The organism is Mesorhizobium sp. WSM4833 (assembly GCF_055811095.1).
Window position 1 is genome coordinate 1 of record NZ_JBVVQG010000023.1, and the last position, 55092, is coordinate 55092.

Here is a 55092-nt window from a genome sequence, read left to right on the forward strand (position 1 = left end):
ATCGCTCTAATCCCACGAAATCTCTCTCGTGTAGATACAAGGTGGCGCTGCGAAGCAGCGACGGAGTGGGGGAAGCCATCAGCCAAACGCGCTGCCGCCGCAAGACAGGCATTATCGGGAGAGAAATGCCCGCCATGACGAGGGGCGGTGCCGACGTCGTTCCAAGGCGATCGTAGATCGTAAAGCTAGCTGAGCATGACTCTGCCCTCAACCTGTGCTATGCGCCGCGCTTCCTTTCCGGCACGATGCGTGAAATCGGCCGCAAACCGCTTATATCAGTGCAACCATGACCCTTTCATTCGATCTCACCACTGACAGCGCCCGCGACGCGTTGCGTGCCCGCTCGGCACAGCCCGAAAAGCAGTCGCTGATCGGCCTGACGCGGATCGAACTCGCCGAGACTCTGGTTGCATCAGGCGCTGTGCCCGAGCGCCAGGCGAAAATGCGCGCCCAGCAGCTGTGGCACTGGATGTATGTGCGCGGCGTCTCCGATTTCGCCGGCATGTTCAACATCTCCAAGGATCTGCGTGCTGAGCTCGACAAGCATTTCACCGTCGCCAGGCCCGAGATCGTCGAGGAGCAGATTTCCGCCGACGGCACGCGAAAGTGGCTGTTCCGCTTTCCGCCGCGCGGCGCCGGCCGGCCTGTCGAGATCGAAACCGTCTACATTCCCGAAGAGGGTCGCGGCACGCTGTGCATCTCCTCCCAGGTGGGCTGCACGCTGACCTGCTCGTTCTGCCACACCGGCACGCAGAAGCTGGTGCGCAATCTGACGGCCGAGGAGATCCTCGCCCAGCTGCTCACCGCCCGCGACCGGCTCGGCGATTTCCCTGACCGCGACACGCCCGACGGCGCCATCGTGCCGGCCGAAGGCCGCAAAGTGTCCAACATCGTCATGATGGGCATGGGCGAGCCGCTTTACAATTTCGAAGCGGTGAAGAAGGCGCTGCTGATCGCTTCCGACGGTGACGGCCTGTCCCTGTCGAAGCGGCGCATCACGCTGTCGACCTCCGGCGTCGTGCCGGAAATCTTCCGCACCGGCGAGGAAATCGGCGTCATGCTGGCAATCTCGCTACATGCCACCAATGACGATCTGCGCGACTTGCTTGTGCCGATCAACAAGAAGTATCCGCTGAAGGAACTGATCGCCGCCTGCCGCGCCTATCCCGGCCTGTCGAACGCCAAGCGCATCACCTTCGAATATGTGATGCTGAAGGACGTCAACGATTCCATCGAGGACGCCAAGGGACTGATCAAGCTGCTCAAGGGCATTCCGGCCAAGATCAACCTGATCCCGTTCAACCCGTGGCCGGGCACCAATTACCAGTGCTCGGACTGGGAGACGATCGAGAAATTCGCCGACTACATCAACAATGCCGGCTATGCCTCGCCGATCCGCACGCCGCGCGGCCGCGACATCCTCGCCGCCTGCGGCCAGCTCAAATCCGACTCCGAGCGCATGCGCAAGGTGGACCGGCTGGCTCTGGAAGCGATGATGATAGCGGGGCACGGCGAGGCGTGAACCGCCCCTTCGCCTGGCTAAGACGCCTCGCCATCATGGCGGTCGGCTATGTCGCCGCCGTGCTGACCTCGATCCTGGTGCCGGTGCTGCTGATCGCTCTTCTGGAAGGCATCGAAGACGGCAACTGGTCGATCATTTTCGCCTTCGACTGGCTTGGCTCGTTCCCGCTCGCCGTGTTGACCGTAATGATCGGCGCGCTGTTGATCGTCGGTCCGGCGCTTTTTGTCGCCGAACGGTTTTCACTTCGGGGATGGTTCTACTTCGCCGCCACCGGTGCGATCACGTCCATCACCTTTGGCGTATCCATGCCGCGCTCGGCCAGCAGCTTTGTCTTCAATCCGGGCTTTCTGGGTTTTCTCGCCACCGCCGGCATCGCCGCTGGTTCGGTCTACTGGCTTCTGGCTGGACGCAGGTCCGGCACGGGCCGGAATCTGGGCCGGGATTGATGGCGCGTCTCGTCGGCTATCTCATCCGTTTCACCGTCATCCTGTTCGGCTATGCCGTCGCCTCACTGGCGGCGAGCGCCTTCCTCAACATCCTGTTCCTGGCATCGCTCGGCTACACGCCGGAGCATGCGCATCCGACGGCGACGGCTTCCCTGTATTTTTCAATTCCTTTCGCCGCCCTGTTCGTCGCCTATTTCGCCCTGATGCCGGCCTCTGTCGTCATCCTGCTTGCCGAAATCCTGGGCCGGCGCGACTGGCTGTTCTATGCGCTGGCGGGCGCGGTGGTTGCCGGTGTTTTCCTCGGGCTTGCCGACCACAGCGATGACACCGCCTTCGCCGTCAGGGACACCAGCGCCATCATGGCCGTGATCGGCAGCGGCATGGTCGGTGGTATCTTTTATTGGCTCAGCGCCGGGCGCTGGGCCGCAAGCTGGTGGCAAGGCGAACCAGGATCAAAAGAGGATGGCCGGACAGGATGACGGCGCCTACTTCGCCTGGGCCGTCAGGATCTTGAGGGCGAAGGCGGAGAACACGCCGGCAAACAGATAGTCGACCACCCGCGTAACGCGCGGGCTGGCCTTCATCGCCGCCGAAAACTTTTCCGCCGCCAGCACCATCGGCACCGTCACCGGGACCGACAGCACGATGAACATCGTGCCCAGGAAAAACAGCTTTCCCGGTGCGTTCGGATCATGCGCGGAGACGAACTGCGGCAGGAAGGTCATGAAGAACAGGATGATCTTCGGGTTGAGCAGATTGACGCCGAGGCCCGCCGCCCAGCTGCGCAACAGCGAAATCTCGGGGCCTGTCTTCTTTTCCGGCGAAAAGGCCGAGCCCCTGGTGATTGCCTGCCAGGCCAGGAAGACGAGATAGCCGGCGCCGAAGATCTTCAGCACGAAGAATGCCATCGGCGAGGCGACGATCAGCGCCGAGACGCCGACCACCACCAGCGTGGTGTGGATCAGCGTGCCGCACAGCGCGCCGGCCATCGAGGCAAAGCCAGTGGCACGGCCCTGGCTCAGCGTGCGCGAGACGAACAGGGTCATGTCCGGCCCCGGCGTGATCGCCAGGATGACCGTGGCGATGGCGAACTGGATCAGCGTGGTGGTGTCTGGAATGAACGACATGGACGGCCCCAGGGAATTGGGAGGCCTATACAGGATGCGCCATGTCGACGCCAGACACAGCAGCGGTCCGATCTCGATCCAGCAGGCGTCTGCACGGCATTCGCTGGACGGCCGGCCTCAGCCGTATCCTCGCTGGCTCCTCCGCGAAGAGTCGATCGTTGCGGACATCGGTGTCCCCGGTGATCTGGTCGATCGGCTTGGGCCGGCCGAGAAAATAGCCTTGCGCCTCATTGCAGCCTTCGACCTGCAGGATGGTGAGCTGGACATGTGTCTCGACGCCTTCGGCGAGCACCGGAATGTCGAGGCTGCGGCCCAGCGTCAGCACCGCCCGGATGATGGCCTTGGCCTGCGGGCTTCGCTCGACATCGGCCATGAATGAGCGGTCGAGCTTGATCTTGTCGAAGGGAAACGAGCGCAGCGTATCGAGCGATGAATAGCCGGTGCCGAAATCGTCGATCGCGATCGTCACCCCAAGCGCCTTGACCTGGCGCAGGACATGCAGCGTGCGCACCTTGTCGGCGACGATCGTCGATTCGGTCAACTCCAGCTCCAGCCGTTTCGGCGACAGCCCGGTCTCGATCAGGATCTGATGGACGAGCTTGGCGAGATCGGCATGGGCGAACTGCACCGGCGACAAATTGACCGCGATCTTGTGGCCATTGCCCCACGAGGCCGCCTGCCGGCACGCGGTCCGCAGCACCCATTCGCCGATCGCCATGATCGAGCCGTTCTCTTCGGCAATCGGGATGAATTCGGCGGGCGGGATCATGCCATGCACGGGATGGGTCCAGCGCAGCAGCGCTTCGTAGCCGCAGGTGGCGCCGGTCGGGACCGAGGTCTGCACCTGATAGTGAAGCGAAAGCTCGCCGCGGTCGATCGCCTGGCGAAGGTCGGTGGCCAGCGCGCGGCGCGCCCGTGCCGTCTCGTCCATGGCCGATTCGTAGAAGCAGACGGCACGCGTCACGTCGCCCTTGGCCCGGTACATGGCCAGATCCGCATTGCTGACCAGCCGCTCCCGGTCGGCCCCGTCGCGCGGATGCACGGCGACGCCGATGCTGGCGCCGGTGACGATCTCGAAATCGTCGAGCCGCAAGGGTTCGAACAATGACTTTTCCAGCCGCGACACCAGGCCGAGCAGGTCGTTCTGGTCCTTGAAGCGCTTGATGGCCGCGAATTCGTCGCCGCCGAGCCGAGCGACGAATTCGCCCTCGCCGGCGAGTTTCGCCAACCTGCGGGCGATGATCTTGAGAGCCTGGTCGCCGGCCGCGTGTCCCCTGAGGTCGTTGATCTCCTTGAAGCGGTCGAGATCGATGACGATGACGGCCGTCATCATGTCCCCGTCCTCGCCTGCCCGCTCGATCTCATGATCGAGGCGGTCGTTGAAGGAGACCCGGTTGGCAAGGCCTGTGAGCGCGTCATTGAGGGCGAGATGCTGGAGCCGCTCGAAGCTTTCCAGCCGGCCGCGTTCGTCGATCAGGTAGCTGGCGAAGCCGGTGGCGGCGACGATCATGCCGACAACGGCGACAGCGACGGCCATCGCTTCGAGTATATCGGGATTGGTGCCCGTGGTGATGAAGGAGAGCGGGGTCACCGCCACTGCCGCCATCGCCGTGAAATGCAGGCCGACGATCGCCAGCACGAACAGCCCGATGCCGAGATATTGCGACCAGCGGTATGGCCGGCGCACCACCTGGCCGATCGCCGCGGCGGCAAAGACCATCGCGATCAGCAGCGAAGCGGCGACGTAGCCGCCGTCCCATTCGACGATGCCGGCCACATGATAGGCCATCATGCCGGTATAGTGCATGGCTGAAATCGCGAGGCCGACGGCGCAGCCGCCCCATTCCGGCGCCAGGCGCCGGGGCCTGTTCAAGGCAAGGGCGAAACCTGCTCCGGTTCCGGTCATCGCTATGACCAGGGATATCATGGTGAGCGCCGGATCGAAGGTGATCGGCGCGCCGGGCTGATAGGCCAGCATGGCGATGAAATGCGTGCACCAGATCGAAGAGCCGGCGGCAACCGCGGTCAGAAACAGCCAGCCTCGCATCTGCACGCCGGCGGTTTTCCTGGCGCGGTCGAAGAGACCGATCGTCACCCAGCAGCCGGTGACACACATCAGCGCCGCCAGGAGGACAAGCCACAGATTATGCTCCGTGGCGATGCATGATATGACGCGCATCGAGAGTCGCCCAAGCCCGAGGAGCCCGCGACAAGGCAGGCAAGAAGCCGCCCGGAACGTGCCCAAGGCGGCTTTGTCGTAAGTGTTAGCGGCACGGCATGAAAACTTGATTAAGTCTCACCGGCAAATGCAGCCTTTGATTGCAGCAGGTTGTTTCCGCTGCCGGCATCGTGCTCCCGCCATACGCTGGACCAGAAGCCATGCACGCACGCGTGCTTGCTCGCTCTGCCGTTCCTGCTAAAAGGCGCTGCGACAAATCCGTGACGCCCAGGCTGGGGCGTCCGCCACCGACGGGGTAAAAATGTCCAAAACCAAAGACATCAAGAAAGTCGTGCTCTCCTATTCCGGCGGTCTCGACACATCCATCATCCTGAAATGGCTGCAGACCGAGTTCGGCGCCGAGGTCATCACCTTCACCGCCGATCTCGGTCAGGGTGAAGAGCTGGAACCGGCGCGCCGCAAGGCCGAGATGATGGGCATCAAGGACATCCGTATCGTCGATGTGCGCGAGGAATTCGTCGCCGACTTCGTCTTCCCGATGTTCCGCGCCAACACCGTCTATGAAGGCACCTATCTGCTCGGCACCTCGATCGCCCGGCCGCTGATCTCCAAGCATCTGGTCGATATAGCCCGGGAAACCGGCGCCGATGCGATCGCGCATGGCGCCACCGGCAAGGGCAACGATCAGGTTCGCTTCGAGCTCTCGGCTTACGCACTGAACCCCGACATCAAGGTCATCGCGCCGTGGCGCGACTGGACGTTCAAGTCGCGTACCGACCTGATGAATTTCGCCGAGCAGCACCAGATCCCGGTGCCGAAGGACAAGAAGGGCGATGCACCGTTCTCGGTCGACGCCAACCTCTTGCATTCGTCCTCCGAGGGCAAGGTGCTGGAAGACCCGTGGGTGGAGCCGCCGGAATTCGTTCATCAGCGCACCGTTTCGCCGATGGACGCGCCGGACAAGGTCACCGAGATCGAGATCGAGTTCCTGAAGGGCGATCCGATCGCGCTGAACGGCAAGAAATTGTCGCCGGCAACCATGCTGGCGACACTCAACGATCTTGGCCGCGACAATGGCATCGGCCGGCTCGACCTGGTCGAGAACCGCTTCGTCGGCATGAAGTCGCGCGGCGTCTACGAAACGCCAGGCGGCACCATCCTGATCGCCGCCCACCGGGCCATCGAATCGATCACGCTCGACCGAGGTGCGGCCCACCTCAAGGACGAGTTCATGCCGCGTTACGCCGAGCTGATCTATAACGGCTTCTGGTTTGCGCCCGAACGGCTGATGCTGCAGGCGATGATCGACAAGAGCCAGGAAGACGTCGAGGGCACGGTGCGGCTCAAGCTTTACAAGGGCAACGTCATGGTCACCGGCCGCAAGTCGAAGAAGACGCTTTACTCCGATGCGCTGGTCACTTTCGAGGATGACCGTGGCGCCTATGACCAGAAGGACGCCGCCGGCTTCATCCGCCTCAATGCACTGCGGCTGAGAACGCTGGCAGCGCGCAACCGCGCCAAGTAGGGCGGATGCGCGGTTTCGGTCGCTGCCTGGCGCCGCTGGTTGTTCTGGCGACGCCGGCCGCCGGCCAGGAGTTCGACCCCGCCTCTCTTGACCTTCCCGCGCTGATCGAGTGCAGGGCGGACGTTCCGACTTACAACGACTTTGCCCTGTGGCTGTCCAGCGCACCGGGTGCCGTTGAAACGCTTGGCTGGAAGGAGGTTGCCTCCGCCAATCCGTTTCTCAGCCAATACGAACTGCCGGCCAAAATCCGCGTGTTCAACCGCGAGACAGGATCGATCGTGTTTACCGCTGCGGGGCCGATGGCCGTGCTCGACGGCGTTGCCGCGCCGGAGCTTGCAAAAGAACTCGACGTCATGGCCGTTTTTTCCACGCCGCAAAAATTCCTTGGCGAGAAAGTCGTTGTCCACAGCACCGAAGAGTCGGAAGGATTGGCCTTCTCCACGGACGTAAAGCTCAACGTCTCGACCGTCGAGTCCCATCCCGGCAAGACCCTGGCCGGCTGCTCCTACACGCTCGAAATCAAATAAAAACCCGGCATTCATGCCGGGTTTTCGATCAAGTCAAAAATGGCCGGGGCCTTCTGCCCGGTGCATGGTCCGTCAATCGCCGTCGATCGCCGTGGCAATGCGGGCGATGGCCTGCTGATAGACGCTCGCGGAATTCCAGCCGGCAATCGCGCCCATATTCGCACTCGCGCTCGCGCCTGCCCGCCAGCCATGGCCCTTGAGGAAGTTGGCGGTGGAAGCCAGCGCCGTGCCCTTGTCGCGCAGGTTTCCGCCGCCGACGCCATATTTCAGGACGTTTCCTGGCAGGAACTGCGTGTGTCCGATCTCGCCATGCGCGGCCCCGACCGACGAGGCTGTCAGCGCCCCGCGATCGACCAGCTTCAGGGCGGCGATCGCATGCGGGTAGAAGAACCCCGGGCGGCGGCAATCATAGGCAAGCGTCAAAATCGCAGAGACGGTGTTCTGGTTGCCCATGGCCGAACCGAAGCCGGTTTCCATACCCCAGATGGCCAGCAACACGCCCGGCGACACGCCGTAATTCGCTTCGATCTTGGAGAACAGCGCCGCATTCGACTTTTTCAGCGACCGGCCCTTGGAGATAATCGCCGCGCCGCCGCGCCGCCGCATGAAATCGTCCACCGAGCCGCTGAAGGCCTTGTGAATGCCGCGGTCGACGGAGATGGTCTTTGTCGCGTAGTTCGCCCCGGCCAGAGCGGCCAGCCCCTTGGCGCCCACACCTTCCGACCTGGCCTGCGCGGCAAAGTCCTGCTTCCAGGCCTCGAAGCCGGCGCCGGTCTTGCCGCAGCTGGCCGCTGCCTGTGCGCCCGTCGCCAGCGCAAGCACCGCCATCGCGGCCGCTGCAAACATCTTTCCCTTGGCAAGAATTGCCATGTTGATCTCCTGATTGCCTGAATCACGTCCCAATTGCGAACTTGCCAGCGAAACGCGCACTTGTCACTGTCACCGCTGCAATGCTGGCGAATGCCGTGGAATTTGCCTAGGATCAAGTGATTATTGTGGCAAGGGGGCTGCATGCAAGACGTTGATGTCGTCATCATCGGCGCCGGCTCGGCGGGTCTTGCCGCTGCCAAAACCCTGCAGGCGGCGGGGCTTTCCTTCACGCTGCTCGAAGCGATGGACAGAATCGGCGGGCGAGCCTGGACCAGCGACCAGCATTTCGGCGTGCCTTTCGACATCGGCTGCGCCTGGCTGCATGCCGCCGACCGCAATCCCTATTTTCCCGAAGCGCAAGTGGCAGGCTGGACGTTGCATCATCACGACATGAATGTCGATCATCTCTACTACCGCGAGCGCAAGGCGAGCGAAGCGGAAGAAGCCGACATGAAGGCCGCCGACGCCAAGCTGTTCGAACTGCTGGCCAGGCATGAAGTGAAGGACGGAGATGACGATCGTCTTTCGGCGCTGTTGGCAAAAGGCCATGCGCCGCGCGCCGCCGCCACCTTCGCCGGGCCGATGGATTTCGGCGCCGACGAGGACGAAATCTCGATCCTGGACTTCCAAGCCGCCGCCGATCTCGACCCGAACTACTTCAGCAAGGAGGGCCTTGGCGCGCTGGTGGCGCGTTTCGGCGCCGGCGTGCCGGTCGAACTGTCGACGCCGGTGCGTAAGATCCTGTGGGACGTGCCCGGCGTCGCCTGCGTCACCGATCGCGGCACCGTCCGCGCCAAAGCGGTGATCGTGACCGCTTCGCCGGCGGTGCTCGCCTTCGAGGAGATCGCGTTCTCGCCGGCCCTGCCCGACACCCATTTTGGCGCCTTCTTCGACCTGCCGATGGGCATGCTGACCAAATTGCCGGTCGAAATATCGGGCACAAGGCTCGGGCTGCAGCCTTTCGACGACCTGCTGATCGAACGGATGGCCAGGCACGACATCTATTTCCTGTGCTTCCCGTTCGACCTTGACCTGATGGTCGGGTTCGTCGGCGGCGATTTCGCCTGGGAAATGTCGGCGGCCGGCGAGGCGGCCGGCATCGACTTCGTCGTCGACCGGCTGTGCGGCATCTTCGGTGGCGATACGCGCAAGCATGTCGGACGCGCCATGATGACCAATTGGGGCGGCGAGCGCTTCGTGCGCGGCGCCTACGCCGCCGCCCGCCCTGGCCGTTCACTGGCGCGCGCCGCGCTCATGCAGCCGGTGGCCGACAAGATCTTCTTCGCCGGCGAGCACTTGGCCGGCCCGCTGATGCAGACCTGCGGCGGCGCACGGCTGTCGGGCGAAGCGGTGGCAAGACAGGTTGTCGCCCAGCTTGCGGCCAAATAGCTTCAGGAAAATGTGGAACGCCGCGCGGCTGTTCGCGTTGGGCACGGGCCGCCGTGAACATCTATGTCACCTCCGGTGAATTGAGACCGACATGAAACTCTTCGACTGCCCCCATTGCGGCCATCGCATCTATTTCGAGAACGCCCAGTGCCTGAACTGCGGGAACGCCGTGCTCTACGATCCCGAGCACGCCTGTTTCACGCTGGCCAGCGTCGACGGCATCTTCCAGTGCACCAACGCCGATGAATGCGCCTGCAACTGGATGGCCGAGCCCGGACACGCCTTTTGCCGCGCCTGTGCGCTCAACCAGTTGATCCCGGATCTCTCCGTCGACGGCAACCGCCGCCGCTGGATCCGTGTCGAAGCGGCGAAGAAGCGCGCCATCTATTCGCTGCTGGCCTTCGGGCTGCCGGTGGCGCCCAAGCAGAACCCCGCCGACGAGATCGGGCTGGCCTTCGACTTCCTCGCCGATCCGATCGGCGGCGGCCCCGGCGGCGAGCGGATCCTGACCGGCCACGACAATGGCCTGATCACGCTCAACGTCGCCGAGGCGGATTCGGCCGAGCGCGAGAAGCGGCGCGTCGAGATGGGCGAGAACTACCGCACCTTGCTCGGTCATTTCCGTCATGAGCTTGGGCACTATTACTGGGACCGCCTGATCCGCGACGATCCGCACCGGCTCGAAGCTTTCCGCGCACTGTTCGGCGATGACCGCGCCGATTACGAACAGGCGCTGAAGGCCTATTATGCCAATGGTGCGCCGCCCGACTGGCAGCAAGGCCACATCTCGGCCTATGCGACCTCGCATCCATGGGAGGACTGGGCCGAGACCTGGGCTCACCACCTGCACATCACCGACACGCTGGAAATGGTGCACGCACTGAACTTTCCGCTCGGCCGGCTGGAGACGGTGGAGGCCAACGACTTGCCGCGCGGCGACACCGGCGGCGAATTGCAGGCCGCACCTTCGGAGCCGCCGACCGCGCCCGAGTCTTTCGAAAAGATCCTTGCCCGCTGGCTGGTGCTGTCGGAAGCCTCCAATTCGATCAACCGCTGCATGGGCCTGCCGGACCTCTATCCCTTTGTCATTTCGGACGTCACGGCGCGGAAATTGGACTTCGTTCACGAACTTCTGACCGATTTGCCTGGAGAACAGGGAACAAATCGTGAGTTGGCACAGGCGCTTTAGCGGGAACGCATGAGCTGCTGCCCCGTTTTCGCTGGCGAGGGACCATGAAAACGGAGAGAAACCATGAAATCCCTGTTGTTTCCGGCGGTCGCCGGAATGCTGACCGTGATGTCGGGCGCCGCGTTTGCCGACACCGCCGTCTCAGCCATCACCGACCTTAACGTTCGCGCCGGACCCGGCCCGCAATACCCTGTCATCGGCGTGCTCGCCGCCGGTCAGTCGGCAACGCTCAATGGCTGCATCGAAAACAGCAAATGGTGCACCATAGCCGAGGCCGGCGGCCAGGGCTGGGTCTATTCCGACTATGTGACGGCCGATATAGGCGGCAGCCGGGTGGTGCTGACGCAACGGCGCGCCAGCGTTGCTGTCGTCTCGCCGCCGGAGGACATCGGCAACTACTCGACCGATTATACCGGCGCGATCATCGCCAGCGATCCGGTCGTGGATGACTTCCCGCCGCCCCCGGCTGAAGTCCGCACCTATGTCGACACGCACCGCCTCGATCCCATCTATCTCGATGGCGAAGTGGTCACCGGCGCGACCCTGCCCGACACCGTCGAGCTGCGCGAGATTCCGGACTACAATTACCGCTATGTCTATGTGAACGGCCAGCGGGCGCTGATCGATCCGCAGACCCGGCGCATCATGTACGTCGTGCGCTGACGACAATTGGCATAAGCGGCCGCTGCCACAGCAGCGGCCGCCGGCAGGCGGCACCGCAGCGTCGCCTCTTCTGCGCCGACGCTGCTCTGAGCATTGTCCTTTGCGGAAAACTTCCGATTTTTCCGGCGGTCGGTTAGTCAATAGGCGATGACTTTGGCAAAGGAGCCCGCGTGACCATCGATCCGGCCGCCTTCGAGCGCTACAGGCATTCGCCGAACGCCAGGACGACCTTGCCGCGCCTGTTGCTCGGAACGGGGATCGTCGTCCTTTTTTGGGCAGCAACCACCGTGGCCGTGCTGGTCGGCGGCACCTATGCCTTCTTCGCCCGGCAGGCGGCCCCATCATCCGGCATGCAGGGTTTCCTCGCTTCGCCCATCGGCATTCTCACCGCGCTCGTCTCGTTCGCCGGCATCTGGATCGGCCTGTGGGTCGCGATGCGCTGGGTGCATGGCGAGAAGCTGTCGGCGCTGCTCGGCAACAGCCGGCGTGTTTCGTGGTCCGGCTTCCTCAAGGGGCTGATCGCGGTGCTGATCACCTCGTTGATCTCCGAAATCCTGCTCTATCTCTTGCAGCCGCAGATCGCGCGCGGCCCGATCAGCCTGTCGTCCTGGCTGCTGTTTGCGACCCCGATCGCCGCGCTCACTCTGTTGCAGACCTCGTCGGAAGAGTTGCTGTTTCGCGGCTACCTGCTGCGCGGGCTGGCCAGCCGGTTCAAGAGCCCGTTCATCTGGGCGCTGCTGCCGGCCCTGCTGTTCACCTCGCTGCATTGGAGTGCGAGTTCGTCGCCAGCCATCAACGCCTGTGTGCTGGCGTCGATCACCGCTTTCGCGCTGCTGCTGACGCTTGTCGTTTACGCAACAGGCAATCTCGGCGCCGCGCTGGGTGCTCATCTCGGCAACAACCTGACCGGCTTCCTGCTGATCTCGCATCAGGAAAGCTACAATTCCTTCGCCCTGTTCAACGCCAGGCCGCTCGAGGGACCGGGCTGGGCAACGTCGGATGCGGTTCTCATCGCCTTCATCGGCATCGCCTGCAGCCTGCTGACCATCGGGCTGCTTTTGCATCCGCGCTCGCCGCTCAAGGTCGCCGCCGAGCTTCCGGACCGCGCGAGCACGGCCTGAATGCGGGTCCGGGAATGACGCTACCCGGCCCTTGTCTTGACTCTTGCGCAGATTTCCTGTCTACACGCCCCGAATTCCGCGACGAGTATCCCTCCGAGCAAGCCGACCAGGACGCCGAAACCTCTTTGAGGTGAAGTGCTGTAAATCGATCCTGGAGGCCAACACCCGGCAGCGCTGAGCGCCCCCGGGTGCTTTTTGGTTTTGGCTTTTGCTTGGACTTTTGGTTGGACACTGGGCGCGAACGCATTACCTCTCGGGCACCATCCGGGTGCCAGGGAAAAGGAAAACGAATGTTTGAATCGCTACAGGAACGTCTTGGTTCGATCCTGAACGGCCTGACCGGCCGCGGCGCGCTGTCGGAGGCTGATGTCTCGGCGGCGCTGCGCGAGGTGCGCCGTGCGCTGCTCGAAGCCGACGTGGCGCTGGAAGTGGTGCGCTCCTTCACCGACAAGGTGCGCGAGAAGGCCGTCGGCGCTGCCGTGGTCAAGTCGATCAAGCCCGGCCAGATGGTCGTCAAGATCGTTCATGACGAACTGGTCGACATGCTCGGCGCCGAAGGCGTCGCCATCGATCTCAATGCCCCGGCGCCGGTCGTCATCATGATGGTCGGCCTGCAGGGTTCCGGCAAGACGACCACTTCGGCCAAGATCGCCAAGCGTCTTTCCGAGCGTCAGAACAAGAAGGTCCTGATGGCCTCGCTCGACACGCGGCGCCCCGCCGCGCAGGAGCAGCTTCGCCAGCTCGGCGAACAGGTCAAGGTCGCCACGCTGCCGATCATCGACGGCCAGTCGCCGGTCGACATCGCGCGCCGCGCCGTGCAGGCGGCCAAGCTCGGCGGCCACGACGTCGTCATCCTCGACACCGCCGGCCGCACCCATATCGACGAGCCGCTGATGGTCGAGATGGCCGACATCAAGAAGGTATCGAGCCCGCACGAAATCCTGCTGGTCGCCGATTCGCTGACCGGCCAGGACGCCGTCAACCTGGCCAAGAGCTTCGACGAGCGCGTCGGCATCACCGGTCTCGTGCTGACCCGCATGGACGGCGACGGCCGTGGCGGTGCTGCCCTTTCGATGCGCGCCGTCACCGGCAAGCCGATCAAGCTGATCGGCACCGGCGAAAAGATGGACGGGCTGGAGGAATTCCACCCCAAGCGCATCGCTGACCGCATCCTCGGCATGGGCGACATTGTTTCGCTCGTCGAAAAGGCCGCCGAGAACATCGACGCCGAACAGGCGGCGGCGATGGCCAAGAAGATGCAGTCGGGCAAGTTCGACCTGAACGATCTCGCCGGCCAGCTTCAGCAGATGTCGAAGATGGGCGGCATGGGCGGCATCATGGGCATGATGCCCGGCATGGGCAAGATGAAGGACCAGATGGCCGCCGCCGGTCTCGACGACAAGATGTTCGGCCGCCAGCTCGCCATCATCTCGTCGATGACCAAGGCAGAGCGCGCCAATCCCGATTTGCTCAAGCATTCGCGCAAGAAGCGCATCGCTGCCGGTTCCGGCACCGACGCGGCCGAAATCAACAAGCTGCTCAAGATGCATCGCGGCATGGCCGACATGATGAAGGCGATGGGCGGCAAGGGCAAAGGCGGCGGCCTGATGCGCGGCATGATGGGCGGCCTCGCCTCCAAGATGGGCCTCGGCGGCATGATGCCCGGCGGTATGGGTGGCATGATGGGCGGCGGCATGCCGGACCTGTCGAAGATGGATCCCAAGCAGCTCGAAGCCTTGCAGAAGCAGGCGCAGGCAGCCGGCCTAGGCGGCGGCATGAAAGGCCTTCCCGGCGGCGGTGGCCTGCCCAGCGGCATGCCAGGTTTGCCCGGCGGCATGAAACTTCCCGGGCTTCCCGGCCTCGGCGGTGGCGGGCTGCCCGGCCTTGGCAAGAAGAAGTGAGGACGCCATGAACGAAGAAAAGGACATGGCCGACGCCCGCGCCCTCCTGGCAGATTACCGGGCGTCGATCGACAACATCGACGCAGCCCTCATCCACATGCTTGCCGAGCGCTTCCGCTGCACCAAGGCGGTTGGCGTGCTGAAGGCGACTCATGGCTTGCCGCCGGCCGACCCGGCACGCGAGCAGCAGCAGATCGCCCGGCTTCGCCAGCTGGCGAAGGATGCCCATCTCGACCCGGATTTCGCGGAAAAATTCCTCAACTTCGTCGTCCGCGAAGTGATCCGCCACCACGAACAGATCGCCGCTTCCAACGGCGTGACGAAAACCAACTGAAACCCAATCAACGAACTTAGTTTTTAGGAGAAAAGAAATGCCCTTGAAGATCCGACTGGCCCGTGCGGGCTCGAAGAAGCGTCCTTACTACCACGTCGTCATTGCCGACGCCCGTTCGCCGCGTGACGGCCGGTTCATCGAGTCCATCGGCTCGTGGAACCCGCTGCTGCCCAAGGACGGCGAACGCGTCAAGGTCGACGCCGACCGCGTCAAGCATTGGCTGGCGCATGGCGCCCAGCCGACCGACCGCGTGCTGCGCTTCCTCGACGAGGCCGGCCTCGTCAAGCGCGACGCCCGTTCCAACCCGAAGAAGGCCGAGCCGGGCAAGAAGGCGCAGGAACGCGCTGCTCTTCTGAAGAAGGCGCAGGAAGATGCCGCTGCTGCCGTTGCCGCCGCCGCGGCTGCACCGGCCGAGGCGGAAGCCGCAACCGCCGAATAAGTATTTGCTCTATCGCATCCAGGAAAACGGCGGGCCATGTGCCCGCCGTTTTTTCATTCGACCCTGTCTGTAAAAGCCGCCCGGTCAATAGCCGCGCGGGCAGCGGTCAATATAGACGCGGCCACGGCTATCGCGGTAGCGGCATTCGCCACGCTCGCTCGCCCGGCCGATCAGCGCGCCGGCAACAGCGCCGACAGCACCACCGACGACGGCGCCTTCAACCGGATCGCCGGCGACGGCCGCACCGACGGCAGCGCCACCGAGGCCGCCTACGGCCGCGCCTTTTTCCGTTTGCGAACAAGCGGCGAGCGGCACCAGCAGCGCCATCAAAAGCATCGTTTTCTTCATCGTCGTTCCTCTCCGATAGGAGCCGCCTCCGCCGCCGGGCGAATCTCTAACTCGCAACTCGACGATTCGATCCCTGAGATATTGCCCGGCAAAGGGTTCAGGCTTCGAGTTGAAAGCGGTGCTTCGATCCGGATCTAACGGCTGAACGGGATCAGCGCGCGGAGCCTGGGATCGCGCAGATACAGGCCACCCCACAGGATAATGCCGAGATAGACGCCGAACAGAATGTGCGAGAACAGCGGGTTGTCGACGCGGACATTGGTGGCGATGGCGCCGCCCATATAGGCGGTGAGCAGGATGGCGCCGAGCACCGAGGTGCGCGGCAGCGCATAGAGAGCGGTCGAGATCAGGCCGATGACGCCAAGCATGCGCGCGACATTCGGATCGGCCGGCCAGCCAAGCGGCACCATCGTCTGGATGACGATATCGAGCGGCGGCAGCTTGATGGCGCCGTCGAAGATCATGAACAGCACGATGACGCCGCTGAGCGCGCGGCCGGTCCACAAAGCGCCCGGCGAGACGGGCGCGGTTTCGGAAATGCTCATGATGGTCCCTCCTGATGGTTCTATCCCCTTCTTGCTGGGGTCGAACCAAGGACGTGGCATGGAGCGGCGATCCGACAGCGGGGCGGATTCTTTTAATCCCGCTAAGCCCGCGCGCCTTTGCCTACGAAAAATAGAACTTTTCCGCCGGGATCATCTTCGGCGGCGTTTCGCCCAGCGCCTCGAACACCGAGATTTCGCAGACACGGCAGAGGCTGTCGAGAGCGAGGTCGTTGGCTTCGGTGCCGAACGGATCCTCGAGCTCTTCCGACAGCGCGTCGAGGCCGAAGAAAGTATAGGCGATCAGCGCGGTGAACAGCGGCGTCGCCCAACCGGTGGTCGAGATCAGGCCGATCGGCAGCAGCAGGCAGACGATATAGGCCGTGCGATGCACCAGCAGCGTGTAGGCGAACGGCAAGGGCGTACCGGCGATCCGCTCGCAGCCGGCCTGGATGGCCGCGACCGACGCGAGCCTCTCATCGAGGATACGAAAGCCGATCGTGTCGACGTCGCCCGCCAGGCGCTGCGCATTGGCACGCCGGCCCATCCGCCTGACCATCTCATCCGCCGGATTGGAAAAGGCTGCTGCCTTGTCCGCCTCCGCGTCGATGAAGGCACGGGCATCCTTCGTGCTGTCGATCTTGCGCAACTGCCCGCGCAGGAAATGACAGAAGGCGAGCGCTTCCATCAGCAAGGCGCGCTGTTCGGTCTGGTTCGGGATGAGGCTGGTGGTGGCGCGTGCCAGGTTGCGCATTTCGAAGACCAGCGCGCCCCACAGCTTGCGCGCCTCCCACCAACGGTCGTAGGCGGCGTTGTTGCGGAACGAGAGATAGATCGACAATGTCACGCCGACCAGGCCGAAAGGCGTGATGTTGAAGACGCTGAAATCAAGCTGGAACCGGCGCGCCGCGGCCAGGATGATCGCGGAATAAAGCGCGAAGCCCAATATCTGCGGCAGGATGCGTGGCACGACCGAACCGCGCATGATGAAGAACAGCTGCAGGAATGTGGGGCGCGGGCGAACGATCATCGAAGGCCTTTCACGGACCGGCACTGGCCCTCAGCTTCTCTATTGTGCGATGCGACAGCTCTGCAAGCCCAGCCGCCAGCGACATCGCCATGTCGTCCTTGCAGCGCCTGGACTATCGGCACGCGCCGGTCGCGGATATTGAAGAGCACGTGGGCTGCGGCCCGTTTTTTGCAGGCGAGGGAAGACAGATGGCCGGCGAAACCGATCTCAAGACACTGCTGGCGTCGATGACACCGGAGCTGCTCGCCGGCGCCTATGTCTTCGTCACGCTGGCACCCGGCGTCCCTCAGCCGGAAGGCGTTGAGCCGGTGATGGTGTTTCGCGAGCGCGAGGGTGTGACGCTGATCGTGACCGAGGAGGAGGCCAACGCCGCGGCACTGACCGCTTCGTTCCGCTGCCGGATGCTGACGCTGAACATCCATTCGTCGCTGGAAGCCGTCGGCTTCCTCGCCGTCATCACCACGCGCCTGGCCGCCGCCGGCATGGGCGTGAACCCGGTTTCGGCCTTTTATCACGACCATCTGTTCGTTCCCGCCGATAGGGCGGAGGAGGCACTGAAGCTGCTGATCGGGCTGGCCGAGGACAACCGAGTGTAGCGCATCGGCGAAGCTGCCGATCTCCCCCGGGGGAGATCGGCCTTCATCAATGCTCCGCAAACCTTCAGCATCCCGGCCGAGGGCCGAGCCCGCGACCGCGGGCCAGCCGCGCTAGCGGCGGTGCGGCCCGTGAGCGAAAACTAAATCAGCCGTCAGGCCGCCTTCTTCTTCGGCTGGATCAGGCCGCGCTCGACCAAAAGCTCGGCGATCTGCACCGCGTTGAGTGCGGCGCCCTTGCGCAGATTGTCGGAGACGATCCACATCGACAGGCCGTTGTCGATGGTCGAATCCTCGCGGATGCGCGAGATGAAGGTGGCGTCCTCGCCGGCCGATTCCAGCGGCGTGATGTAGCCTCCGTCCTCGCGCTTGTCCAAGACCTGGCAGCCTGGGGCTTCACGCAGGATATCCCGCGCGTCGTCGGCGGTGATCGGCTTTTCGAACTCGATGTTGACCGCTTCCGAGTGGCCGATGAACACCGGCACGCGCACGCAGGTCGCCGTCAGCTTGATCTTGGGGTCGAGCATCTTCTTGGTCTCGGCGACCATCTTCCACTCTTCCTTGGTGGAGCCGTCGTCGAGGAAGACGTCGATGTGCGGGATGACATTGAAGGCGATGCGCTTGGTGAACTTCTTGACCTCGACGCCATCGGCGACGAAGACCGCGCGGGTCTGGGTAAAGAGTTCGTCCATGCCTTCCTTGCCGGCGCCCGACACCGATTGATAGGTGGCGACGACGACGCGCTTGATGGTGGCGAAATCGTGCAGCGGCTTCAGCGCCACCACCAGCTGCGCCGTCGAGCAGTTCGGATTGGCGATGATGTTCTTGCGCGTGAACAGCGAGATCGCGTCCGGGTTCACTTCCGGCACGATTAGCGGCACGTCCTGGTCGTAGCGGAAGGCCGACGAATTATCGATGACGACGCAGCCCTGCTTGCCGATCTTCGGCGACCATTCCTTGGAGACGCTGCCGCCGGCCGACATGATGCAGATGTCGGTGTCGGAAAAATCATACTGGTCGAGCGTCTTCACCTTCAGCGTGCGGTCGCCGAACGACACTTCCGTGCCCTGGCTGCGCCGCGACGCCAGCGCCACGACTTCGCTTACCGGAAAGCCGCGCTCTTCCAATATGTTGAGCATTTCCCGGCCCACATTGCCCGTGGCGCCGACGATCGCTACCTTGAAACTCATCGAAAAATCTCCTGTCCCTCTCCGCTTGGTTTTTGGAGAAACCCGCTGGCCGCTGCGGGTTCCGTCCCCCGGGCCGAACCCGGGAGAGGGTGGTTAGGCCAAGGGAATCACACCGTTTTGGTGGTGGTTTTGCCAGTTTTCTTGGCCAAGAATGCGGTTTTGCTGAAACGAGGAGACGCGCCGACGCGCCCGGCCCAATGATGTGCATTGAGGCTGGGGGCATCGAATGCAGGAAGAGCCGTCAAAAGGCCGCGCATCGAAACTGTCCCGTTCGGTGCCGGCTTTTACGCGGTTTGCGTCAAGAGTCAATTGCCGAGCGGCGCCTGGTTTTGCGCGCGCCCTGTACAATCGCGGCTGCGCGAAGTACGAACGGCCAAGATTGTTTGGCTGGCGCGAGGCCCGCCCCGGCATGTGCTCCGTGATGAGCGCGGACCCTAAAATTCCGAAAGAGTGAGATGTCCAACTTCGAAGCACTTGTTCCAGCGCTTGCCAGGGCGCTGGAGAAACGCGGCTATTCCGAGCTGACGCCCGTCCAGAAGGCGGTCGTGGCGCCCGAGCTCGGCGAGGCCGATGCGCTGGTTTCGGCGCAGACCGGCTCCGGCAAGACGGTGGCCTTCGGCCTCGCTCTGGCGCCGACCCTGCTTGAGGGCGCGGAGCGCTTCAGCTACGCCGCCGCACCACTGGCGCTGGCGGTGGCGCCGACGCGCGAACTCGCCTTGCAGGTGACGCGCGAACTGGAATGGCTCTACGAACTGACCGGCGCCACCGTGGCGTCCTGCGTCGGCGGCATGGACATGCGCTCGGAGCGGCGGGTGCTGGAGCGTGGCGCCCATATCGTCGTCGGCACGCCCGGCCGGCTGCGCGACCACATCACCCGACGCTCGCTCGACATGTCGGCGCTGAAGGCGGTGGTGCTCGACGAGGCCGACGAGATGCTCGATCTCGGCTTTCGCGAAGACCTCGAATTCATCCTCGACGCCGCTCCGGCCGAACGCCGGACGCTGATGTTCTCGGCCACGGTGCCGCGCTCGATCGCCACGCTCGCCCAGGGCTATCAGCGCGATGCGGTGCGCATTTCGGCCGCCGGCGAGGAGAAGCAGCATCTCGACATCGAATATCGGGCGCTGAGCGTCGCCCAGCCCGACCGCGAGAACGCCATCATCAATGTGCTGCGCTATTACGAAGCCAAGAACGCGCTGGTGTTCTGCAACACGCGTGCCGCCGTCAATCATCTGACCGCGCGCTTCAACAACCGCAACTTCTCCGTCGTCGCCCTGTCGGGCGAGCTCAGCCAGAATGAGCGCAGCCATGCGCTGCAAGCGATGCGGGACGGCCGCGCAAAAGTCTGTATCGCCACCGATGTCGCGGCGCGCGGCATCGACCTGCCCAATCTTGAGCTGGTCATCCACGCCGATTTGCCGACCAACCCGGAAACGCTGCTGCACCGCAGCGGCCGCACCGGCCGCGCCGGGCGCAAGGGCGTCAGCGCGCTGATCGTGCCCAACAGCGCCCGCAAGCGCACCGAACGGCTGTTGCAGAACGCCGGCCTCAAGGCGACATGGGCGAGCCCGCCCTCGGCCGACGACGTGATGCGGCGCGACGACGAGCGCATCCTTGCCGATCCGGCTTTCGATGAGCCGGTGAAGGAGGACGAGCGCTCCTTCATCGACGCGCTGCTCGCCAGGCATGGCGCCGAACAGGTGGCCGCTGCCTTCGTGCGCCAGTGCCGCGCCAGCCGCTCGGCCCCCGAGGACCTCATGGAGATCGCGCCCTTCACGCCGTCGCGTGAAAGACCGGCGGGCGAAGGATTCGCGCGCCGCGACGAGGCGCCCAGCCGCCGCGACGATTTCGGCGACAGCGTCTGGTTCTCGCTGTCGATCGGGCGCCGGCAGAATGCCGAGCCGCGCTGGCTCATCCCGATGCTATGCCGCACCGGCAGCATCTCGAAGCGAGAGATCGGCGCCATCAAGATGCAGCCGGAAGAGACCTACGTGCAGATCGCGGCGGATTGGGCAGACCGCTTCCTGGCCGCGATCGGTCCCGACCGGAAGCTGCAAGGCAACATCCTGGTGAAGCGGCTCGACGGTACGCCCGATCTGTCGCGCGCCGGCTATCAGCCGCCAAGCCCCGACAAGAAGCCGCATCGCGGCAAGGCGCCGTTCGATCCCAACGCGCCGAAGCGCAAATTCGAAAAACGTGCACCGGCAGCAGCCGATCAGCGCCCGGCCGCCCCGCATGATGCAAAGCCATGGGCGAAGAAGCCGGGCAAGCCGAAATTCGACACCTCTGGTGCACCCAAGCACAAGAAGGCGAAGAAGCGGCCTTCGTAAGACCGGGCAACGAGCCTCATCCGCCCGCATGACGCTGGCCGCATCCCGATGCGGTCTTGCCCATCGGTTCGGCCATGTGCCACACCTTGGCAGGGACGTGGCAAGTGGGGGTGGCAAATGCGCGGCAAAGTGCTTCACTATGACGAAGTCCAGGGCTTCGGCTTCATCACCGGAGCCGACGGCAACCGCTACACCTTCACCCGCGAAAACCTGCGCCGGGAAACCACTATGCGGAAGGGCGCGGGCGTGGAATTCCAGGCGGGCGGCGGCCAGGCGCGCGACGTCTTTTTGATCGCCGCCGAGACGGCTGCACCGGCCGGCGACGCTGGTACGAGCGCCGCGCCAACTCAAGCCGGTAACGCACCATCCGCTTCTGCGCCACAGGCCCAGCATTTCGGCCGTTCCTCCGGGCCGGCCGAGCCCACCGATCTCTGGGGCTATTTCTGGCGTGGCGTGACGCAGAACTATTTCAATTTCGCCGGACGTGCCCGCCGCAAGGAATATTGGGGTTATTTCCTGTTCTGGGTGGTCTCGCTGCTTGTCATCGGCGGTATCGGTCTTTTCGCCGACAACGAAATGGGCAATTTCGACAGCAGCGTATCGGCGGCGGTAACCGTCGGCCTTTGCGGCACCTTCGTCCTGGCGACACTGCTGCCCAGCCTCGGCATGACCGTTCGCCGCATCCATGACATCGGCCTCTCGGGCTGGCTTTATCTGGTGGTGCTGATCCCGACCATCGGCAGCCTGATCATCCTGGTCTTCGCGCTGATCCCGACGCAGGCCCGCGAAAACCAGTGGGGACCGGTGCCGGCGGGCGTCAGGGTCTAGGGATGATCGCCTTCAGCGCCTCGCCCGAAAGCCTGAGAAAGACCTTCTGGCCGTGGCGTTCTGCGCCAAGCCGGTCGTAGAAGCGCTGCGCGCCTTCGTTCCAGTCCTCGCTGGTCAGGTCGATGCGGCCGATGCCTTCGCGCAGGCAATGATCGGCGAGAAAGCCGATCAGCGCCCGGCCGACACCAGCGTTGCGGGCTTTGTCGCGCACGAACAGGTCCTTGAGGAACAGCAGCCGCTCGAGATCGATACCGGGATGCGCGATCGCCACCGACGCCAGGCCGCTGACCTCGCCCTCGATGAAGGCGAGCGCGAAATGCGGATAGGCCGGGCTTTCCTCGCCAAGCCATTTTCGTGCCGCAGACAGGGCCCGGTCGGCATCGAGAGGCGGTTGCCGATAATGTTCCGCCATCTCGCAAAACATGGCCGCGAGCGTCGTCGCGTCCTCGATCGTCGCCCAGCGGACGTCGACCGTCACGGTATCAGCCCAGGAATTTGGCGATGATCGCGTCGCCCATCTCAACCGTACCGACCTCGGTCATGCCATCGGACATGATGTCTTTCGTCCGCAGGCCCGCGTCGAGCACGGCGGCGATCGCGCCTTCGACGCGGTCGGCTTCATCGACCATGCCGAAGGAATAGCGCAGGCACATGGCGAAGGAGGCGATCATGGCGATCGGGTTGGCAATGCCCTTGCCGGCAATGTCGGGCGCCGAACCGTGCACCGGCTCGTAGAGCGCCTTGCGCTTCTTGGTCTTCACGTCAGGCGCGCCGAGCGAGGCCGACGGCAGCATGCCGATCGAGCCGGTCAGCATAGCGGCGATATCGGACAGCATATCGCCGAACAGATTGTCGGTGACGATGACGTCGAACTGCTTTGGCCAGCGCACCAGCTGCATGCCGCCGGCGTCGGCCAGCATGTGGTCGAGCTTGACGTCGGAATAGCGCGCCTTGTGGGTCTGGGTGACGACCTCGTTCCACAACACGCCCGACTTCATCACATTGCGCTTTTCCATCGAGGTGACGTGGTTCTTGCGGGTGCGCGCGAGTTCGAAGGCGACGCCCGAAATGCGCTCGATCTCGAACGTGTCGTAGACCTGCGTGTCGATGCCGCGCTTCTGTCCGTTGCCGAGATCGATGATCTGCTTGGGCACGCCGAAATAGACGCCACCGGTCAGCTCGCGCACGATCAATATGTCGAGACCTTCGACCACCTCCTGCTTGAGCGAGGAGGACGCCGCCAGCGCCGGATAGCAGATGGCCGGGCGCAGATTGGCGAATAGCTCCATGTCCTTGCGCAGGCGCAGCAGGCCGGCTTCCGGGCGCACCTCATAGGGCACCGCATCCCATTTCGGACCGCCGACGGCGCCGAACAGCACCGCGTCGGCCGCCATCGCCTTTTCCATGTCGGCATCGGAGATCGCCGCGCCATGCGCGTCATAGGCGCAGCCGCCGACCAGCCCCTCATCGGTGGCAAAACCGCTGCCGAGCCTGTCGTTCATGACCGCGATCAGTTTCTTGACCTCGGCCATGGCCTCAGGACCGATGCCGTCACCGGGGAGCAGGAAAAGATGCTTCGTTGCCATGGAGAAACCGTCCTGGAAAGAATGTGTTTCGATTTGCACAGCGTCCTTTGCGCCCCAAAAGGCGCGCGTCGCTGTGCGACCGCGGTCTTGCTAAACGCCAAGCGAGTTGCATGCAAGGGGACGAGCGCCGAGATCCTTCTGTCCCGCCAGCGTCGGAAGCGTCCTGTGGCCGTCTACCGATGCGAGAGAATGTTGATCAGCCGGCCGAACGGATCGCGGACGTAGAAGCGCCGCACGCCCCAGGGCTCGTCGGCCGGTCCGTATTCGATGGCGAAGCCGGCCGCCTGCATGGCGTCGAGCGCCGCATCCACGTCGTCGACCTCGATGGAGAGGTCGGGCACCGGCGTGCCGGAGCCGCCTTGCGCCATGAAGCTGACCTGGACATCCATCTTTGCTTGCGAGCCGTAGGTCGCGATCCAGCCGAGGTCCATCAGCAGGTCGAGACCGAGCACATCCTGGTAGAAACGCTTCGCCGCCGCGACATCCGCTGTCTCGATATTGGCAACAATGCGCTGGACTTTCATCGTCGGTCGCCCTTCAGGCCGTGCGCCGCAGCGCCGTCACCTCGATCTCGATCTTCATTTCCGGTTTGTTGAGTTGGCAGACGATCATCGTCGCTGCCGGCCTGATGTCACCGAACGTCTCGCCGAGGATCGGGAAGACTACATCTACGAAGGCCTGGTCGGTGACGTAGTAATGCGCCCGCACCACGTCAGCCATCTCGAAGCCGCCGTCCTTCAGCGCCTTGCCGATCGTCGCCAGGCAATTGCGCGTCTGCGCCTCCACCGTCTCCGGCATCGTCATCGTCGCGTAGTCATAGCCGGTGGTGCCGGAGACGAAGCACCAGTCGCCCTGCACCACGGCGCGCGAATAGCCGGCGGTCTTTTCGAACGGCGAACCGGTGGAGATGAGTTTGCGCATATGAGGGGCCTTGCTTGGGTTATCGGCCAGCATTAGCAGGCGGAACGGCGCGGGTCGTGGGCCAAGCCAGGCAAACTGTTATCCCGGAAGCGAAGCGCGAACCTCCGAGATTGGTTGAAGCATCCCTTCCGTCGTCATCCTATGGCGGAGCAAGGAGCGTAGCGACGCGGCGCAGACCATGGGATGACGAAAGCGCGGGGGTGCTGCGCAACGCTAAAGCTTTAATTTGCCGCCCCCAGCGCCTTGTCCAACGCCGCCTTCACATCCGCGGGCCATGTCGCCACACCAGGCCACGCCTGCGGCTGGCCATTGTCGCCGCGGCGGGCGAAGTAGAGTTTGTGCTGGGCCGGGTCGACCGCCATGAAGCCGTCATTGCCGCCGCAGTCATGCGGCACGCAGCCGCTGGCGTAGAAGGCGCCCGAAGCGGTCTTTTCGGTGCCGCCGCCGACCAGCAGACTGGTCGCCATGTCGGCCATGTCCTTGCCGAGCAGCTTTTCCGCTTCCTTGTAGACGGCCTCATTGTGGAAGGCGTCGATGATGTTCTGGTACTTTTCCGGATCGATGTCTTTCCAGTCCGTTCCGGGTTCCGGCATGTAGGTCAGATTGCCCGAAATCGTCAGCCCGTCGGTCGGCGACCATTGCAAAGCCGGCTTCTGATCTCCCGGCAACAGGTAGGGCACGAAATAGATGGCGTTGTCGGACACCGCCGAGGGCGGCGCGCCGCACTGGTCCTGCTCGACCGTGGTGCTCTGGATCGTGCCGCCTTCCGGTTTCCAGACGATCACCGTCGCCGGCCCGCATTGATTGCCGCCGTCGCCGACATCGAACAGCGCCACCTTGACGCCGCCGACCTCGACTGTTTTGTCGAAGAAGACATCGTAATTGCTGGCCAGCTGCTGACCGTCATAGGCGAGCACCTTCTCGCCATACTGTTCCTTCTGGGTGATGGTCAGCGTGCCGCCTTCGAATGGGACGGGAGCTTGCTTGTCGTCATCGGAAGCATCGGCGGCGTTCGTCCCCTGATCGGCGGACGGCTGCTCCGTCGCCGGGGCCGGCTGTGTGGCAGGCGTCTGGGTCTGCGCAGACGCGCTGGCGATTTGCCCCAGCAACAAGGCCAGCCCGCAAAGGCCGGCAAGAAGCGAACGTGTCATGACTGTCCCTCCACTCAGTCGCCGCGAACCGGCCCGAAAGGCCAGATCCATCCGTCCGGAGCGCGCCGCTCAGGCCCAGGGGCGCTGTTCGGCGTTCCGCTTCTCGAACGAAGCGATGGCGCCGGCTTTCTCCATGGTCAGGCCGATATCGTCGAGCCCGTTGAGCAGGCAGTGCCGCTTGAAGTCGTCGAGGTCGAATTTGACCACGCCGCCATCCGGCCCACGGATTTCCTTGGCTTCGAGGTCTACCGACACGGTGGCATTGGAGCCGCGCGAGGCGTCGTCCATCAGCTTCTCGAGATCCTCGGGGCTGACGGTGATCGGCAGGATGCCGTTCTTGAAGCAGTTGTTGTAGAAAATGTCGGCGAACGAGGTCGAGATGACGCAGCGAATACCGAAGTCGAGCAGCGCCCATGGTGCGTGCTCGCGGCTGGAACCGCAGCCGAAATTGTCGCCGGCGACCAGGATCTGCGCCTTGCGGTAGGCCGGCTTGTTGAGCACGAAATCCGGGTTTTCCGAACCGTCGTCCTTGTAGCGCATTTCGGCGAACAGGCCGGTGCCGAGCCCGGTGCGCTTGATCGTCTTGAGGTAATCCTTGGGGATGATCATGTCGGTGTCGACATTGACGATCGGCATCGGAGCGGCGACGCCGGTGAGCTTGGTGAATTTTTCCATGGCTTTTGCCCGTGTTTTCGTTGCGGGGGAATTTGCTGAGGCCCGGTTTACACAAAGCCGGCGGCAAATAAAAGGCAACTGTTCGTGCATGGTGGCACAAGCCAGCCCGATGGTGCAATCTAGCGGCCATGGCAGAAAACGCACACGTCCTCTATAACAGAGAACCCGCGCTCGACGTCGCCGAATTCCGTCGCGTGCTGGTCGAATCCGGCCTCGGCGAAACACGGCCGATCGATGATGAAGCGCGGCTGCGGGCGATGCTGTCGGGCGCCAATCTGGTACTGACCGCGCGCCTTGATATTCAGGGCAAGCCGCTGATCGGCGTCATCAGGGCGATCACCGACTTCTCCTGGGTCTGCTACATCTCCGAACTGGCCGTTTCCCGATCGGCACAGGGGCTCGGCATCGGCAAGGGCCTGATGGACGAGGCGCGCCGGCAGCTTGGACCATCGGTCGCCATCAGCCTGATCTCCATGCCCGATGCCGTAGGCTTCTACGAACGTATCGGCATGAAGCGCATGGCCGACGCCTTCTGGTTCGACCGCAAGGGCTGAGGCTCGCTCGAAATACTCTTCCGCAACCGTGGCGATCCTTCGCGCCAGCGTCAAAAAGGACCTTCCCTTTGCCCGCTCAAATCACATTCAATTCCCGGAACGCCCTTCCCTCCGCCACCCGCTCATACCCGAACGCCGAGCAATCCACCGTGCGATAGCCGCCATGCACGATCAGTTCGGCCAGCGCTTTGCCCACTGCTGGCGCCTGCTGCAGGCCGTGGCCGGAAAAGCCGTTGGCGAACAGGAAATTGCCGACGTCGGGATGCGGACCGATCACCGCGTTCTGGTCGAGCGTGTTGTAGTCGTAGTGGCCGGCCCAGGCACGGGTCGGCTTGATCGCCTCGAAGGCGGGAATACGGGTCGCCAGCACCGGCCAGATCACCTCTTCGAACAGTGGCCAGTTTACCTCGAAGTCGCCGGGATCGGGTGCGCAGTCACCTTCCTCCGGTTCGGCGCCGCCGGTGAGGTAGACCGAGCCTTCCGGACGGACATAGATGCCGGAGGGATCGACCAGCAGCGGCATGTCGGCATATTTCTCGCGCGCCTCGAAGACGAAGACATTGCGCTTGCGCGGCTCGACCGGCAGCTCAAGCCCGGCCATGGCAGCCACCTTGCCGGCGTTCGGGCCGGCGGCGTTGACGACGATGCCAGCCTCCAGCATCTCGCCATTGCCGAGGCTCACTCCCGTGACGCGGTTGCCATCGCGCGCGATGCCGGTGACATCTGCGGCGATGAAATCGACTTTCTTCTGCCGCAGCGCCTTGCGGAACAGCGTCAGCATCGCATGCGCGTCGAACCAGCCTTCGCCGCTGCGGCCATAGGCGCCGGCTGAAATGCCCTCGGTCGACAGCCATGGGAACCGGCGCACCAGCTGATCCGCGTCCTCCAGCACAATGTCGGCGCCCTCGGCCATCTGCGCCTGGTGATTGCTCCTCAGGATCGGCAAGCCGTCCTCGCCGGCAAGGATGAGGTAGCCGCCCTCGCGAAAGCCGATATCGGCGTCATCCCCGAACTCTTCCTTCAGCCGCCGGAACAGCTTCAGCGTGAACTGCGACAGGCGGATGTTTTCCGGGATCGAGAATTGCTGGCGGATCGAGGCCATGGACAGCGTCGTTGCCGCATGCGCGAATTGCGGATCACGCTCGACCAGCGCGATCGTGCCGGAAAACCCTTGCTCACGCAGGTAATAGGCGACCGAGGAGCCGACGATGGCTCCGCCGATGATGACGATGTCGTAGCGCATGTTCTCTCCGATCCGGCCGATAATGTCCTTCACGCCACCGGCAGAATGACCTCGAAGCGCGTGCCGCGCTCGCTGTCAACCAGCGCGATCATACCATCATGCGCTTTCAGGAGGGCCAGCACGATGCCGAGGCCCATGCCGGTGCCACCCTGTTCGCGCCGCGTGGTGAAGAACGGCTCGAAAATGCGCGCCCGGTTGCTCGGCGAAATGCCGGCACCGTCGTCGCTGACCAGGATGCTCGCCTTGCCGCCGGCGCTCGTAGCGGAGACAGAAACCTGCATCGCGCCATGCCTGGCCGAATTGTCGATGAGATTGGCCAGCACGATAGCCGCGTTCTCGGCCGATATGCGCAAGTCGATGTCGCCGCCGGCCCCGATGCTAACCGCGAGCCTGTTGTCGACGGGCAGCAGCGACAGTGCCGCACCGAGCGATGTGCTTTCGCCGCTCGGCGCCAGGTTTTCGGCGCGTGCCAGGTCGAGCAGGCGCCGCACCAGCAGATTGAGCCGCCCCGCATCGGTGACGATATTGTTGGAGAAACGCCGCCGCTCCGCATCGTCCATCGCGCCACCGGAATCGCGCAGCAATTCGGCCGCGCCCTGGATCGCCGTCAGCGGCGATTTGAGCTCATGCGAGACATGTGTGGCGAAAGTCTGGACCGAGTCCGACCGCGCCTGAAGCTTCTCGGCCATGTCGAGGAAGGCGGCGGACAGCTCCGCCATCTCTCGCGTGCCGTGGTGGTCGAGCGGCCGGATCGCCGTGCGGTCGCCGGCGGCGATGCGCTCGGTGCGGTCGATCAGCGCATAGATCGGCCGGCTGACGGTGCGCAGGAAGATGAGACCGATGAGCAGCGTGCCGCCGAGAATGGCGATCGCCGCCAACGTCACCTTGCCACGTTCGCCATAGAGATGTTTGATGATGTTGTTGGGCGTCCGCGACACATAGACGACGCCGGCGACCTGGCCGTCGACAGCGACCGGCAGGGCGACGAAGACACGCACCTTGGTGCCGCGGCTGACCGAATAGAGCGGTGGCGTCGGCTGGTCGGGAATGCGCAGCCTGAGCGCGCTGGCATAGCGGCCGGCAAGTGCTGTGCGCACCTCTTCGACCGCACTGAGCGACTGGCCGACCTCGCCGCGCCCGGCAATGACGACGCCCCGGGGGTCGAGCAGCCGGAAGCCGGCCAGCGTGGTTTTCTGGGTGGCGTCGAGGATGCCGGACAGGCGCGCGCCGATCACCGCGAAGGCGGGATCGACGATCGCCGGCATCGCCGCCGGCCGGGTCGGCAGGACATAATCCGAGGCAAGATCGAGCTGCGGTTCGATTGGCCTGTAGAGCGGGTCCGGATTGACGCTGCGGCTTGAATCCCCACTTGGCTCCGGCATCGGCGCACCGAGCTTTTCCGGTGGGATGCCGGCGTCACGGACATCCCGCGCATAGATGGCGGCGATGGCAGCGCCTTGCGCGATCAGCTCCGCCTCGGTCTGGCGGATCAGCTGGTTCTCGTAGAGGCGGAAGAAGAACAGGCCGACCAGTGGCAAGGCCATCACCATGATCAGGATGGCGACGACGACCGTGGCAAGCCGTGGCCGCCATTTGCGGCCGATCCATTTGCTGGAGGCCGTCAGCCGCATCGGCCAAGCCGGAAGCCAACGCCATGCACCGTCTCGATGACATTTGGGCAACCCACGGCTGCCAGTTTGGCGCGGATGTTGCGGATGTGGCTGTCGACGGTGCGGCCGGCGACGTGGATGTTTGCGGCATAGGCGCTGGCCGTCACCGCGTCGCGGTCGAGCACATGCGCCGGCCGCGCCAGGAACCCCTTCAGGATCGAGAACTCTATTCCTGTCAACGATAACGGTTTGCCGTCGAAGCTGGCGGTATGGCTGGCCGGCGCCAGAGCCAGTTTGCCATGCGAAAACTGCCTGTCGTCGGCCGGTTCGGGCGCCGCCGGGCGGGCACGCCGCAGGATGACGTTGACGCGGGCAACCAGCTCGCGCGGGCTGAATGGTTTCGTCACATAGTCGTCGCCGCCCATTTCGAGCCCGAGAATGCGGTCGATCTCCTCGTCGCGCGCAGAGAGGAACAGCACCGGCACATCGGATATTTGCCGCAGCCGCCGGCAGACCTCCAGCCCGTCCATTTCCGGCATGCCGATATCGAGCACGACGAGGTCCGGTGCCCGGCGGCCGATTGCCTGCAAGGCGGCGGCACCGTCGGCCACCCCTGTCGTTTCCATGCCGGCCTTCTCCAAGGCAAAGCAGATCACCTCGCGGATGTGCGGGTCATCGTCGGCGACGAGGATGTGATGCGGCATGGATCAGCGGCCCGGCATGGAAGGTTCGATAGCGGAGGGAATCACGAACGGCTCCTTGGTGTCGAGATATCGAAGCAGCCGCCAGTCGCGAAAGCTCCAGGCCCGCCAGTTCTGCTGGATAGTTCGATACCAGATTTCGTCGCTGCCGCGCACGCCGGCCAGTTCGCGGACAGTGCCGGCGGCCGCCGTCTTGCCCTGGTGCTCGAGGAAGCGATCGAGCGCGGGAAACGCGCCCGGACCGAGCGAGTGAAGATACCAGGCGTCTAGGGGAATGCCCTGGCCGGTCATTTCGAGGGAATGGTCGACATTGTAATTGGCGATCGTTGCTGCGAAATTGATGAAACAGCCGGCATAAAGCGTCAGGGATAACGTCAGAAGATTGGCGGACAGCAGCCATTCGTTGGATTTTCTAAGCGCGATGCGGGCAATGATCAGGGCAAGGCCTGCTGCCACCAGCCCCATCCAGACAAAGGCGGCGACGCGCCAGTAGGTCAATGCATAGATGCCGATATAGAGGTCGAGCCGCAGGATCGACGAGATGACCAGCATGATGTTCTGCGCCACCCAGACATAGACCAGCCGGCGGATCAGCGGATCGGCCGAGGTTTCGCTGCCGGGTCGCAGCGCTGCCAGCACGAAGCCGGCGGCAAGCAGTGCCGTGACGATCAAGGGATAGGCGCCACGATGCGCGTAGGAGGCGTAGCTCAGCCCATCGGGAAGCGCTGCCCCGCCCCACAGATAGGCGGCGTCGAGCGCCGTCTGCAGCGCAAACAGGATGTTGAAGACGATCAGGGCGCGCAGGATGGCGGCCTTGCCGAACAGGATGTCTTCGATGGTGGTGGCGGTTTTGCCGGCTTGAGCGCTGACCGCCGGCAACGCGCGCGGGATGCGGCGAATCAGGCGCGGCAGGCGCGGTCGCAGAAAAGCCCAGACAGCGGCGAGCACGAACAGCCAGAAGGCAATCCGCGCCAGCTGGATAAGATCGAGCAGCCTCACGAGATCGATCAGCGACAGCCAATAGTCGATGACCGGATTGGCGGCACCGAACAGCGCCAGGAAGACCGCGCCCAGCGTCAGCGGCATCACCCAGACGGCGATCGCCGCCAGCCGGATGCGACGCCCACCGAACCGCCGCGCCGTCCTGCGCCAGCGGATGAAATCAATGACGAAGCGGAACGGCGCCGCCAGCCCGAACAGCACGATCTGCCCGGCAATGCGGGCGATGCTGTGCCGCAGCCGGCCGCTCAACGAAAGCGCGAAGACGGTCAGCGCCGCCAGCGCGATCGAGACCGACAGGGTGCTGACGTTTTCAGCCAGCGGCAGCAGCGCGACAAGCATGGCGATGGGCTTGAGCCAGACCCGGCCGTCGTTGAAGGCGGCCGGGTGCACAGCCACGACCGCCGCGGCAATCAGCAGGGCGAACAGGAAAACCGTGATCCCGGCGGGCTGGCCATAGAACAGAAAATCCGCGAGCGCTGCCAGCAGGATGGCGACACCGAAACGGCTGCAATAGCTCGGCGCGGCGGAGAACAACGCTGTCATGACCTGGCTTTCCTGATGGCTTCCAGCCGAACCGTTGGCGGGCTTCTGCGGACAAAGGGAATGAGGGTTGCGACGGGACACGCGCGCGGCGGATCGGCCAGCCACCAGCCCTCGCTACGCAGTCGGTGAGGCAGGGACCAACGGGGCTTTGCTCGCTTGTGCATGCCGCTTGTCTCGCAAGCGGGCGGGGAAACGGCAGGGCGGATCCGAGGAGGTTTTCCGCAGGCCCGTGCAGTTTTCGTGCAGGGGTAAACGCTGCCGATCTCCCCCCTCGAGGGGGGAGATTGGTAGCTTCATGCCCCGACTTGCCTCGACCAACCACAAGCGGCATAGATCATCCATGGAAACCTATCGCCCGCGCCGCTCCGTGCTCTACATCCCGGCCTCCAGCGACAAGGCCTTGGCCAAGATCGCGCAGCTTGCCTGCGATGCCATCATCATCGACCTGGAAGACGCCGTCGCTCCGGCCGACAAGATCGCCGCCCGCGAAAAACTGGCCGGCATTTTCGCCGGCCATTCCGAGAGACGCTGCGAGATGATCGTGCGCATCAATGCGATATCAGGCGAATGGGGCGCCGACGACCTGCTGGCGGCCGCAAGCTGCGAACCCGACGGCATCCTTCTGCCCAAGGTCGACACGCCGCGCGACCTGCTCGAGGCCGGCGACGTGCTTGACGACAATTTTACCCCCGACAGCGTGAAACTATGGGCGATGATCGAGACGCCCAAGGCGCTGCTCAACATCGGCGCCATCGCCGAACTTGGCCGCGATCCGGCCTCGCGGCTCAATTGTTTCGTTGCCGGAACGAATGATCTGGTCAAGGAGACCGGCATTCTGGCGACGCCTGACAGGCGCTACCTCGTGCCATGGCTGATGCAGATGGTGCTGGCCGCACGCGCCGGCGGCATCGACATGCTCGACGGCGTCTCCAACGATTTTCGCGACCTCGACGCCTTCGCCCATGAATGCGCGGAAGCCGCGGCCATGGGGTTCGACGGCAAGAGCCTCATCCACCCGGCCCAGATCGAAGCCGCGAACCGCGCCTTCGTGCCGTCCACGGAAGCGGTGGCCGAGGCACGCTCGGTGAAGGAAGCCTTCGCGCTCGCCGAGAATGCCGGCAAGGGTGTGATCGCGCTGAACGGCAGGATGGTCGAACGGCTGCACCTGGCGCAGGCCGAAAAACTGCTGGCGAAGGCAGCCGCCATCGGGTCATAAATGCTCGATGGATGCGAGCGGGCTACAGCTACTCACGACAGGAATTGAACAATGAAACTCTACCGCTTTCTGTCCGCTCCGGACGATGCCAGCTTCTGCCACAAGGTGACAGCGGCGCTGAACAAGGGCTGGCATCTGTTCGGCTCGCCGACCTATGCCTACGACAAGAAGGCCAAAGCGATGCGTTGCGGCCAGGCCGTGGTCAAGGATATCGACGGTCAGGAATACGGGCCCGATACCAAGCTGAGTGACTGGTAGATTTGAAAAGCTCCGACGCAGGGTGTGTTGAGATTCAGGTCAGGCCGAGTCGAAAATGGTGGTTTCCGAGAACCGGAGCGGAGCGTACTTTTGGTTACGTGAGCACAGTTCTACCGCGACGCGGTAGAGCGGGGAAGCGCAGGAAGCCATCATTTGCAGGCGGGCATCACCTGAATATCAGCGCACCCTACTCCGCCGCCTCTTCGATCTTCTCCATATCTTCGTCCGACAGGCCGAAATGGTGGCCGATCTCGTGGATCAGCACGTGGGTGACGATGTCGCCCAGCGTCTCTTCGTTCTCGGACCAGTAATCGAGGATGGCGCGGCGGTAGAGCGTGATGCGGTTCGGGCCTTCGCCGGTCTGCGGGTTCCAGCGCTCGGCGATGCCGCGTCCCTCGAACAGGCCGAGCAGGTCGAATGGCGTTTCCAGCGACAGATCGTCCATGATTTCGTCGGTTGGGAATTCGGCGATCTGGATGACGATCTCGCCGGTCAGCTTGCGAAAATCCTCCGGCAGATGGGCGTACGCCTCCAGCGCCAGGAACTCCATTTCGTCCATCAAGGGCGAGAGTTCGTCGTGCCAGGTGCGGGTCTTGTAGATGCGGGCCATGCTTTGTCCTTTGATTCCGGCATATAGGCTTTCGCACCGGAATCGGCAAATGAACGGGCCGATGCGCCTGCGCCATCCCTGCAGAGAGGAATAAATTCCCCATGACTCTGCTTGACTCTTGGGATGCGCTCTGGAATCTATAGGAACATAACAGGAACAATTGTGAGTGGAAGCTGACCGTCATGGCGATGACCGCCGTGGCGCGGGAGACTGTTTTTGCCCTGCGCCGCCAGATCGCGAAAATCGAGGGAACGCTGCCCGAGCGCTTGGCTGCGCCGGCAGCCGCACCCTTTGATGCTGACGTCAACACTGATCTCACAATCGTCCGGCGTGGCATTGCCGCGGCGTTGCCGGATGCGTTCCTGCCTATCGGCGTTGGGCGCCTCGATGCCGCCCTGAGCGGCGGGCTGCCGAAGGCCGCCCTGAGCGAAATCCATGGGCTTGAAACCCGCGATGCCGGGGCCGTCGCCGGCTTCGCTTTGTCGCTCACCAGCCTGATCCTCAAGCAAACGCCGGGGCTGCCGGTGCTGTGGATCGGCACATCGGAGATTTTTCGCGAGGCCGGCTTTCCCTATGCCAGGGGGCTTCACGCCTCGTTCGGCATCGAGCCGGAGCAATTGCTGTTTTCCGAGGCGCCAAGGCTCGTCGATGCACTGTGGGTCGCCGAGGAGGCGGCCCGGATGACGGCGCTCGCCGCCGTCATCCTGGAAATCCGCGGCAATCCGCAGCGGCTTGACCTGACCGCGACACGCCGGCTGCATGCAAGGGCGCAAGCGGCCGGCCGGCCGGTGTTCCTGCTGCGGCAGGCGGCTGGGCCCGAACCGACGGCGGCACCCGTCCGCCTCATCGTCGCCTCGGCGCCGGCGGTGCCGCGCGACACCATCGCCGGGCCGCTGGCCGGCTCGATCGGCCGCCCGGCCTTCACCCTCACCATCGGCAAGAGCCGCACGGCCCTGCCTGGACAATTCACACTGGAGTGGAACCCCGATGAACGCGCATTCGACGAAAGAGCGGGCGACGAAGGAGCAGGTGGGGAAAGAAACAGGCCAAAGAATCCTGTCCCTGTGGTTTCCCTATCTGGCGGCGGAAAGGATCCTGCGCCAGCGTCTGGGGCGGTCCTGGCGTTCCCGGCCGTCGGATCACCCCTCTCACCCGCCGCTCGTGATCAGCCATCGCGACCGCAACGCACAGCGCATCTCGGCCCTCGACGAGCGGGCTGAGGCGCTGCACCTGAAGCGCGACATGGGCATCGCCGATGCGCGCGCCATGCATCCGTCGATCGACGTCGTCGAGGCCGATCCGGAAGCCGATCGCCGCCTGCTCGAAGGCCTCGCCGACTGGTGCGACCGCTACACCCCGCTGGTGGCGCTGGACGGGGCAGACGGCCTGTTTCTCGACGTCACCGGCTGCACCCATCTGTTCGGCGGCGAGCGCGCCATGCTGGACGACATCCTGTCGCGCTTCTTCCATCAGGGTTTCGATGTCCGCGCCGGGCTTGCCGCGACGCCGGGCGCTGCCTGGGCGGCGGCACGCTTTTGCGGCGACCGCATCATTGTGTCAGGCGAGGAGGAGGCGCTGCTGGCGCCCCTGCCGCTGGCCGCGCTGCGCATAGAACCTTCGACCCGCACCAGCCTGGAAAGTGTGGGCCTGCGCACGGCGGGCGCCGTCATGGCGGCACCGCGCGCGCCGCTCGCCCGCCGCTTCGGCGCCCTGCTGCTCCTGCGCCTCGACCAGGCGCTTGGCCGGCTCGACGAGGCGGTGTCGCCGCGCCTGCCCGTCGCGCCGCTTTCGGTCGAACGCCACCTCGCCGAACCCGTCACCCTGACCGAGGACATCGAACGGCTGGTGGGCATGCTGGCGGCGACCTTGAAGACCGACCTCGAGCGCCGCGGCGAGGGCGCCCGGACGCTGGCGCTGCTGCTCTTTCGCGTCGACGGCGCCGTCAGCCGCATCGCGCTCGGTACCTCGCGGCCGATGCGCGAACCCATGCTGATCCAGAAACTGTTCCATGAAAGGCTGGCCGCGCTCGAACAGGATATCGATGCCGGCTATGGTTTCGATCTGGTGCGGCTCTCGGTGTTGGCATCAGCCACCTTCGACATGCAGCAGGCCGATCTTGCCGGCGAGGTGACCGACGACGGCGCCGATATCGCGCTGTTCGCCGACCGCATCCGCGCCCGGCTCGGCGATGGCGCGGTTCTCCGGCCGGTCGCGGTCGAAAGCCATCTGCCGGAGCGTGCCGTCGCCACCATCCCCTTCACCGACGCGCCGTGCCGGACCACGCCGCCGAAGAAGCCGGACAGGCTGCAGGCACCAAAAACCATATTTCCGCCGGAACGACCGATCCGGCTGTTCCGCTCGCCCGAACCCATCGATGTGCCGGCCACCGAAATGCCGGAAGGACCGCCGCTGAACTTCCGCTGGCGGCGCGCGCTCTACCGGGTCAAGCGCGCCGAAGGGCCGGAACGCATCGCCGCCGAATGGTGGCGGGAAGCGCCAAGCGACGAGGCGGCATCGACGCGCGACTATTTCCGCATCGAGGATGCCGACGGCCGCCGCTACTGGCTCTACCGGCAAGGCCTCTACGGCGGCGCCTCGCAAGTCCCGCCGCGCTGGTTCCTGCATGGAGTCTTCGCATGAACGCGCTGACCGTCATTCCCTATGCCGAGTTCGGCATCCAGTCGAATTTCTCCTTCCTGCGCGGCGCCTCCAAGCCGGAGGAGCTGGTGGTCGCGGCCAAGCTCCTGGGCTTCTCGGCGATCGGACTTGCCGACCGCAACACGGTGGCCGGCGTGGTGCGCGCCTGGCAGCAGGCCAAGGTCGAAAAACTCTCCTATCACCCCGGCTGCCGGCTGGTTTTTGACGACGGCACGCCGGACATCCTCGCCTATCCCCAGGACCGCAAGGGCTGGGGGCACCTCTGCCGCATGCTGACGCAAGCCAATCTGCGCGACGAGAACGAAAAAGGCGCCACCCTTCTCCAGCGCGGCGACCTGCTCGAATGGGGTGACCTGATGTCGCTGGCGGTCCTGCCCGGTCTGTCGACGGGGGCGCAAGACAGTCTTGCCTTGCTTGGTGAGCTCAAGGGCCGTTTCGGCAGGAACCTGCGGCTTGGCGTTTCGCCCGACTACGCCGGCAATGACCGTTTCCGCATCGAGCAGGCGGCAGCACTTGCCGAGAGCGCCGGCATTCCGCTGATGGCGACCAACGACGTTCTTTATCACACCGCCGAACGACGCCCGTTGCAGGACGTGCTGACCGCGATCCGCCTCAACACGCCCGTTGCCGAGGTCGGGCTGCAACTCTCCGCCAATGCCGAGCGCCATCTGAAGCCGCCGATGGAGATGGGCCGCCTGTTCCGCCGGCATCCGCAGGCGCTGGCCGAGACGCTGCGGTTTGCGCAAGAGCTGACTTTTTCGCTTGGCGACCTCCAGTACAACTACCCCGACGAGCCGACGGAATCGGGTCTTGGTCCACAGGCTGAGCTGGCGCGACTGGCGCGGGAGGGGGCGGCGAACCGCTATCCGGCTGGTGTGCCGGATTCCGTGACCAAGCGCATCGAGGAAGAGCTCGCTTTGATCGAACGCCTCAACTATGCCCGCTATTTCCTGACTGTCTACGACATCGTCAAGTTCGCGCGCAGCAAGGATATTCTCTGCCAGGGACGTGGATCAGCCGCCAATTCGGTCGTCTGCTTCTGCATCGGCATCACCGAAGTGGGGCCGGAAAAAATCGATTCGCTCTTCGAGCGCTTCATTTCCGAGGAGAGAAACGAACCGCCGGATATCGACGTCGATTTCGAGCACGAAAAGCGCGAAACCGTAATCCAGTACATCTACGAAAAATACAGCGGCAAGCGCACGGCACTTGCCGCCGCCGTCATCAGCTATCGCGGCCGGTCGGCGCTGCGCGAAGTGTCGAAGGCGATGGGCCTGTCCGAGGATGTCAGGGCATCGCTTTCCGGCTCGATCTGGGGTTGGTCGACATCGGAGCTTGGCGAGAAGGAAGCCCGCGCCGGCGGCCTCGACCGCACCGACCCGGTGTCGAGGCACGTGATGGAGCGTGCCAATGAGATCATGGGCTTCCCCCGCCATCTCTCCCAGCATGTCGGCGGCTTCGTCATCACCAGGAACCGGCTCGACGAGATTGTGCCCATCGTCAAGACGGCGATGGACGAGCGCAAGATGGTCGAATGGGACAAGGACGATCTCGACGCGGTGAAAGTCTTGAAAGTCGACGTGCTGGCGCTCGGCATGCTGACCTGCCTGCAACGCGCCTTCACCTTGCTCACGGATCACTATCCTAATGCGCGGGATGATTATGGGCAGCCCTATGTGTTGGCCACCCTGCCGCCGGAGGACAGGCAGGTCTACAAGATGATCTGCCGCGCCGACACGCTCGGCGTCTTCCAGATCGAATCGCGGGCGCAGATGTCGATGCTGCCGCGCCTCCAGCCGAAAACCTTTTATGATCTCGTCATCGAGGTGGCGATCGTTCGGCCGGGCCCGATCCAGGGCGATATGATCCATCCCTATCTGCGCCGCCGGCAAGGCAAGGAACAGGCCGAGTATCAAAAGCCGGAGCTGGAAGCGATCCTCAAGAAAACGCTTGGCGTACCGCTGTTCCAGGAACAGGCGATGAATATCGCCATCGTCGCCGGCGGTTTCAAACCGGGCGAAGCCGATGAACTGCGCCGCGCCATGGCCACCTTCAAGCGCACCGGCACCATCGGCAATTACCGCGACCGTATGATCAATGGCATGGTCGGCAAGGGCTACACGAAGGACTTCGCCGAGCGCTGCTTCAAGCAGATCGAGGGCTTTGGCGAATACGGCTTTCCTGAAAGCCATGCTGCTTCCTTCGCCCTGCTCGTCTATGCCTCCTGCTGGTTCAAGACCTTCTATCCCGACGTGTTCTGCGCCGCGATCCTGAATTCGCAGCCGATGGGGTTTTACCAGCCGGCCCAACTCGTGCGCGACGCAAGCGACCATGGCGTCGGCATCCGCGACGTCGACGTCAATTTTTCGGTGTGGGATTGTACGTTGGAAAAGGCGCCATTCGATCCGGCCCGCATCCTGCCACGCCATGCCGAAATGCGCGGCGTCATCGAGACAAATCATGCGCTGCGGCTCGGCTTCAGGCAGATCAAGGGCCTGTCGAAGGAGCGCATGGAGGCTTTCGTCGAGCGGCGCGGCTCAGGCTATGTATCCGTCAGGGATGTCTGGCTGCGCTCCGGCCTCGATGTCGGCGAGATCGAAAAACTGGCGCAGGCCGATGCCTTTCGCTCGCTCGGTCTTGACCGTCGCGAAGCCCTGTGGGCGGTGCGCGCGCTCGACGGCAAGAGCGCCGCCGAAAGGCTGCCGCTGTTCGACCAGCCGGCGCTTCGCCTGCGCGAGCTGGAACCGGAGACGAGGCTGCCGAAAATGCCGCTCGGCGAGCATGTCATCCACGATTACCGCGCGCTCGGCCTGTCGCTGAAGGCGCATCCGGTCGCCTTCCTGCGCGAGCGGCTCGACCGCGCCAGCGTCATCCCCAATGCGAATCTTCCTTCCGTGCGCGACGGCAGGCGCGTCTCGGTCGCCGGCCTCGTGCTGGTGCGGCAGCGCCCCGGCAAGGGCAATGCGATCTTCCTGACGCTGGAGGACGACAAGGCGGTGGCCAACATCATCTTCTGGCAAAGAACCTTCGACCGCTATCGGCCTATCGTCATGGGGGCCCGGTTCGTCAAGGTAACCGGGAAATTGCAGTCGGAATCGGGTGTGGTCCACATCGTTGCCGAGAAGATCGAGGATCTGACGCCCTGGCTGACCGTGCTTCTGGAGAAGGTCAGCGAGGCTGCACCAGCGGTTCCTCCGAGAGACCTCGCCAAGGACGGTTCGGATCGCTTCAGCCCCGCCAAACAAAGCGCGCCGATCCGGCAGGATCTCGCAACGCTGTCGGAAGAAGCGGAACAGGTCATGCCCAAGGGGCGGAATTTTCAGTAGGCAAGGCCATGCCAAGAACGGAACGAAAGCGGACGTCGGCGATCCTTCGCGCCCCCCTCTGTCCTGCCGGCCTATTGGGTACAAGAAACGTGCCCCTCAGCCCGGCCCACCCAGACGCGGCGGTGGCGGGGCCAGAACATCCTCCACCGAAAGCGTCCGCGCCTCGGAAGGCAGCATGATCGGGATGCCGTCACGCACCGGATAGGCAATCTTGGCGACCCTGGAAATCAGTTCGCCGCGCTCCGGATCCCAGGCCAGCGGCCCCTTGGTCAGTGGGCAGGCCAAGAGTTCCAGCAGCTTGGGGTCGACCTTCTTCCCGTCACGTCCGTCCGCCATCGCGCCCTCTTACTGCAAACTCGACCCAAAATCCTCATTCTCGCGCGCCAGCGCCATTTCGGTGATGGCGATCAGCGTCTCGGCCCGGGTCTTCAAATCCGCCGCTTCGAGCAGCGCCTGTTTCTCGGCTGGCCCGTAGGGCGCCATCATCGACAACGCATTGACCAGCATGGCATTTTCGGCCCGGCTGACGCTTTCCCAGTCGGCCTCGAGGTCGTTGGCCTGCAGATAGGCGCGAAATGCCTTGAGCAGCGATGGCCGGTCGATCTCGTTGCCCGCCTGGTCCTCATCGAGATCGGCAAGGAAAGGCGAGGGCTTGCACTGGCGAAACGGCGTCTTGACCGTCAATTCATGGGCGATGCGGAACCGGCACACGCCCTGCAGCGAAATCAGGTAACGGCCGTCGCCGCTCTCGGAAAAGGCGATGATGCGCCCGGTGCAACCGACATTGCAGAGTTCCGGCTCGCCGTCGTCGCGCAAGGCGCCGTCGAGACTGGGCTGGATGACGCCGATGAGCCGCGAGCCGGCGATCGCCTCGTCCACCATCTGCAGATAGCGCGGCTCGAAGATGTTGAGCGGCATGCGGCCTCCCGGCAGCAAAAGCGCCCCCTCGAGCGGAAAGATAGGGATCGTCGACGGCAAATCCTTGGCGAGCCGGTAATGCGCGTTTCCCGCTTGCACCTCGTTCCTCCGATCGCGCCATCAAGAAGCGCGTGAGTTCTTGGCCCTAATCTGGCGCAATCATCGCCGACGCCAAGCCCGTGCGGCAAAACAACCGGCAGCCGGCTCAGGAAAACAGCAGCGCCGACAATTTGCGGCGCGCGGCCAGCGTCGCCTCGTCGGTCATGCCCCAGGCCTCGAACAGCTGCAGCAATTGCGTCCTCGCACCATCCTCGTTCCAGGCCCGGTCGGCCTTGATGATGGCCAGCAGATTGTCGGCTGCGGCCGTACGGTCGCCGTTGGCGTTCTGGATCATGGCCAGATCGAAACGCGCCTGGTGATCTCCGGGATTTTCCGCAAGGCGCCGCTCGAATTCGGCTGGATTGCCGAGAGCCGCCGCCTGCGCCGCAACCGCCATCCTGGCGCGCAGAGCTGCCAGTGGCGGCGCATCCTTCTTGGCCTCCGGGGCTGTTGCCAAAAGCGCCTCGGCGCCTTCCGTGTCGCCGGCCTCGAACAGCAGCTCTCCCAGTCCGGCGATCGCCTCGATCGTCTCCGGCGCCTGCGCCAGGATGGCGTCATAAATGTCGGCCGCGGTCTGCATGTCGCCGGCGTCGCGCGCCTCGGTCGCCGCAGCCAGAGCTTCGGCCACCGGCGGCGCGCCATTGCCCTTGCCGCCGACCTTGGTGATGAATTCGTTGATCTGGCTCTCCGGGATGGCGCCCATGAAGCCATCGACCGGCTGGCCGTCCTTGAAGGCGATGACCGCCGGGATCGACTGGATGCCGAGCTGGCCGGCGATCGACGGATGGTCGTCGATGTTCATCTTGACCAGCTTGACCCTGCCGCCGGCGGCCTTGACCGCCTTCTCCAACTGCGGCGTCAGTTGCTTGCAAGGTCCGCACCAGGGCGCCCAGAAATCGACCAGCACCGGCTGACGGCGCGATTCCTGGATGACATCGGCGGCAAAGGCAGCCGTCGTCGTGTCCTTGATCACATCGGCGGGAGCGGCGGGCGTATCGCCAAGCGCGACTTTCGCCGGCGCCGGCGCGGTTCCACCATACTGCACCGAGGTGGTGTACTGGCCGCCATTGCCGCCAAAGGGGCCGCCGAACGGATTGTTGTCGCTCATCTCTTTACCCTTCCGTGGCGCCGCCGGCCGGCAGCCAGGCGCCCTATGCTTCAGACCATCGGTTTTAAGCCATCCATGTGGCGATCACGCGGAGACTTTCAAGATAGCAGCATCGTGCCCGGTTGCCTCGACGAATCTGATCAGGTCGCCCGCTGCGATCGATGTCGTCGCCTCATTGGTCAGCGGATGCCCATTGATCACCGCATGCTCCATTAAATCCTTGTCGAGCACGAGCTTGACCCTGTTTGCCGTGTCGTTGATGATGCCAAAGACCGTGACGGCGCCCGGCGTGACGCCGAGCAGCTCCATCAGCATCTCCGGTTTGCCGAAAGAAACCCGGCTGGCGGCGCCGATCACTTGGTGGATCTGCTTCAGGTCGACGACCGCATCCTCACCGACGGTGACCAGAAAGAAATTGTCCTTCTTGTCCTTCAGGAACAGGTTTTTCGTGTGCCCGCCGGCGATCTCGCCGCGCAGCGCCTGCGAATCGGCGACGGTATAGAGCGGTGGATGGCGCTTGGTCGAGGCAGCAATGCCCAGCTCGGCAAGAAAGGCAAAAAGTTCGGCTTCGGTCTTCGGCATCGGTTTCGTCTTCGTCCCGTTTGTGAGCCCATGCCGTTTACGGCCAATGGGGCGGCCGACACAAGGCCGTCATGCGACATCACGGTGAGCGGCACCCGCCCTTTGCGGTGGCGCACCCGCCGCGTGCCACTCGCGCGCCGCCGGCGGCTTGCCGGCCTCGCTTGCCGGGTCGTAAAAAAGCCTGCGATTTCCCTGTTGCAATCGCCGCGCTCTTCAGCCATATAGGCCCGGCTTGCGGCCAAGACGCCGTGCGAGCGGGTGTAGCTCAGGGGTAGAGCACAACCTTGCCAAGGTTGGGGTCGAGCGTTCGAATCGCTTCACCCGCTCCAAATCTTCTTTAGATTTGAAAAGCATAAAGGGCCCGGGTAACCGGGCCTTTTTGCTGTCTGGCGCCGGGGAGCGGGCGGGGGAGTTTTGCTCACGCGGGCAGCTCGATCCGGTCACGCTGTCGAAAGAGCGGAATGCAGCACAGACGGAAAATGAGCCAGCAGGCATAGATCGCGTCGGCGCCATAAGGGCTTCCATCAGTTAGAAGCCCGTGGGCGACCTGATGGCGGAGACTTGGGCCGGGTTTCGAGAGAAATACATTATCAATGTCAGCCACAACGGACTGGCCAAACGTATCCTCCATTTCAGGCCGCATCTGCTCGAAAAGAGCCGAGATGGTCCGATCCTCCTGAACCTGATTGGCATCGTCGAACGTCGTCACGTCGTTGCCATGCATCTTCAGAACGTGGCGCAACGAGTTTTCCAACATTGGGGTCAGAATATAGAGGCCGGCTGTGAAGTCTCCTTCAAAGAAGCGCGCGAAGCCTCTGCTGAACGTGCCGATCAGATCGTGCGGAATGAAGGGGCTATGCTGGAGAAGCGCATGGAATGTGTCTTCGCCAACATAAAAGCGATCCATGATGTATCGTCTGGCAGTTTGCACCTGCCCAAACGAATGAATCTGTCGACGAATTTGCTCTTGTTGAGCGATCTGCACACGAATGGCACTGCTGTTCTCGTTGTCACCAAACCCACCACCCTCCGACCTATGAATGACCTTGCCCTCGCCGTCATGGAACGACGCGCCAAACAGAGAGGATAGCGGATGTTCGTTGATCGACTTGGTCGCGTCCGCAATGAGTTTGTCCGGCGAGGGCGACCGTTCCAGGTCGGCGAAGATCAACAGCATGTCTATAAGCTCGCGTTCGCCCGCAAGCTGCTTCTCGACCTGTTCGACGATCTCCGTCAGATCCATCGGATGTGAGAACGACGACATCTCTTCGGCGATCCCTGATTGGACGTCGATCAGTTTGTGGCGAAGCTCCGTCCGCCGCTCCCGCTTGCCCGGAATTCCGTGGTATTCGGCAATTGCGCCGCTGAGCCAGTGTGACGCAAGCATTGCCGAAGCGTGCTGTTCCGCCTCCGAGACGAGCGCTTCGGCGGCAGCGGCACGACATCGATACTTGCCCTCATCATCCTTGGCATGGTGGTGAGCCCGAGCTGCCAAACGCCAAAGCTCAACCATCATATGTGAGGTCGAGGAAGGGTCCCGACTCGTTAGGAATTGCTCGATTTCCATTGCGAGGGCGCCGGGCGCCGAAATGCCGAAGTCCAGGTCAATCTCGAAAAACCAGTGAACTGGAACAGCGTTAGCTCCTTTTATCGAACGTGCTCGAATGGCCGGAATCCAGTTGCGTGCGGCCAAGACCTCATCGTTATCCCACCCGATTGCGCGGCCCACATAGAGCGCCCGCCTAAGGACGTCGCGTGCTGTCAGCCCAAGGAGGGGGTCGTCGCGCTCAAGGCGGTCTTTAAGCTCACCAGAGTTAATTCCATCGACGATGGCGACATAGGACGCCACGGCAGCTCTGCCCAAGGCGTGCCGCTTGCGCTCAAGCAGCCAACACACGTCGCATAGCCGGGCCTTCAGAACCGGGTTCGTCGAGAGTTCAGCCGCTTCAGCGAGAACCACGACAGGCCCGCCACGAAAATCTTCTGGAATTGCGGATCGCCTGCCTTCCATGACCATCATCGCGCTAAATGGCGCGTTTCGGTCATTTGGCTTGAAGTGAAAATCGCTTACTGCGGATAGCATAGCGAACACGCGAGCCGCCGATGCGGCAGCCTGATCGCCAAGCTTCTCGTGGAGTTTTGCCGCTTCACGATAGGGTGAACTCAAATCCGAGCAATCGGCCGAACTACTATCGGCGATCGGACCTTCAAAATCGAGTTCGTGTATGTCGTCGACGGTCGCTTGAAGCCAGAAGGGTATCTCGGCGGCAGCGACTTCGTTTTCCGCCCCGCGCTCGATCTCCGACGTAACTTGTTCATTCCGAGTCATAGCTGCGATCCATCAGTGGCTTGGCCCTGTCGAGCGTCGCCGCCTCTATTGCAACGAACTTCCACAAATGTACGTAGGGCGGCTCGCATCAGTCCGATGAAGAGGCCCTCTAGCTCTAAATGGTCGTCTTCTGGCAGGGCGGTATGGACGCCGCCGCGAATGCGGTGAGCCATCACCAGATCGGCTGCGACCTGGCCACCGGGCTCGCCACACAACGCGTTGATTCTGGCCTTCAGAGCAGGCCAATCCTCTGCCAATCGCGCTGTACGGGCCAGGGGCGCCACATCGCTGCGCTTGAGGATCCGCAACACGTTAGGATCGCGCCAGAGCTGTTTGAACTTTTCATGTAGCTGCGTTGCGGTTCCACCGAGAGCGACCGCTATATGCTCCACCGCAATTGCCATTCCCTGAATGTCGCTTCGCATGCCCTCGATTGCGAACTCGTTGCCTCGCAAATCATGATCTTCGAACGATTTCAGCCGCCAGAAAAAGGCCTCCTGGCCCTCAGTGGCGAGAAAGTGCACAAAGGCGTCGATATCGGCGTCGGCAATAGCAAGCCCGTTGGCTTGGTTCGGCCTCATCGCGGCCCTCAACGTCAGGCGCGCACGCTCTTTCTCTTCCTCGGCCCAATCCGGCCAGATTACGTCAAGGATCGGCTTGAACCGTCCGCCAACCCTTCCAATGCGGTCCCGCGCTTTAGCAAAGGTGAGGCCTTCAACACGTCGCAGCAAGATGACCGCACTTTCCAGGAATGCCTTGTACGCATCCGCAATTCGTGGGCGGCCTTCGCGATCCCGGTTCGACCAATATTCGGCAAGGAAACGTATGAGCGCCGTGAGGTCGTCGCCGCTTATGCGAAAGCGGTCGACAGACGCTAAAGCCAGCTCTTGGCTTGTCTGCTCGTATTGCGCGCTCTCCGCTCGACTCAGGCGAAAACGTCCTCCGGCATGTTCCATGGTGATTTTCGATAGTGTGCGCCAGCGCTCTTCCGCGAACCAGACGACCGCATCGAGCGTCCTCTCGTGCCTGACAAAGCTCCGCGCGGCATGCACCGGCAGCAGATTGAATGAGTATGAAACGCCTTCTGGGGCGCGGCCCTGATCAAGGGCTTCTTCTGCAGCGCGAGCAACATCCTTGTCCGCCAAATTAGTCCTGATATGAATGCCGGCATCAGCGACTTCGGCGGCGAAGAGTATCTGCCAGCTGCTGTAAAAATCCTCGACATTGCAATTGTCGAACAGCGTGTCGTAGACGTCGCTGCTTACGTCAACGCGCCGATCAAGCCGGCGCTCGAAAGCTAGATTCTTGGGCTGCTCGATGAACTCGGCAAAGCGCGGTTCAGGATCATCGAGCGGATGAGGGGACAAGCCATAGGCGATGTAGTTCTGCCAACGATAAAGCGCATTGCTTAGATCGACGGCAGCATCCCAACGTTGCCCATCGGGCTCCAGCGGATGCTTCAGTTGACACGGCATGTGCTCGTGCATCTCCGACCAGAAGCGGCGCGCGATTGGATCAGGATAGCGAATGCGAACTCGAGGATGCAGCAGAGCCGCCGCCTCGAGTCCCTCCAATAGACCGGTGCCCATGTACTCGCCGCGAAAGGCGTGCAAAGACGCCAGTTCGCGCACAAACTCGTCGGCTCGCATGAAACGATGGAACTGCATACGTTGGATTCTACATACAGTGGGACGTGAAGGGCTAGCCTACCTCTGTGCCCTGTGCCCTGTCCCCTAAAACTGCTTTCACAAACGTTCCGGTGACGCAGTTTGGCCCTGCCAAGGTTTGGATCGGGCGTACCCGCTCCGATGTTCTTGGATTTGAACAGTTTCGGGGCTCGCGTACCGACGGGGAACAGTGGATTAATGGTCGAGCCGTGTGATTTCAGAGGCGTCTCCACGCCAATTGCCATCCCAGACACACGCCAGCCTGCAAGGCCAAGGAGCGTTCATCCTCTTTGGGGTCTACAAAACAAAACCCCGGCATCACTGCCGGGGCCTGTCATTTCAGTACGCTGCTCCGCCATTGAGCTACATCCCCATGGTGGAGATGACGGGTACCGATCCCGTGCCCTGCGTATTAAAACCACACTAACCGAAACGAGTTAATTTGTCAAGGACAAACAACAATAGTTGAAATACATCAGATGATGGTCGTCATTGAATAAGTAATTTTGGGTCGTCCTCTGGAAATTCGCCAGCTCGCGTAAGGCAACTAATTAGGCAATGTCGCGCCAATGCTTCGCTAAACCGTCGGGTCGACGTCCAATCATGCCCCAGATTCTCGTTTGTCCCATGGATGGTGCGGCTTCGTCCCTTACCATAGACTTCTTTGACGGCTTCGCTGGCCGTCTGGCCGTTTGGACGGAGCTTATCGTTCGGCCCCGGCCCGAGCCGAGCCTTGATCAATTTCAAAATCCCGGCAGACTCTCCTCCCGATGCGAGTGCATCAAGGCTGGCAGCAAAATTTACAATGGCCATAAGATCAACTTGCTCTCTGCATCCTTCATGGAACCATATAAAAGCCTGTGCCAGGGCGTTCATCAGCTTGGGCCGGGCAACGTTTCCTGTTGGGCTTAGGTAAAACTCGATAAGTTGCCCCAACACGACAAACTCGTCGCTATTCCGAAAAAGAAGTTCTGCCCATTCATCAGGTTTGATCGGAGGTCCGTGGGGCCTACCTTGCAGCGTACTATCTGCAAGAGTGACCTTGCCGGGAACAAAAACAAGGGTTCGCTGCCGCCGGACTGTCCGATCTACCAATAAATTGAACCCGTCCAAGGCACTTGATGGCGTTTCCCACCAGAGCGCAACACCTGTCAGGGCCAATCTCGCGGCTGTTTGTGCTTTGAGCTTCCCGGCGTTCGAGGCTAGCCCGTCCGTCGCGACTGAACACACATAGCCACAGTTGCCGATTGCGTCGACAATGTCCGTTTCACGGATTTCCTCTACCACAGCTCTTCTTTTGCGGACACGTTTGCCCGACCATCGCTTCCGCAGACGCTTTGCCGTGACGGTCGTGACAGCCCTCTCTGTCAACTTGCGCCCAAGCCATTCAAGTCGAGGTTCAAAGCGCACCGGCCCGATGGCAAAACCTGCCACGGAGTTATTGCTGAATAGCGTGCAACCAAACGCGTACTCCCGCATTCCACTGAGCGTGTTCTCCGCCAAACCCTTGCGAACTGCAGTCAAAACTGCATCTGCATTTTCATCAGGGTCGTCTGCGAGGTCTATGGTGGCGAGTGGCGGACCAAAGGTCTTCCGAACCAGTTGGGTCCATTCTTGATCTGTGTGCGAACGAACTAGCGTCAGGTCGTTCTGCTTGAGAACATTGCTGATTTCAATAATCAGCCTTTCCATCGGCTGTGACAGCGTTAGCGATCTGCCGTCTCCTGCAGCTACGAAACCCGACATAACCGGGATACCGTCGATTCTCTCGGGAAAGGCGCCCGGAGCCTGAGCTTTCGCCAACTCACCGATCAATGACTTTACCAGACCATGTAGCGTAGCCATGTTCCCCCAAGCTCTAGCGAAGATCCCCGGCACCGTTCGGCGGCTTGCTGCCCGCCGTCGGTGACTACTTTGTTAAGCGCGGCATGGACCTTCGAGCTAGTACAGTGGCATTCATTTTTATCTACTAGATCGACTTTAGCGCCGCGCCTTTACCGCCAGCCCGCTGATCGTACCTCACCCTTGCTGCAAAACCACCATAGGCGATCTGACTGAAGTAAAGCCGGGATGACAGAATCATGCGACCTTGCCCTCGACCCTGCCCCATCAAAAGCCGTGTCCATTCCCAGGCGTCCGACTCTTTCTATTGTGGGTTGAACGCAGCAACGTCGCCTGTAGCTTTTTGTTCGGCAATATCCGGTTCTCATCTTTCGAATCGGCGCCTGTACGACTAGAAATAGTCGCTAGAGAGGATGTCAGCTGGTATAGGGAGGTCAATGGCATCAAGTGTGCAACTCTGCGGCAGTTTTCGAAGGGAGGCGGGCCGCGTCTGGAAACAGATGGCGGCCGCTCGCAGCATGGGTCTGTTCGTGGGTGAGGAAACGATAACCGAAACCTGCCTCTACAACATTTCGATCCGGCACTGGAAAAGTGGTATTGCGATCATTCCGGCGAGCAAGCCACAGGAAAAGCTTCACGGAGCCGACTGGGAGTGGTGGTTCACCAGAAATGGGCGCGGAATTGGGTACAGGGTGCAAGCCAAGCGTCTCTTCCCGGACGGCCGATATCAGAGCCTCTTTAAGTCCGGTGACAAATACAGCCAGTTGAAGACACTGATTGCCAGCGCCAAAGCTGACAACCTCGACCCTATGTACTGCTTTTACAATTTCGATCGGACGGACGGTCTTCGCGGTTTCCCCAACAGCTGCTCACATTCCTATCGCGGCCCGAGCTTCTGGGGTTGCTCGATCGCCCTGCCCGAGGACGTAAGGCAAGCAAACTCGAATGACATCAAAGATCTTCGACATATAATGCGGCCTTGGCATTCGCTAGTCTGCCTCTCTTCTCCTGGCGCCCACCTCCCGACCTCGGTTCTTAAGAACGTAAAACGCATGGCCGCGCCCCGGACAGTGGGCGCAGAAGGAACGATCCGTCGCGAAGCCATCGACGTCGCCTCCTCGCAGCGCGAACTACCTAACTACGTGCGCCGGTTGATCGACCTAGGTCGCGAGACGCGCGATGCACCACCAGAGGAACGACGTTACCTCGATTTTGCGTACTGGCAGCAGGGAACCGTTGCCGGTGACGACGCGGCCGACGCGAAAGCTCTCCCAGGTAAGGGCGTCGCCGGAATTGCTGTCTTCGACGAGGAATAGGCGGACGCTGATGTACTCTAATAGCGTGAACGCGCAGGCCGATGCAGTGACCTTTCAGCCCAGCACCCTGCATTCCGGATAGAGGGTGCGGCTTTCGTTTGGGAAGTTAAGGCACCGTAAGGGCCGAGGATCTTCAACAGCAATTGCGGTTCGACCCGGCATTCAGCCCCGCCGGACGTGAGAACCGGTCAAAAGGTCCGTCGGCAGCGCGCATCAAATTGTCTCTGATTACATCGCTGAGAGATGACAACGGATTACGTCGAAGTTTCCCGGGCTGGCCGGACGGTGCCAGAATCACGGCTGTAATTCTTCAGCTTGGCGAGAGGCATCGCGAGATCATAAAAACTGGCTACATCAAAGGCCGGGACCAATAGATTCTGCCACCCGGCGGACTTTGTGTGCTGGGCTTGGAATCACCACGGCGCCCCAGTCCAAGGAGGCGCTCAGCGACTTTCAGATTCCGCCACTCTTATGATCTCAAGCGGATCAGCGCCGATCGCCCTCGCAACGGTGACGAACTCGGCAACGTCCAGGCGGCGCTCACCCAGCTCGAATTTCGAGACAAACGTCTGTCGCTGCCCAAGGCGCTTGCCCAGTTCGATCTGGGTGATGCCGGCATCCTTTCGCACTTCAACGAGAAGCTCGATCATTTTGCGGTAGAGATCGGAACGAAGTGAGGACAACAGAAGCGCCAATGCTGGGACCGGCTCTTCAATAAAACCCCAAATCGGAGTACCCCAAATTGGGGTATTGTCATATGCTTGGGCGCGAGATCGAGCATCGACGTGACGCATCATTGGCCATCCGGTCCGACCCAAGATCACGGGTCAATGGATGGTTGTAGTCTGCAGATAAGGGGATTGCGCATGCTGAAGTTCCAAACCCGAACTCACGCCCTGGTCGTGCTCCTGTTACTGAGTTGCACAGACGCCACCACGGCACCACTGTTAAACAGCGTGAGCCACCGGCCACCGAAGCTGGATATCGTCGAGCAGCAGGCAATTGAAGGCGGTTTTTTTGTTCACAGGTACGCTGACGGGAGTGCATCTGTGTCCACTAGTGCCGATTTACTAAGCACCATATGGCGTATTGCTTGCCCAATAGACGCTATGGTTGACAAACGAGATTGCACGATCTCCTCTAAACTCGGAGGACCAATGATACTTTACGAAAAGACGACCAGGCCGGTCAGTGTTTGTGTTGATGGACACGATTTTCCCGGCAGAACAGCGATGATGCGAGTAGACAGCCATTCGCCGATTTCGACGGACGAGAACGGGTGCATAAGGGCATCGGACGTCTTGCCGCAGATGCTGCGGGGACACCGGTTTGTTGGCCGTCGTGTGGAATGGCCCTACGATCAGGATATAGACGAAACAATGAATCTTACCGGCTTGGCAAAGGCACTTCAGATCGTGGATCAAGTATTGAGGGGACAATGATTTCTGGCACAAATCGTGGTCGCCCCAGCAGCTGGCGCTTAGAGTGATGATGAACCGCTTCCTCATCGCTTTATTGGCTTTCATTCTGACCTGGTCCGTCGCTGCCGAAGAGGCACCACCCTGGCTTCGCAGTGCGCCCTTTGCTGCAAAGGATCCATCGAAGAAGGCGCGCAGCATTCCCTTCACCGTCATCGAGCGTTATCTGAACGAGGAAGAGGCCGAAACAGGGGTTATATGGCGCATCGAACGCTGCGATGATGCACTGTGCATCGACGTTGTGAAGGTGAGCGATACGTCCCGCCCAGTCGACGTGATGCGCGGCATCTGGATTGTTGGTCGAATGGTGGAAGAGGACTTCTCGGAGGCGAAACTCGTCGATGCCGACAGCGTCGTCTATCGCATTGACTGGGTTCGACTTCGTGAAATCGGAGAGGCCTTTGTATGGAAGGAAGAAGGCGGCCAAAACCCGATACACCTACAGCGCATGTTTGTGGACGCTCTTCGCCATTCCGATGGCACTCGTGCAGCCCACCTTATGAACGGCTCCCTCATGGGAGACACGTCGATTGCGCTCGAATTCATAAACAAGGACTTCGTGCCGCGATTTGCATTGTCCGCACTCCAATAAGCCGAGCTCCTCAGTCAACCTACCCTGGGGGACTGGACGCTTCGCGCTGGGTTTTAGCCGGCATACTCCAACTGAGGTTAGAGTGCCGGGCCGCAAAGCCTGTTGATGACGGCGTCTTGCCGGCGCTGGTCCGGTGTTCGGGGAGCGTCGGGGGAGCGGCAGCTCTAGTCCGGACAGATCTTGCCTCTAAGGCGCGCGCGTTGGGCCGATTTCGGCGATCGACCGGGTACCGGCATGATCGCGCCATGCGCATGGTGGTAAGAGACAGAGTTGGGCAGTTAGGGCAGACCGGCTGGACCGGGCTTCCCGCCTCGTGGCCCTGCGGCCCCGACTGATCCACTTGGGGCGAGCCGGCAGCTACGCGGGGACTGGCGCCGTCGCCCCGGCCCGGTCGGCGGAGCGGCGCGTTGGCAGCAGTGCAACTCAGTGACCAAGAGCATCGCCGGGCTTTTCAAGCGGGCGGGCACTGCCCGGGGGCGCTGATTGGCCAGTCGGGCGGTCGCAACGTGCTCCGGCGCCCGACAAGCCTCCCCTCCTCGGTCAAAAAAAGCAAGGCTAGGCCCGTTCTGCGGGTCCCCTCCTCGGGAATCGCGACTGGCTGGACGGCAGTCCGCCGGTGCCGGCGAGCTTGACGCTCTACGATCCATACGGCCTGGATTTCGACGCGTCGGTTCGCGACCGGACGGTCCTTGAACGACTTGACCTTGACATCATGAGTCAGAAGGTCGGGCACATCGGAGCTGAACAGTTGCTGCTGTGAGCCCGCGCAACAACGGCAAGCTTGCGGCCGATCTTGTGAGCTCGCGAGCCCGAGCGGCATCGATACGTGTTCTTCATGTCAACTTGCGCCGGACGCCGTTCGAGCGGAATGGTATCGAGCTGAGACGAACGATGAGCCGGCTAAGGCAGAGGCGCTGTTGTTGATTGCGGAAGATCAAGCATTAACTCAATCATCAACTCTCAGTGTACCACCATCATCAACCTGCTCCGGACCTCCCGAAATACCGGACCCATTGTGAGTCCAAGTAAAATATTTGGGGGCCGTCCCCCTGCAGTTTGCTACTCCAGTCTCGCCCAGGCCAAGTATTTCATCGAAAACTGTTATCGACTCGTTATCATTTAGTTTCTCAACGACTGTTATTGTGCTCTCGGCACCGTCGTTTTTTACGTAGATTCTGAAGCTCATGTGAGTTCCTTTCCCGACAATACATCGCGCTAAATCATCTCATGGCATGACTGATTGCTGAGGTTAACACTACGTCCCGAACACTCACGTTGCTAGGAAGAAGCTGGTCCCCGACTATGCCTTTGGCTCAGACGGTTTGCTCACCTCACCGTCAGAACCCGAAGGAGCCAGCTGGCCATTGGGGTCGATGATACGGCAGCCGCCGCTCTGGACCTTGGATTTGGCTGACGCTACCCTGTCTCCCGAACCGGTCAAATTCCTGCCAATAGAGTTGTTGTAGAGATCCATAGCCATTTCAATAGGTGGTTGACCAGTTGCCCCATCTTCGTGAGCGGTCCCCCATTTGGTCGCCCATTCGTTACCGATGTCACTGTCGCTAGCCATTCGCGAGTTCCATAAACAATGACGAAATGCGTCTCCGTTGCCATTGTGCAGCGACGACCGTTCGTAGAGATCGTTGCTTTTATCTGTGGACCATTTTGCGTGGTAGATTACACGCAATCCAACTATCGGATCTTCGTCAAAGAGCTTCTCTTCCTCATCGTTCAAGAGCTCCTTGATGTACGGCAAGTCCGAGTAATCTAGCGGTGACAGTTTGCCTTCAATGAGCGCCTCGATGGCCGGAAAGCGGTTAGCAATTATGGCGAGGCGCATAATTTGGTCGATACTCGATCGAATGCGGCCCTCCTCATCTGCGTCGAACGACACGGCGAATTCGTCAATAGTTACCTTGGACAGAGTGCGGGATCGTTCCACATAAACGATCGTATCGTTGTAATCGTTGTCATCTCCACCGTCGTTGTATGGGATGACGACAGTTTGCCCATTGGGGTTGTACCGACCTTCCGAGCTGTTCGCCCAGCCGCCGCCGCCGGTGGCGTACTGTCCAATAATTTCCAGCATGCAATCAAATGACAACGGCACCGGAAAAGAAGTGCTGGATGGCGGAGCTGCCGTCTCCAAGGAAGCCCTGGCGCCGTTCGGGGCAATTAGCGTCAGAATAACCCGTTGCGATGCGCCGGCGTCTCTCGTTGTCCTCACGCGGAACCTGGTACGAGCCGGTATGGGTACGCGGGCCATTATTTATTCTCCGGGGTAATCATCGAGAGGGCCGCGGGCTCGAATTCACTTATGGATTTTGCGGCACGGGTTGTGTTCCAAGCCTTTTCAACATCGGGGTTCGCACCAGCCGGAACTTTTGTACCTAGCGCCTCGCACTCTTCCTTCTTGACATTGGTCGATTTGTAAACTTCCTCCTCAAATGTTATGAGATCCGGGCGCCGAAAGCATTGTCCATCTTCTTCGCAGCGAACGCGGTCCACCCGTTCAATTTGTTCCAACTGCACGATCCTGGCGAAGGAGCAAGCAGCCTGCGTGCTGAATGGCGCGGGTGCTTCAGACAACAAATGGAGGGCCTTGTAAGCGTCAACACTAATGTAGTTTTTCGGAACTGGCATTCTAGCGCGGTACATAAGGTCTGATGGCAATGCGTCTGCCACTTCGCTTTTGCAGCGCATTCTCGGATTGTAGACGTCATTTAACGTTTTAAAGCATTCGGAGATCGAGTCGGCGATCTTGTCGATATTGCCGAGCAATTCATCCCTCATGGCCTCCATCCCCGGCAGGGTCCTCGGCTCCCCGGCAATCTTGTCTAGCTCCATGAAGCTCCACGTGTCTGCACCGACCAGAATGTCCTTCCTCTCCAGTATTGCGGCTTCGAGGTCACGCAACACGGTGCGGTATCGGAAGGAACGTTCAATCAACTTCTCAATCGTCGCCCGAAACGCGAGAAGGTTCGCCGAACGCCCATCGGATAGGTTCTCATAGG

General features: G+C 62.5%; 55 protein-coding genes and 1 tRNA gene (1 of these 56 only partly in view). 26 read left to right on the forward strand and 30 right to left on the reverse strand.

Features of this window, described 5'->3' with window-relative positions:
- Window positions 1-286 precede the first annotated feature (286 nt).
- From rlmN to AC0L2D_RS29715, 3 genes are read left to right on the forward strand one after another with little or no spacing between them, the layout of a single operon-like run.
- Entirely contained in the window at window positions 287-1522 is a 1236-nt protein-coding gene (gene rlmN / locus AC0L2D_RS29705) for a dual-specificity RNA methyltransferase RlmN (RefSeq protein WP_027162882.1), read from the forward strand.
- On the forward strand, window positions 1519-1968 hold the full coding sequence (locus tag AC0L2D_RS29710; RefSeq protein WP_473543725.1) for a hypothetical protein: 450 nt from the start codon (window positions 1519-1521) through the stop codon (window positions 1966-1968). The genes rlmN and AC0L2D_RS29710 overlap by 4 nt, the downstream gene beginning before the upstream one ends.
- Complete coding sequence (locus tag AC0L2D_RS29715; RefSeq protein WP_473543727.1) at window positions 1968-2447, forward strand: hypothetical protein; 480 nt, start codon at window positions 1968-1970, stop codon at window positions 2445-2447. Before AC0L2D_RS29710 ends, AC0L2D_RS29715 begins: the two co-directional genes overlap by 1 nt.
- Window positions 2448-2453: 6 nt before the next feature.
- Here AC0L2D_RS29715 and AC0L2D_RS29720 read toward each other — a convergent pair whose 3' ends face one another.
- Together AC0L2D_RS29720 and AC0L2D_RS29725 are read right to left on the reverse strand one after the other, a co-directional pair.
- The gene (locus tag AC0L2D_RS29720; RefSeq protein WP_013528810.1) at window positions 2454-3095 is read right to left on the reverse strand and encodes a LysE family translocator; all 642 of its coding nucleotides are present in this window, start codon (window positions 3093-3095) and stop codon (window positions 2454-2456) included.
- A 25-nt stretch (window positions 3096-3120) separates the two neighbouring features.
- The gene (locus AC0L2D_RS29725) at window positions 3121-5274 is read right to left on the reverse strand and encodes a putative bifunctional diguanylate cyclase/phosphodiesterase (RefSeq protein ID WP_473543729.1); all 2154 of its coding nucleotides are present in this window, start codon (window positions 5272-5274) and stop codon (window positions 3121-3123) included.
- Window positions 5275-5575: 301 nt separating this feature from the next.
- Here AC0L2D_RS29725 and AC0L2D_RS29730 point away from each other — a divergent pair, with 301 nt between their 5' ends.
- Entirely contained in the window at window positions 5576-6799 is a 1224-nt protein-coding gene (locus AC0L2D_RS29730) for an argininosuccinate synthase (RefSeq protein WP_013528809.1), read from the forward strand.
- A gap of 5 nt (window positions 6800-6804) precedes the next feature.
- Complete coding sequence (locus AC0L2D_RS29735; protein ID WP_473543731.1) at window positions 6805-7326, forward strand: hypothetical protein; 522 nt, start codon at window positions 6805-6807, stop codon at window positions 7324-7326.
- Window positions 7327-7398: 72 nt separating this feature from the next.
- Here the strand turns inward: AC0L2D_RS29735 and AC0L2D_RS29740 are convergent, their stop codons facing one another.
- Complete coding sequence (locus AC0L2D_RS29740; protein WP_024504026.1) at window positions 7399-8196, reverse strand: lytic murein transglycosylase; 798 nt, start codon at window positions 8194-8196, stop codon at window positions 7399-7401.
- Window positions 8197-8337: 141 nt separating this feature from the next.
- Between AC0L2D_RS29740 and AC0L2D_RS29745 the strand changes: the two genes are divergently transcribed.
- From AC0L2D_RS29745 to rpsP, 7 genes are all read left to right on the forward strand, one after another.
- Window positions 8338-9585: a flavin monoamine oxidase family protein gene (locus tag AC0L2D_RS29745; protein ID WP_013528806.1), complete on the forward strand. Its 1248-nt coding sequence runs from the start codon at window positions 8338-8340 to the stop codon at window positions 9583-9585.
- A 91-nt stretch (window positions 9586-9676) separates the two neighbouring features.
- Window positions 9677-10774, forward strand: a complete 1098-nt coding sequence (locus AC0L2D_RS29750; RefSeq protein WP_473543733.1) for a zinc-binding metallopeptidase family protein — start codon at window positions 9677-9679, stop codon at window positions 10772-10774.
- 63 nt (window positions 10775-10837) lie between these two features.
- A complete protein-coding gene (locus AC0L2D_RS29755) occupies window positions 10838-11437 on the forward strand; it encodes a DUF1236 domain-containing protein (protein ID WP_473543735.1) in 600 nt (199 codons plus the stop codon).
- A gap of 170 nt (window positions 11438-11607) precedes the next feature.
- Entirely contained in the window at window positions 11608-12558 is a 951-nt protein-coding gene (locus tag AC0L2D_RS29760; RefSeq protein WP_473543737.1) for a lysostaphin resistance A-like protein, read from the forward strand.
- 290 nt (window positions 12559-12848) lie between these two features.
- Complete coding sequence (gene ffh / locus AC0L2D_RS29765) at window positions 12849-14459, forward strand: signal recognition particle protein (protein ID WP_024504031.1); 1611 nt, start codon at window positions 12849-12851, stop codon at window positions 14457-14459.
- A gap of 7 nt (window positions 14460-14466) precedes the next feature.
- Complete coding sequence (locus AC0L2D_RS29770) at window positions 14467-14793, forward strand: chorismate mutase (RefSeq protein WP_013528801.1); 327 nt, start codon at window positions 14467-14469, stop codon at window positions 14791-14793.
- Between the two features lie 37 nt (window positions 14794-14830).
- On the forward strand, window positions 14831-15232 hold the full coding sequence (gene rpsP, locus AC0L2D_RS29775; RefSeq protein ID WP_013528800.1) for a 30S ribosomal protein S16: 402 nt from the start codon (window positions 14831-14833) through the stop codon (window positions 15230-15232).
- Between the two features lie 84 nt (window positions 15233-15316).
- Here rpsP and AC0L2D_RS29780 read toward each other — a convergent pair whose 3' ends face one another.
- The 3 genes from AC0L2D_RS29780 to AC0L2D_RS29790 all read right to left on the reverse strand — a co-directional run bounded on the left by AC0L2D_RS29780 (window position 15317) and on the right by AC0L2D_RS29790 (window position 17152).
- Window positions 15317-15580 carry a YMGG-like glycine zipper-containing protein gene (locus AC0L2D_RS29780; RefSeq protein WP_013528799.1) on the reverse strand — a complete coding sequence of 88 codons (264 nt, stop codon included), beginning with the start codon at window positions 15578-15580 and terminating at the stop codon, window positions 15317-15319.
- A 134-nt stretch (window positions 15581-15714) separates the two neighbouring features.
- Window positions 15715-16125 carry a DoxX family protein gene (locus AC0L2D_RS29785; RefSeq protein ID WP_027162877.1) on the reverse strand — a complete coding sequence of 137 codons (411 nt, stop codon included), beginning with the start codon at window positions 16123-16125 and terminating at the stop codon, window positions 15715-15717.
- A gap of 121 nt (window positions 16126-16246) precedes the next feature.
- The gene (locus AC0L2D_RS29790; RefSeq protein WP_127367180.1) at window positions 16247-17152 is read right to left on the reverse strand and encodes a bestrophin family protein; all 906 of its coding nucleotides are present in this window, start codon (window positions 17150-17152) and stop codon (window positions 16247-16249) included.
- Between the two features lie 188 nt (window positions 17153-17340).
- Here AC0L2D_RS29790 and AC0L2D_RS29795 point away from each other — a divergent pair, with 188 nt between their 5' ends.
- Window positions 17341-17748, forward strand: coding sequence for an ACT domain-containing protein (locus tag AC0L2D_RS29795; protein WP_473543791.1), 408 nt, complete (start codon window positions 17341-17343; stop codon window positions 17746-17748).
- 152 nt (window positions 17749-17900) lie between these two features.
- Here the strand turns inward: AC0L2D_RS29795 and AC0L2D_RS29800 are convergent, their stop codons facing one another.
- Together AC0L2D_RS29800 and AC0L2D_RS29805 are read right to left on the reverse strand one after the other, a co-directional pair.
- Complete coding sequence (locus AC0L2D_RS29800) at window positions 17901-18935, reverse strand: aspartate-semialdehyde dehydrogenase (protein ID WP_013528795.1); 1035 nt, start codon at window positions 18933-18935, stop codon at window positions 17901-17903.
- A 107-nt stretch (window positions 18936-19042) separates the two neighbouring features.
- Window positions 19043-19192 carry a hypothetical protein gene (locus tag AC0L2D_RS29805; protein WP_164753489.1) on the reverse strand — a complete coding sequence of 50 codons (150 nt, stop codon included), beginning with the start codon at window positions 19190-19192 and terminating at the stop codon, window positions 19043-19045.
- Window positions 19193-19390: 198 nt separating this feature from the next.
- Between AC0L2D_RS29805 and AC0L2D_RS29810 the strand changes: the two genes are divergently transcribed.
- Together AC0L2D_RS29810 and AC0L2D_RS29815 are read left to right on the forward strand one after the other, a co-directional pair.
- Complete coding sequence (locus AC0L2D_RS29810) at window positions 19391-21265, forward strand: DEAD/DEAH box helicase (RefSeq protein WP_473543741.1); 1875 nt, start codon at window positions 19391-19393, stop codon at window positions 21263-21265.
- Between the two features lie 117 nt (window positions 21266-21382).
- Entirely contained in the window at window positions 21383-22093 is a 711-nt protein-coding gene (locus tag AC0L2D_RS29815; protein WP_063169563.1) for a DUF805 domain-containing protein, read from the forward strand.
- Here the strand turns inward: AC0L2D_RS29815 and AC0L2D_RS29820 are convergent.
- From AC0L2D_RS29820 to leuD, 6 genes are all read right to left on the reverse strand, one after another.
- The gene (locus AC0L2D_RS29820) at window positions 22083-22571 is read right to left on the reverse strand and encodes a GNAT family N-acetyltransferase (RefSeq protein ID WP_224675804.1); all 489 of its coding nucleotides are present in this window, start codon (window positions 22569-22571) and stop codon (window positions 22083-22085) included. The two genes, AC0L2D_RS29815 and AC0L2D_RS29820, sit on opposite strands and share 11 nt — an antisense overlap.
- Before the next feature lie 4 nt (window positions 22572-22575).
- Window positions 22576-23679 carry a 3-isopropylmalate dehydrogenase gene (leuB, locus tag AC0L2D_RS29825; protein WP_473543743.1) on the reverse strand — a complete coding sequence of 368 codons (1104 nt, stop codon included), beginning with the start codon at window positions 23677-23679 and terminating at the stop codon, window positions 22576-22578.
- 173 nt (window positions 23680-23852) lie between these two features.
- Window positions 23853-24203: a VOC family protein gene (locus AC0L2D_RS29830; RefSeq protein ID WP_063173390.1), complete on the reverse strand. Its 351-nt coding sequence runs from the start codon at window positions 24201-24203 to the stop codon at window positions 23853-23855.
- A gap of 13 nt (window positions 24204-24216) precedes the next feature.
- Window positions 24217-24600, reverse strand: a complete 384-nt coding sequence (locus AC0L2D_RS29835) for a RidA family protein (protein ID WP_473543745.1) — start codon at window positions 24598-24600, stop codon at window positions 24217-24219.
- A 221-nt stretch (window positions 24601-24821) separates the two neighbouring features.
- The gene (locus AC0L2D_RS29840; protein ID WP_063173391.1) at window positions 24822-25751 is read right to left on the reverse strand and encodes a hypothetical protein; all 930 of its coding nucleotides are present in this window, start codon (window positions 25749-25751) and stop codon (window positions 24822-24824) included.
- Window positions 25752-25820: 69 nt separating this feature from the next.
- Entirely contained in the window at window positions 25821-26426 is a 606-nt protein-coding gene (gene leuD / locus AC0L2D_RS29845; protein WP_013528787.1) for a 3-isopropylmalate dehydratase small subunit, read from the reverse strand.
- A 128-nt stretch (window positions 26427-26554) separates the two neighbouring features.
- On the opposite strand from leuD, the gene AC0L2D_RS29850 reads away from it, so the two are divergent.
- Entirely contained in the window at window positions 26555-26980 is a 426-nt protein-coding gene (locus tag AC0L2D_RS29850; RefSeq protein WP_473543747.1) for a GNAT family N-acetyltransferase, read from the forward strand.
- 76 nt (window positions 26981-27056) lie between these two features.
- Here AC0L2D_RS29850 and AC0L2D_RS29855 read toward each other — a convergent pair whose 3' ends face one another.
- Genes AC0L2D_RS29855 through AC0L2D_RS29870 form a run of 4 tightly spaced genes read right to left on the reverse strand, consistent with a single transcriptional unit; the run spans window position 27057 to window position 32079 of the window.
- The gene (locus AC0L2D_RS29855; protein WP_473543749.1) at window positions 27057-28223 is read right to left on the reverse strand and encodes an NAD(P)/FAD-dependent oxidoreductase; all 1167 of its coding nucleotides are present in this window, start codon (window positions 28221-28223) and stop codon (window positions 27057-27059) included.
- 29 nt (window positions 28224-28252) lie between these two features.
- Window positions 28253-29854 carry an ATP-binding protein gene (locus AC0L2D_RS29860; protein WP_473543751.1) on the reverse strand — a complete coding sequence of 534 codons (1602 nt, stop codon included), beginning with the start codon at window positions 29852-29854 and terminating at the stop codon, window positions 28253-28255.
- On the reverse strand, window positions 29845-30537 hold the full coding sequence (locus AC0L2D_RS29865) for a response regulator (protein WP_473543753.1): 693 nt from the start codon (window positions 30535-30537) through the stop codon (window positions 29845-29847). The genes AC0L2D_RS29860 and AC0L2D_RS29865 overlap by 10 nt, the downstream gene beginning before the upstream one ends.
- A 3-nt stretch (window positions 30538-30540) precedes the next feature.
- Window positions 30541-32079, reverse strand: a complete 1539-nt coding sequence (locus tag AC0L2D_RS29870) for a DUF4153 domain-containing protein (RefSeq protein WP_027162866.1) — start codon at window positions 32077-32079, stop codon at window positions 30541-30543.
- Between the two features lie 340 nt (window positions 32080-32419).
- On the opposite strand from AC0L2D_RS29870, the gene AC0L2D_RS29875 reads away from it, so the two are divergent.
- A complete protein-coding gene (locus AC0L2D_RS29875; protein WP_024504050.1) occupies window positions 32420-33295 on the forward strand; it encodes an HpcH/HpaI aldolase/citrate lyase family protein in 876 nt (291 codons plus the stop codon).
- Window positions 33296-33346: 51 nt separating this feature from the next.
- The gene (locus tag AC0L2D_RS29880) at window positions 33347-33553 is read left to right on the forward strand and encodes a DUF1737 domain-containing protein (RefSeq protein WP_013528780.1); all 207 of its coding nucleotides are present in this window, start codon (window positions 33347-33349) and stop codon (window positions 33551-33553) included.
- 187 nt (window positions 33554-33740) lie between these two features.
- On the opposite strand, the gene AC0L2D_RS29885 is transcribed toward AC0L2D_RS29880, so the two are convergent.
- Complete coding sequence (locus AC0L2D_RS29885; RefSeq protein ID WP_473543755.1) at window positions 33741-34163, reverse strand: metallopeptidase family protein; 423 nt, start codon at window positions 34161-34163, stop codon at window positions 33741-33743.
- Between the two features lie 182 nt (window positions 34164-34345).
- Here AC0L2D_RS29885 and AC0L2D_RS29890 point away from each other — a divergent pair, with 182 nt between their 5' ends.
- Genes AC0L2D_RS29890 through AC0L2D_RS29900 form a run of 3 tightly spaced genes read left to right on the forward strand, consistent with a single transcriptional unit; the run spans window position 34346 to window position 40147 of the window.
- Window positions 34346-35383 carry an ImuA family protein gene (locus tag AC0L2D_RS29890; RefSeq protein WP_063173393.1) on the forward strand — a complete coding sequence of 346 codons (1038 nt, stop codon included), beginning with the start codon at window positions 34346-34348 and terminating at the stop codon, window positions 35381-35383.
- Window positions 35325-36803: a DUF6504 family protein gene (locus AC0L2D_RS29895; RefSeq protein WP_063173394.1), complete on the forward strand. Its 1479-nt coding sequence runs from the start codon at window positions 35325-35327 to the stop codon at window positions 36801-36803. Before AC0L2D_RS29890 ends, AC0L2D_RS29895 begins: the two co-directional genes overlap by 59 nt.
- The gene (locus AC0L2D_RS29900; RefSeq protein ID WP_473543757.1) at window positions 36800-40147 is read left to right on the forward strand and encodes an error-prone DNA polymerase; all 3348 of its coding nucleotides are present in this window, start codon (window positions 36800-36802) and stop codon (window positions 40145-40147) included. The genes AC0L2D_RS29895 and AC0L2D_RS29900 overlap by 4 nt, the downstream gene beginning before the upstream one ends.
- 96 nt (window positions 40148-40243) lie before the next feature.
- Here the strand turns inward: AC0L2D_RS29900 and AC0L2D_RS29905 are convergent, their stop codons facing one another.
- The 4 genes from AC0L2D_RS29905 to AC0L2D_RS29920 all read right to left on the reverse strand — a co-directional run bounded on the left by AC0L2D_RS29905 (window position 40244) and on the right by AC0L2D_RS29920 (window position 42854).
- Complete coding sequence (locus tag AC0L2D_RS29905; protein WP_013528775.1) at window positions 40244-40483, reverse strand: Trm112 family protein; 240 nt, start codon at window positions 40481-40483, stop codon at window positions 40244-40246.
- Between the two features lie 9 nt (window positions 40484-40492).
- Complete coding sequence (locus AC0L2D_RS29910; protein ID WP_024504054.1) at window positions 40493-41164, reverse strand: LON peptidase substrate-binding domain-containing protein; 672 nt, start codon at window positions 41162-41164, stop codon at window positions 40493-40495.
- Window positions 41165-41270: 106 nt separating this feature from the next.
- Window positions 41271-42272, reverse strand: coding sequence for a thioredoxin (trxA, locus tag AC0L2D_RS29915; protein WP_027162862.1), 1002 nt, complete (start codon window positions 42270-42272; stop codon window positions 41271-41273).
- Window positions 42273-42356: 84 nt separating this feature from the next.
- On the reverse strand, window positions 42357-42854 hold the full coding sequence (locus AC0L2D_RS29920; protein ID WP_063173396.1) for a prolyl-tRNA synthetase associated domain-containing protein: 498 nt from the start codon (window positions 42852-42854) through the stop codon (window positions 42357-42359).
- A gap of 254 nt (window positions 42855-43108) precedes the next feature.
- On the opposite strand from AC0L2D_RS29920, the gene AC0L2D_RS29925 reads away from it, so the two are divergent.
- Window positions 43109-43183: transfer RNA gene (locus tag AC0L2D_RS29925), tRNA-Gly, on the forward strand.
- Between the two features lie 89 nt (window positions 43184-43272).
- Here the strand turns inward: AC0L2D_RS29925 and AC0L2D_RS29930 are convergent.
- From AC0L2D_RS29930 to AC0L2D_RS29940, 3 genes are all read right to left on the reverse strand, one after another.
- Window positions 43273-45183: a DUF4209 domain-containing protein gene (locus AC0L2D_RS29930; protein WP_473543760.1), complete on the reverse strand. Its 1911-nt coding sequence runs from the start codon at window positions 45181-45183 to the stop codon at window positions 43273-43275.
- The gene (locus tag AC0L2D_RS29935) at window positions 45180-46850 is read right to left on the reverse strand and encodes a hypothetical protein (protein WP_473543762.1); all 1671 of its coding nucleotides are present in this window, start codon (window positions 46848-46850) and stop codon (window positions 45180-45182) included. The genes AC0L2D_RS29930 and AC0L2D_RS29935 overlap by 4 nt, the downstream gene beginning before the upstream one ends.
- A 489-nt stretch (window positions 46851-47339) precedes the next feature.
- Window positions 47340-48665 (reverse strand): hypothetical protein, encoded by a 1326-nt coding sequence (locus tag AC0L2D_RS29940; RefSeq protein ID WP_473543764.1) that lies wholly within the window; start codon window positions 48663-48665, stop codon window positions 47340-47342.
- Between the two features lie 464 nt (window positions 48666-49129).
- Here AC0L2D_RS29940 and AC0L2D_RS29945 point away from each other — a divergent pair, with 464 nt between their 5' ends.
- Window positions 49130-50008: a DUF6615 family protein gene (locus tag AC0L2D_RS29945; RefSeq protein ID WP_473543766.1), complete on the forward strand. Its 879-nt coding sequence runs from the start codon at window positions 49130-49132 to the stop codon at window positions 50006-50008.
- Window positions 50009-50451: 443 nt separating this feature from the next.
- Here the strand turns inward: AC0L2D_RS29945 and AC0L2D_RS29950 are convergent, their stop codons facing one another.
- Window positions 50452-50805, reverse strand: coding sequence for a helix-turn-helix domain-containing protein (locus AC0L2D_RS29950; RefSeq protein ID WP_473543767.1), 354 nt, complete (start codon window positions 50803-50805; stop codon window positions 50452-50454).
- 360 nt (window positions 50806-51165) lie between these two features.
- On the opposite strand from AC0L2D_RS29950, the gene AC0L2D_RS29955 reads away from it, so the two are divergent.
- From AC0L2D_RS29955 to AC0L2D_RS29965, 3 genes are all read left to right on the forward strand, one after another.
- A complete protein-coding gene (locus AC0L2D_RS29955) occupies window positions 51166-51450 on the forward strand; it encodes a hypothetical protein (protein WP_473543769.1) in 285 nt (94 codons plus the stop codon).
- A 49-nt stretch (window positions 51451-51499) separates the two neighbouring features.
- Window positions 51500-52078 (forward strand): hypothetical protein, encoded by a 579-nt coding sequence (locus AC0L2D_RS29960; RefSeq protein WP_473543771.1) that lies wholly within the window; start codon window positions 51500-51502, stop codon window positions 52076-52078.
- 628 nt (window positions 52079-52706) lie between these two features.
- The gene (locus AC0L2D_RS29965; protein WP_473543773.1) at window positions 52707-52838 is read left to right on the forward strand and encodes a hypothetical protein; all 132 of its coding nucleotides are present in this window, start codon (window positions 52707-52709) and stop codon (window positions 52836-52838) included.
- 186 nt (window positions 52839-53024) lie between these two features.
- Here the strand turns inward: AC0L2D_RS29965 and AC0L2D_RS29970 are convergent, their stop codons facing one another.
- The 3 genes from AC0L2D_RS29970 to AC0L2D_RS29980 all read right to left on the reverse strand — a co-directional run.
- On the reverse strand, window positions 53025-53264 hold the full coding sequence (locus AC0L2D_RS29970) for a hypothetical protein (protein WP_473543775.1): 240 nt from the start codon (window positions 53262-53264) through the stop codon (window positions 53025-53027).
- A 114-nt stretch (window positions 53265-53378) separates the two neighbouring features.
- Complete coding sequence (locus AC0L2D_RS29975) at window positions 53379-54344, reverse strand: DUF6973 domain-containing protein (RefSeq protein ID WP_473543777.1); 966 nt, start codon at window positions 54342-54344, stop codon at window positions 53379-53381.
- Window positions 54344-55092 carry the 3' end of a hypothetical protein gene (locus AC0L2D_RS29980; RefSeq protein ID WP_473543779.1) on the reverse strand. The gene runs 787 nt beyond the window's last position, so only the last 749 of its 1536 coding nucleotides appear in the window; the start codon falls outside the window, past its right edge; it ends in the stop codon at window positions 54344-54346. The genes AC0L2D_RS29975 and AC0L2D_RS29980 overlap by 1 nt, the downstream gene beginning before the upstream one ends.

What these genes read in the sequence shown, in the direction of transcription:
- rlmN (WP_027162882.1), top strand. Translation starts at nt 287, where the DNA reads ATGACCCTTTCATTCGATCTCACCACTGACAGCGCCCGCGACGCGTTG.
- AC0L2D_RS29715 (WP_473543727.1), top strand. Translation starts at nt 1,968, where the DNA reads ATGGCGCGTCTCGTCGGCTATCTCATCCGTTTCACCGTCATCCTGTTC.
- AC0L2D_RS29720 (WP_013528810.1), bottom strand. Translation starts at nt 3,095, where the DNA reads ATGTCGTTCATTCCAGACACCACCACGCTGATCCAGTTCGCCATCGCC.
- AC0L2D_RS29725 (WP_473543729.1), bottom strand. Translation starts at nt 5,274, where the DNA reads ATGCGCGTCATATCATGCATCGCCACGGAGCATAATCTGTGGCTTGTC.
- AC0L2D_RS29730 (WP_013528809.1), top strand. Translation starts at nt 5,576, where the DNA reads ATGTCCAAAACCAAAGACATCAAGAAAGTCGTGCTCTCCTATTCCGGC.
- AC0L2D_RS29735 (WP_473543731.1), top strand. Translation starts at nt 6,805, where the DNA reads ATGCGCGGTTTCGGTCGCTGCCTGGCGCCGCTGGTTGTTCTGGCGACG.
- AC0L2D_RS29740 (WP_024504026.1), bottom strand. Translation starts at nt 8,196, where the DNA reads ATGGCAATTCTTGCCAAGGGAAAGATGTTTGCAGCGGCCGCGATGGCG.
- AC0L2D_RS29745 (WP_013528806.1), top strand. Translation starts at nt 8,338, where the DNA reads ATGCAAGACGTTGATGTCGTCATCATCGGCGCCGGCTCGGCGGGTCTT.
- AC0L2D_RS29750 (WP_473543733.1), top strand. Translation starts at nt 9,677, where the DNA reads ATGAAACTCTTCGACTGCCCCCATTGCGGCCATCGCATCTATTTCGAG.
- AC0L2D_RS29755 (WP_473543735.1), top strand. Translation starts at nt 10,838, where the DNA reads ATGAAATCCCTGTTGTTTCCGGCGGTCGCCGGAATGCTGACCGTGATG.
- ffh (WP_024504031.1), top strand. Translation starts at nt 12,849, where the DNA reads ATGTTTGAATCGCTACAGGAACGTCTTGGTTCGATCCTGAACGGCCTG.
- AC0L2D_RS29770 (WP_013528801.1), top strand. Translation starts at nt 14,467, where the DNA reads ATGAACGAAGAAAAGGACATGGCCGACGCCCGCGCCCTCCTGGCAGAT.
- rpsP (WP_013528800.1), top strand. Translation starts at nt 14,831, where the DNA reads ATGCCCTTGAAGATCCGACTGGCCCGTGCGGGCTCGAAGAAGCGTCCT.
- AC0L2D_RS29780 (WP_013528799.1), bottom strand. Translation starts at nt 15,580, where the DNA reads ATGAAGAAAACGATGCTTTTGATGGCGCTGCTGGTGCCGCTCGCCGCT.
- AC0L2D_RS29785 (WP_027162877.1), bottom strand. Translation starts at nt 16,125, where the DNA reads ATGAGCATTTCCGAAACCGCGCCCGTCTCGCCGGGCGCTTTGTGGACC.
- AC0L2D_RS29790 (WP_127367180.1), bottom strand. Translation starts at nt 17,152, where the DNA reads ATGATCGTTCGCCCGCGCCCCACATTCCTGCAGCTGTTCTTCATCATG.
- AC0L2D_RS29795 (WP_473543791.1), top strand. Translation starts at nt 17,341, where the DNA reads ATGGCCGGCGAAACCGATCTCAAGACACTGCTGGCGTCGATGACACCG.
- AC0L2D_RS29800 (WP_013528795.1), bottom strand. Translation starts at nt 18,935, where the DNA reads ATGAGTTTCAAGGTAGCGATCGTCGGCGCCACGGGCAATGTGGGCCGG.
- AC0L2D_RS29805 (WP_164753489.1), bottom strand. Translation starts at nt 19,192, where the DNA reads ATGCGCGGCCTTTTGACGGCTCTTCCTGCATTCGATGCCCCCAGCCTC.
- AC0L2D_RS29810 (WP_473543741.1), top strand. Translation starts at nt 19,391, where the DNA reads ATGTCCAACTTCGAAGCACTTGTTCCAGCGCTTGCCAGGGCGCTGGAG.
- AC0L2D_RS29815 (WP_063169563.1), top strand. Translation starts at nt 21,383, where the DNA reads ATGCGCGGCAAAGTGCTTCACTATGACGAAGTCCAGGGCTTCGGCTTC.
- leuB (WP_473543743.1), bottom strand. Translation starts at nt 23,679, where the DNA reads ATGGCAACGAAGCATCTTTTCCTGCTCCCCGGTGACGGCATCGGTCCT.
- AC0L2D_RS29830 (WP_063173390.1), bottom strand. Translation starts at nt 24,203, where the DNA reads ATGAAAGTCCAGCGCATTGTTGCCAATATCGAGACAGCGGATGTCGCG.
- AC0L2D_RS29835 (WP_473543745.1), bottom strand. Translation starts at nt 24,600, where the DNA reads ATGCGCAAACTCATCTCCACCGGTTCGCCGTTCGAAAAGACCGCCGGC.
- AC0L2D_RS29840 (WP_063173391.1), bottom strand. Translation starts at nt 25,751, where the DNA reads ATGACACGTTCGCTTCTTGCCGGCCTTTGCGGGCTGGCCTTGTTGCTG.
- leuD (WP_013528787.1), bottom strand. Translation starts at nt 26,426, where the DNA reads ATGGAAAAATTCACCAAGCTCACCGGCGTCGCCGCTCCGATGCCGATC.
- AC0L2D_RS29850 (WP_473543747.1), top strand. Translation starts at nt 26,555, where the DNA reads ATGGCAGAAAACGCACACGTCCTCTATAACAGAGAACCCGCGCTCGAC.
- AC0L2D_RS29855 (WP_473543749.1), bottom strand. Translation starts at nt 28,223, where the DNA reads ATGCGCTACGACATCGTCATCATCGGCGGAGCCATCGTCGGCTCCTCG.
- AC0L2D_RS29860 (WP_473543751.1), bottom strand. Translation starts at nt 29,854, where the DNA reads ATGCGGCTGACGGCCTCCAGCAAATGGATCGGCCGCAAATGGCGGCCA.
- AC0L2D_RS29865 (WP_473543753.1), bottom strand. Translation starts at nt 30,537, where the DNA reads ATGCCGCATCACATCCTCGTCGCCGACGATGACCCGCACATCCGCGAG.
- AC0L2D_RS29870 (WP_027162866.1), bottom strand. Translation starts at nt 32,079, where the DNA reads ATGACAGCGTTGTTCTCCGCCGCGCCGAGCTATTGCAGCCGTTTCGGT.
- AC0L2D_RS29875 (WP_024504050.1), top strand. Translation starts at nt 32,420, where the DNA reads ATGGAAACCTATCGCCCGCGCCGCTCCGTGCTCTACATCCCGGCCTCC.
- AC0L2D_RS29880 (WP_013528780.1), top strand. Translation starts at nt 33,347, where the DNA reads ATGAAACTCTACCGCTTTCTGTCCGCTCCGGACGATGCCAGCTTCTGC.
- AC0L2D_RS29885 (WP_473543755.1), bottom strand. Translation starts at nt 34,163, where the DNA reads ATGGCCCGCATCTACAAGACCCGCACCTGGCACGACGAACTCTCGCCC.
- AC0L2D_RS29890 (WP_063173393.1), top strand. Translation starts at nt 34,346, where the DNA reads ATGGCGATGACCGCCGTGGCGCGGGAGACTGTTTTTGCCCTGCGCCGC.
- AC0L2D_RS29900 (WP_473543757.1), top strand. Translation starts at nt 36,800, where the DNA reads ATGAACGCGCTGACCGTCATTCCCTATGCCGAGTTCGGCATCCAGTCG.
- AC0L2D_RS29905 (WP_013528775.1), bottom strand. Translation starts at nt 40,483, where the DNA reads ATGGCGGACGGACGTGACGGGAAGAAGGTCGACCCCAAGCTGCTGGAA.
- trxA (WP_027162862.1), bottom strand. Translation starts at nt 42,272, where the DNA reads ATGAGCGACAACAATCCGTTCGGCGGCCCCTTTGGCGGCAATGGCGGC.
- AC0L2D_RS29920 (WP_063173396.1), bottom strand. Translation starts at nt 42,854, where the DNA reads ATGCCGAAGACCGAAGCCGAACTTTTTGCCTTTCTTGCCGAGCTGGGC.
- AC0L2D_RS29930 (WP_473543760.1), bottom strand. Translation starts at nt 45,183, where the DNA reads ATGACTCGGAATGAACAAGTTACGTCGGAGATCGAGCGCGGGGCGGAA.
- AC0L2D_RS29935 (WP_473543762.1), bottom strand. Translation starts at nt 46,850, where the DNA reads ATGCAGTTCCATCGTTTCATGCGAGCCGACGAGTTTGTGCGCGAACTG.
- AC0L2D_RS29945 (WP_473543766.1), top strand. Translation starts at nt 49,130, where the DNA reads ATGGCATCAAGTGTGCAACTCTGCGGCAGTTTTCGAAGGGAGGCGGGC.
- AC0L2D_RS29950 (WP_473543767.1), bottom strand. Translation starts at nt 50,805, where the DNA reads ATGATGCGTCACGTCGATGCTCGATCTCGCGCCCAAGCATATGACAAT.
- AC0L2D_RS29955 (WP_473543769.1), top strand. Translation starts at nt 51,166, where the DNA reads ATGATACTTTACGAAAAGACGACCAGGCCGGTCAGTGTTTGTGTTGAT.
- AC0L2D_RS29960 (WP_473543771.1), top strand. Translation starts at nt 51,500, where the DNA reads ATGAACCGCTTCCTCATCGCTTTATTGGCTTTCATTCTGACCTGGTCC.
- AC0L2D_RS29970 (WP_473543775.1), bottom strand. Translation starts at nt 53,264, where the DNA reads ATGAGCTTCAGAATCTACGTAAAAAACGACGGTGCCGAGAGCACAATA.
- AC0L2D_RS29975 (WP_473543777.1), bottom strand. Translation starts at nt 54,344, where the DNA reads ATGGCCCGCGTACCCATACCGGCTCGTACCAGGTTCCGCGTGAGGACA.